Below are 56410 nucleotides of genomic sequence, written 5' to 3'. Positions count from 1 at the left end.
GAACCGCCCCGTGCGGCGGCCGGATCAGCCCTCGACGCCGAGCTTCTCCAGGATCAGCTCGCGCACCCGGGCCGCGTCCGCCTGGCCGCGGGTGGCCTTCATGACCGCGCCGACGAGCGCGCCCGCCGCCGCGACCTTGCCGCCGCGGATCTTGTCCGCGATGGCGCCGTTGGCGGCGATGGCCTCGTCCACGGCCGCGCCCAGCGCGCCCTCGTCCGAGACGACCTTCAGGCCGCGCTTCTCGACGACGGTGTCCGGGTCGCCCTCGCCCGCGAGGACGCCCTCGATGACCTGGCGGGCCAGCTTGTCGTTGAGGTCGCCCGAGGCGACGAGCTCGGTCACCCGGGCGACCTGCGCCGGGGTGATCGGCAGCTCGTCGAGGCCGCGGCCGGTCTCGTTGGCGTTACGGGCCAGCTCGCCCATCCACCACTTGCGGGCCTGGTCCGAGGGGGCGCCCGCCTCGGTCGTGGCGACGATCAGGTCGACCGCGCCCGCGTTGAGGATGGACTGCATGTCGTGCTCGGAGACGCCCCACTCCTCCTTGAGCCGGTTGCGGCGCACCCGAGGCAGCTCGGGGAGGCCGCCCCGGAGCTCCTCGACCCACTCCCGGGCCGGGGCGACCGGCACCAGGTCGGGCTCGGGGAAGTAGCGGTAGTCCTCGGCGTTGTCCTTGATACGGCCGGACGTGGTCGAGCCGTCCTCCTCGTGGAAGTGACGGGTCTCCTGCACGACCGTGCCGCCGGAGCCCAGCACCGCGGCGTGGCGCTGGATCTCGAAGCGGACGGCGCGCTCGACGGAACGCAGCGAGTTCACGTTCTTCGTCTCGGAGCGCGTACCGAACGTCTCGGTGCCCTGCGGGCGCAGCGACAGGTTGACGTCGCAGCGCATCTGGCCCATCTCCATCCGGGCCTCCGAGACGCCGAGCGCCTTGATGAGCTCGCGGAGCTCGGTGACATACGCCTTGGCGACCTCGGGGGCGCGGGCGCCCGCGCCCTCGATCGGCTTGGTGACGATCTCGATGAGCGGGATGCCGGCGCGGTTGTAGTCCAGCAGGGAGTGCGAGGCGCCCTGGATACGGCCGGTGGCGCCGCCGACGTGGGTCGACTTGCCGGTGTCCTCCTCCATGTGGGCGCGCTCGATGTGCACGCGGAAGACCTCGCCGTCCTCCAGCTGGACGTCCAGATAGCCGTTGAAGGCGATCGGCTCGTCGTACTGGGAGGTCTGGAAGTTCTTCGGCATGTCCGGATAGAAGTAGTTCTTCCGGGCGAAGCGGCACCACTCGGCGATCTCGCAGTTCAGCGCGAGGCCGATCTTGATGGCGGACTCGACGCCGATCTCGTTGACGACCGGCAGCGCGCCGGGCAGCCCGAGGCAGACCGGGCAGGTCTGGGAATTGGCGTCCTGCTTCAGCTCGGTCGAGCAGCCGCAGAACATCTTGGTCTTGGTGCCGAGCTCGACATGGACCTCCAGGCCCATGACGGGGTCGTAGGACGCGAGGGCGTCCTCGTACGACACCAGGTCGGTGACAGTCACGGTGAAACCTTCCCCCTCAGCCCAGCAGTACGTCGTCGTCGCCGATGCGCTTGAGTTCGCGCAGCAGCAGGGCGATACCGGTGGCGATGGCGGCGGCGGAGACGACGGCGTCGACCAGCCGGAGCGTGTCGTGCTCGGAGCGGGCCTGCTTGGCCTGCCTGATGACACCGAGCGCCCCGAAGGCGGTGGTGCCGATGGACAGGTATGTACCGGTCTTGGACTTCTTGAAGCCCTTGGCCTTGCTCAGCGCGTTCACAGTGACGGAGCCTCCTCCAGCAGCGGGTGTCCCCACTTTTCCACGAAGGCGGCCTCGACGGCGGCTCCGACCTTGTACAGCCGGTCGTCCTTCATGGCGGGGGCGATGATCTGCAGACCGACCGGCAGGCCGTCCTCCGGGGCCAGACCGCAGGGCAGCGACATGGCGGCGTTGCCGGCGAGGTTGGTCGGGATGGTGCAGAGGTCCGCGAGGTACATCGCCATCGGGTCGTCGGCGCGCTCGCCGATCGGGAAGGCGGTGGTGGGCGTCGTCGGCGAGACGATTACATCGACACCGCTGCCCGGCTCGAAGGCCCGCTCGAAGTCCCGGGTGATCAGGGTGCGGACCTTCTGCGCGGAGCCGTAGTACGCGTCGTAGTAGCCGGAGCTGAGCGCGTACGTGCCGAGGATGACGCGGCGCTTCACCTCGTCGCCGAAACCGGCCTCGCGGGTGAGCGCGGTGACGTCCTCGGCGGACTTCGTGCCGTCGTCGCCGACCCGCAGGCCGTAGCGCATGGCGTCGAAGCGGGCCAGGTTGGAGGAGCACTCGGACGGCGCGATCAGGTAGTACGCCGACAGCGCGAGGTCGAAGGACGGGCAGTCCAGCTCGACGATCGTGGCGCCGAGCGACTTCAGCAGCTCGACCGACTCGTTGAACCGCTGGACGACGCCGGCCTGGTAGCCCTCGCCGGAGAACTGCTTGACGACGCCGACCCGCATGCCCTCGACGCTGCCGTTGCGGGCGGCCTCGACGACCGGCGGGACCGGGGCGTCGATGGACGTCGAGTCCATCGGGTCGTGGCCGGCGATCACCTCGTGCAGCAGCGCCGCGTCCAGGACCGTACGGGCGCAGGGCCCGCCCTGGTCGAGGGAGCTGGAGAACGCCACCATGCCGTAGCGGGAGACGCCGCCGTACGTGGGCTTGACGCCGACGGTGCCGGTGACGGCGGCGGGCTGGCGGATGGAGCCGCCGGTGTCCGTACCGATGGCCAGCGGGGCCTCGTACGAGGCGAGCGCGGCCGAGGAGCCGCCGCCCGAGCCGCCCGGGATCCGCGTGAGGTCCCACGGGTTGCCGGTCGGGCCGTAGGCGCTGTTCTCGGTGGAGGACCCCATGGCGAACTCGTCCATGTTGGTCTTGCCGAGGATGACGACGTCGGCGTCCTTCAGCTTCCTGGTGAGGGTCGCGTCGTACGGCGGGATCCAGCCCTCGAGGATCTTGGAACCGACGGTGGTCGGGATGCCCTCGGTGGTGAAGATGTCCTTGAGCGCGAGCGGGACGCCGGCCAGCGGGCCCAGCTTCTCGCCCGCCGCCCGCTTCGCGTCGACGGCACGGGCCTGCGCGAGCGCGCCCTCGCGGTCGACGTGCAGGAAGGCGTGGACCTTCTCGTCGACCGCGTCGATCCGGGCCAGGTGCGCCTCGGCGACCTCGACGGCGGTCAGCTCGCCGGACGCGATCTTCTCGGCGATCTCGGCGGCGGTGAGCTTGATGATGGTGCTGTTGTCCGTCATGGTTTCAGTCCTCCCCCAGGATCTGCGGCACCTTGAAACGCTGCTGCTCCTGGGCCGGGGCGCCGGAGAGCGCCTGCTCGGGGGTGAGCGACGGACGGACCTCGTCCGCGCGCATGACGTTGGTCAGCGGCAGCGGGTGGGAGGTCGGCGGTACGTCTTGGTCGGCGACCTCGGAGACGCGGGCGACCGCGCCGATGATGTCGTCGAGCTGACCGGCGAAGTGATCGAGCTCTTCGCCCTTCAGCTCCAGACGCGCCAGCCGGGCGAGGTGGGCGACCTCCTCGCGCGTGATGCCAGGCATGCAGCGATCCTCAGGGGTTGGTGTGCGGTTTTGGCCCAATCCTATGGTGTCGGCCGCCACCGCTCCCGCCACCCGGGTGAACACCCTGGTCGGGCGGCCGATCGGGGTCGGCCGCCGTCGCGGACGCGGGCCGGACGGTCGCGCCGTCGCACACCCGTGTCGGGCGGTGGCGACGCACGTCGGCGGTCAGGTCGTCGCGGGCCGCGAGTCGACCGTCCGCCCCGGAGGGCGCTGCTCCAGCTCCGGCGTCGCCGCGGCGGCGGCTGCGGCGGCAGCCGCCGCAGCCGCCGCAGCCGCCAGCTCGGCCGGTCGGCGCCAGCCGTGCTCGCCGCGCGCCCGCAGCCAGGCCGTCGTCTCCTGCGGCGGCATCGCCGCGGCGACCAGCCATCCCTGCACGGCGTCGCAGCGCAGGTCCCGCAGCCGCTCCCAGGTCTGGTCGTCCTCGACGCCCTCCGCGACCACCAGCAGGCCCAGCGAATGCGCCAGGTCGATGGTGCAGCGGACGATCTCCGCGTCCTCGTTGTCGACGGCCAGCCGGGCCACGAACGACCGGTCGATCTTCAGCTCGCTGACCGGCAGCCGCCGCAGATGGACCAGCGAGGAGTACCCCGTGCCGAAGTCGTCGAGGGACATCTTCACGCCGTGCCCGGTGAGCCCGGCCAGGGTGTCGGCGGCGCGCTGCGGGTCCTCCAGCAGCACATGCTCCGTGATCTCCAGCTGGAGCGCCCCGGCCGGGACGCCGTGCCGGGCGAGCCGGGCCGCGACGCTGCCCGCGAATCCGGGGGTGTGGACGTCGCGCGGCGAGACGTTGACCGCGACCGGGACGAACAGCCCCTGCGCCCGCCACCGGGCGACCTGGGCCAGCGCCGTCTCCAGGACGTACTCCGTGAGGTGCGGCATGAGCCCGGACGACTCGGCGATGGCGATGAACTCGTCCGGAGGGACCCGCCCGCGCTCCGGATGCACCCAGCGCACCAGCGCTTCGAGGCCGGCCACCTGGCCGTCGAAACGGACCTTCGGCTGGTAGTGGAGCTCCACCTCACCGGCGTCCAGCGCCCGCCGCAGGTCGCCGAGGAGCCCGAGCCGGTCGGGCGTGTTGCTGTCCCGCTTCGACTCGTACACCTCGACGCCCGTGCGGTCCCGCTTGGCCTGGTACATCGCCACGTCCGCCCGCCTGAGCAGACCTTCCGCGTCCGGTGCGTGGTCCGGGTGGACGGCGACCCCCGCGCTGGCCTCCAGCACCAGGGTCAGACCGTCCAGGTCCAGCGGGGAGGACAGCGCCGCGACCAGATGACGGGCGACCCGCTGGGCGCTCGTCGTGGAGTCGGTGGTCGGCAGGAGCACGGCGAACTCGTCGCCGCCGAGCCGCGCGGCCTCCGCCCCGCGCGGAAGCGCGAGCCGGAGCCGCTCCGCTATCTGCAGCAGCAGCCGGTCCCCCGCCAGATGGCCGAGGGTGTCGTTGACCGCCCGGAAGCGGTCGAGATCGATCAGGACGAGAGCGGATCTGGCCCCCACGGCCTCGGCGTCCTCCAGGGCCGTCCAGATGCGTTCCAGCAGCCACTGCCGGTTGGGCAGCCCGGTCAGCGGGTCGCGCAGCTGCTCCTCCGCCCGGGCCCGCGCGATCCAGAGGGTGGAGTCCAGGGCGATGAGCGGCACCGCGAACAGGGGCAGGAGCACCGGCATGGTCATCGCGACGACGCAGATCAGCGGTGCGATGCCGATCAGCGCCGCCATGAGGAGGCCGTGCCGGAGCAGGGCGGTGCGGGCGACGGTCGGCAGGCCGCCGCCCTGGGGGGCTCCGGCGTACCAGAGCAGGAGGCGGCTGACGAGCAGATAGGTGCAGGCGGTCAGCAGGATCTCGGGGAGGTCGGCGATGCCCCAGTCGAGTGGCTGCCAGGGGGATTCGACGGTCTGGACGTCACCGAACGCGGCAAGGACCAGGGCCGCCGCGCCTATGCCCAGGATGTCCACGGCTCCGTGCAGCAGCCCCTGCCACCAGCGTTGCCGACGGGCGACTCCGACGAGCACGACGACGACCAGGCTCACCAGCCCGGCGGCCAGCCAGCCGTAGAGCAGCAGCACGGCGAGCGTGAGGGCGGCCCCGGAACCGGCGCCGCCCGACCACCGGTCGCGTCCGAGCGCCACCAGATGGCCGACGACGACACCGGTGAGGACGGCGAGGGACCAGCCGACCTCGCCATCGGGAAAGAGTGCGCGCCCCTCGCTCAGGGTCCGGTAGAAACCGGTCGCGATCAGAACGAAGGCGAACACGATGGCAACGGCACCCACCTTGGGCGTGAGGCCGACGAAACCTTGCAGCCGCGACACCGGTGCGGCGCTCTCGGTCGGTTTCATTCCGTCCCTCTCACAGCCGGCGGTGCCCATGTCACCCGATGGATCAGTTCCATGCCACCACGACCCGGAATTCCCATCCGCGGCCGGGCACGGCAGACGCACATCTCAACAGTAGGCCGCAACAGGCCGATAAGGGCAGCGCTCTACCGCTCTTGCCCGAATGCGAACCGCCCCTTCACCAGCATCTGATATGCGCCGTTCGGGTGAACCCGCCCAACTGGGGGCAACCCTTGCCCCCTTCCACCCGCATATGACGCCCCTGTTCCTTTTTGTTCGTCATGTGCCCCTGGATTCACCCCTTCGACCGGCTGGAGTCCCGTCCTCGCCCCGTTCGTCATTCCGCCGGTTCCGCGACGGGCGCGGCAGCCTCGCGCGCGGCCTCCGGCCCCTGTTCGAGCAGCACGGTGAAGCCGTCCTCGTCCAGCACGGGCACCTTCAGCTGCACCGCCTTGTCGTACTTCGAACCGGGGTTGTCGCCGACGACCACGAAGGAGGTCTTCTTCGACACCGAACCCGTCACCTTCGCCCCGCGGCTCTGCAGCGCCTCTTTCGCGCCGTCCCTGGTGTGGCCGGACAGCGTGCCGGTGACGACGACGGTGAGCCCTTCGAGCGGGCGCGGCCCCGCCGCCTCCCCCGCTTCCTCGTCCTCCATCCGGACCCCGGCCTCCCGCCACTTGCGCAGGATCTCGCGGTGCCAGTCCTCGGCGAGCCACTGCTTCACCGAGGCGGCGATGATCCCGCCCACCCCGTCGGCCTCGACCAGCTCCTGCTCGGTCGCCCCGTCGATCCGCTCGATGGAGCGGAACTGACGGGCCAGCTCGGCCGCCGCGACCGGGCCCACGTGCCGGATGGAGAGCCCGGTGAGGAACCGGGCGAGCGGAGCGTTCTTGGCCGCGGCGATGGCGTCGAGCATGGCGAGCGCGTTCTTCTTCGGCTCGCCCTGCTGGTTGGCGAAGACCCAGGCGGTCTTCTCCTCGCCGGTCTTCGGGTCGCGCTTGGGCAGCCCGCTGTCCGGGTCGCGGACGTAGGCGCGGATCGGCAGGAGCTGTTCGACGGTCAGCCCGAAGAGGTCGCCCTCGTCGCGCAGCGGCGGCTCGGCGGGTTCCAGGGGCTGTGTCAGGGCCGCCGCCGCGACATAGCCGAAGTGGTCGATGTCGAGGCTCTTGCGGCTCGCGAGGTAGTAGACCCGTTCGCGCAACTGAGCGGGGCACGAGCGCGCGTTGGGGCACCGGAGGTCGACATCGGCCTCCTTCATGGGCTTCAGCTCCGTAGCGCACTCCGGGCAGTGCGTCGGCATCACGAACTCCCGCTCGGTGCCGTCGCGCAGATCGACGACCGGGCCGAGGATCTCCGGGATCACGTCGCCCGCCTTGCGGAGCACGACCGTGTCCCCGATGAGGACGCCCTTCGCCTTCACCACGTTCTGGTTGTGCAGGGTGGCGAACTCGACCTCGGAGCCCGCCACCTCGACCGGCTCGACCTGCGCGTACGGCGTGACGCGGCCGGTGCGGCCGACACCGACGCGGATGTTCACCAGCTTGGTGTTGACCTCCTCCGGCGGGTACTTCCAGGCGATCGCCCAGCGCGGGGCGCGCGAGGTGGAGCCCAGCCGGCCCTGGAGCGGGATCTCGTCGAGCTTGACGACGACACCGTCGATCTCGTGCTCCACGGAGTGCCGGTTCTCGCCGTAGTACGCGATGAACTCCCGTACGCCGTCCAGCGAATCCACCACCTTGTTGTGCCGGGCGGTGGGCAGGCCCCATTCGTGCAGCAGCTCGTAGGCGTGCGAGAGACGGTCGATGTCGAGGCCCTCACGGGCGCCGATGCCGTGCACCACCATGTGCAGCGGGCGGGTGGCGGTGACCTTCGGGTCCTTCTGGCGCAGTGAACCGGCCGCCGCGTTGCGCGGGTTGGCGAACGGCTTGTCCTCCGCCGCGACCAGCCGGGCGTTCAACTCCTCGAAGGCGTGCATCGGGAAGAAGACCTCGCCGCGGATCTCGACCAGATCCGGGATCCGGTCGCCCTTCAGCCGGTGCGGGATCTCGTCGATCGTACGGATGTTGGGCGTGATGTCCTCGCCGGTGCGGCCGTCGCCCCGGGTCGCGGCGCGGGTCAGCCGCCCCCGCTCGTACGTGAGGTTGACCGCGAGACCGTCGACCTTCAGCTCGCACAGGAAGTGGTGGCCGGTGGTGCCGACGTCCTTGGCGATCCGCTCGCCCCAGGCCGTCAGCTCCTCCTCGTCGAAGGCGTTGTCCAGCGACAGCATCCGCTCGCGGTGCTCGACGGAGGTGAATTCCGTCCGGTACGGACCCGCCACCTTCTGCGTCGGCGAATCCGGCGTGCGCAGCTGCGCGTACTCCTCCTCCAGACCCTCCAGTTCGCGCATCAGCCGGTCGAACTCGGCGTCGCTCACGACCGGCTGGTCGTTCACGTAGTAGCGGAAGCGGTGCTCCTCGATCTGTTCGGCGAGGAGCGCGTGCCGCTCCCGTGCCTGTGCGGGCACCGCCGTCTGCTGTTCGCCGGCCATCGTTGCGTCCTCCCGTTACCCATGACCCCGTTACTCAGGGTTGTCTGCGAGCGATCTCGCGGCCCGGGCGCAGTGGGCGAGCGCGGCGCGCGCGTACGCGGGCGAGGCGCCCGCCAGTCCGCACGCCGGGGTGATCACCACGGACCGCGTCAGCGTCCCCGGATTCAGCCCCAGCCTGCGCCACAGCGTCCTGACCCCCATGACGCTACCGCCCGGGTCGGGCAATCCGCCCGAGGCCGGGTCGGTGCCGGGCACCACGCCGAAGAAGATCTGGGTGCCGCCCTCGACCGCTTCCCCGATCGCTTCCTCCTCACGCTCGGTGAGCAGTCCGAGATCGAACGAGATCCCGTCCGCCCCGGCCCTGCGCAGCAGCGCGAACGGTACGTCGGGGGCGCAGCTGTGCACGACCGTCGCCCCGTCCCCTGCCGCAGCCAGGACGTCGCGCAGGGCGCCCTCCACGATCTGCCGGTCCACGGCCCGGTAGGTGCGGTAGCCGCTGGCCGTCCTGATCCCCCCGCGCAGGACGCCGGTCAGCGACGGTTCGTCGAGCTGGAGCACCACGTCGGCGCCGGGCACCCGGCGCCGCACCTCCGCGAGATGGGCGCGCAGCCCCTCCGCCAGTGAGGCCGTCAGGTCGCGGCAGGCCCCCGGGTCGCCGAGCGCGGCCTCGCCGCCCCGCCGTTCCAGCGCGGCGGCCAGCGTCCACGGGCCGACGGCCTGGACCTTGAGCGGCCCCTCGTACCCCTGGGTGAACTCCTCCAGGGCGTCGAGGTCCTCGCCCAGCCAGGACCTGGCCCGCCGGGTGTCCCGGCCGGGCCGGTCGCCGACCCGCCAGCCGCTGGGCTCGACGTGCGCGTACAGGTCCACGAGCAGCCCGACGGTCCGCCCGATCATGTCCGCACCGGGCCCACGGGCCGGGAGCTCCGCCAGATACGGCAGCCCTTCGCCGTCCCCGAAGGACCCGGTGACGGTCTTCGCCGCCTCCCGCGCGTCTCCTCCGGGCATGGAACCGATTCCGGTGGCCCGGCAACCCTCGAACTTGTTCGTCTCACTCACATGGGAAGCCTAAAGGCCGTCCACGGCACGTGTTGCGGGACCGTCACCGCGCCGGACGACCGCCCGATCCGCCCGGACCGCCCGGCCTGGTCCGGTCCGGGCGGTCGGCGGCCGGGGCGCGTGAGGGTCAGCGGCCGGGGCGCACCCTGAGGTCGGTGACCTCGGCGTCGCGCGGCAGGTCGAGGGCCGTCACGATCGTGGTGGCCACCGACTCCGGGTCGATCCAGCGGGAGGGGTCGTACTCCTTTCCCTCCTGCTGGTGGACCTTGGCCTGCATGGGGCTGGCGGTGCGTCCCGGGTAGACGGAGGTGACCCGGACCCCGTTCGCGTGCTCCTCCTGGCGCAGCGAGTCGGCGAGCGCCTTCAGGCCGTGCTTGCTGGCGGCGTACGCACCCCACTCCGCGGACGCCGCGAGCCCGGCGCCGGAGTTCACGAAGAGCACATGCCCCTGGGCGACCCGCAGCTGCGGCAGGAGGAGCCGGGTCAGCTCGGCGGGCGCGACCAGGTTGGCGTTGAGCTGGAAGTGCCACGCCTTGGGCGTGAGATCGCCGACCGCGCCGAGCTCCACGACGCCCGCGACATGCAGCAGCGAGTCGACCCGCTCCGGCATCGTCTGGTGGGCGAACGCCCAGGACAGCCGGTCCGGGTTGGCGAGGTCGCCGACGAGCGTACGGGCGCCGGGGTGCAGCTCGGCGAGCTCCTTGGCGCGGGCCGCGTCGCGGGCCACCAGCACGGCCTCGTCACCGCGCTCCAGAAGACGACGGGTGACGGCTGCGCCGATGCCGGACCCGGCGCCGGTGATGACATGTGTGGGCATACCGCCATGATCTCATCACGCCGCCGGGCCGCCGGTCGTGCCCCGGAGCCGCGCACCGCGCCGCCGCACACGCCTGTCGGCGCGTGACCACGCGAACCGCGTGCCCGCGTCACCGCTGCTCGGCCGCCTCCTCCAGGTGGGCCAGGGCGCTCGCACCGTCCTTGGCGAAGAACACCAGGTCGGTGAGCGGGATGGGGAGGAAGCCCTCGTCCTCCATCCGCTGGAACTGCTGGTGCAGCCCGTCGTAGAAGCCCGCCGTGTTCAGCAGGACGATCGGCTTGTCGTGCTTGCCGTGCTTCTTCAGCTCCAGGATCTCGGTCGCCTCGTCGAGCGTCCCGGTGCCGCCCACCATGATCACGACGGCGTCGGCCTTCTCCAGGAGCAGCGCCTTGCGCTCGGCGAGATCGCGGGCGATCACCATCTCGTCGGCATTGGTACGCGCCTTGTCGGCGAGGAAGTCGACCGACACGCCGACCAGCCGTCCGCCCGCTTCCTGCACGCCATCGGCGACGACCTTCATCAGCCCGCTCTCCGACCCGCCCCAGACGAGGGTGTGCCCGCCCTTGCCGATCAGCTCGGCGAATTCACGGGCGGGACGGGTGTAGCGGTCGGCGAGGTCGGCGGCGGAGAGGAAGACGCAGATGTTCATAGCGGACACCGTAGAGGCCACCACCGACGGGCCACGCCACCGGGCCCGATTCCGGCCATGCCGAGAGGGCGGGGAAGGCCGGAGGAAAGGCCCGAACGACATGGACGACGAGGGAAGAAAACGGCCCGCGACCCGGCTGAACAAGGCATGACCTCCACACAGGGACACCAGGGACACACAGGGCAAACCGGGCACACAGGGCACCGCATCACCGTCGAGCCCGGCACCGAGCACGTACGGGTGGTCCACGACGGGCAGGTGCTCGCCGAGAGCCGCCGCCCGATCGTCCTGCGCGAGACGGGCTGCCCGGTCCGCTACTACCTGCCGCCCGAGGACGTCCGTACGGACCTCCTCACGGCCTCGGACACGCGGACGCACTGCCCATTCAAGGGCGATGCCTCCTACTGGTCGCTTCCGGACGCGGCCGATCTCGTCTGGGCCTATCCCGATCCGAAACCCGAAGTCGCCCCGATCAAGGACCGCTTCTGCTTCTACGAGACCGAGACCGTCACCGGATGAACGTCCGCCGCTGACCGCCGCACGACAGCGGCTGCGACTGCGACTGCGACTGCGACTGCGGTACTCAACCACCGCCCCGACCTGCGGACTTGAGGATTCCCAAAGAATCTTGGGCCGAAGCGATGAGTTTTCGGGAGGGCGGTGGTCTGCACTTGCATGGACAAGACTCTCTCCCGCGACGGCACCGTGATCGCCTATCGGCGCCGGGGTGAAGGACCGCCGGTGGTCCTGGTCGGCGGAGCACTGGGCACGGCGGCGACCGAGGCTCCCCTGGCACGCCTCCTCGCCCCACGCTTCGGCGTGGTCACGTACGACAGGCGCGGACGCGGCTCCAGTGGCGACAACGGCCCGTACGCGGTGGAACGCGAGATCGAGGACCTGGCCGCGCTCATCACGGTGGTGGGCGGCCGGGCCTCGGTGTTCGGAGTGGGCGCGGGCGGGGCGCTGGCCCTTGAGGCCGCCGCCGCGGGGGTGCCCGTCGACCTGCTGGCGGTGTACGAGCCCACGTACACGCCCGGCGCCGCCGGGGCGCAGTTCAAGGCGTCCTGCACGGCCCGCCTGCACCGTCTGCTGTCCGCCGAGGACCGCGCCGGGGCCGTGGAACTGTTCCTGTCCATGACGGGCGTCCCGGCCGACACCGTCGCCCGGATGCGGCGTGCACCGCTGTGGGACGACCTGATGTCGCTGGCCCACACCCTGGCGTACGACGACGCGCTGCTCGGCGACGGTTCGATCCCGGCCGAGCGCATCGCCTCCGTGACGGCCCGGACGCTGGTGGTGTGCGGCGGTTCCAGCACCGCACGGGCCCACCGGTCGACCCGTGCCCTCGCGGACGCCGTTCCGCGTGCCCGCCACCGCACCCTGACGGGCCAGACCCGCGAGCTGGCGCCCCAGGCGGTGGCCCCGGTGCTGACGGAATTCTTCGCCGAGGACACGCGCCCCCTGCTCCGGGCATCCTGACCCCCGCCCTCCGGCACGGCCGCACCCGCACGGGGGTCGGGCGAGGCCGTGCCGGAGGCGCGGGAACGCCCGTACGGGGCAGGGCACGGCCGGGGCGGGCCCGCGGTCGAGCACCGAGCCCCGACGCGAACCGGACGGTGCTGCCACCCGGCCCGACCCGCCCTCCTCCACGGCGTATCCACCGTGCAAGGGTGACGTGCATGCCGCAACAGGCCCATCGCCTCCGGTCCTTGAGGTCCGCGTCCGGGCTCGCCCCGACGCGTTTCGCCGCGTGCCGGAAGACCGACACACCCGCTCTGGAACACGCCTTGGCGGACGACGCCACGCTCTGTGGCATCCCTCGGAGCGAGGTGACGGTCCATCGCCACCTCTTCGCCACGGGCAATCCCGGGGCATGCCCGCTCTGCGGGGCGAAGGCGGCACGGGAGTGAGAAGCTGTGCGCGTGGCGCTCCCTGGTTCCCGCACGAAGACGACGGACATGTGGCTGCTGCCCCAGGACGAGATCCTCGTGGGCCGGCGGATTCGCGGCGCTCTCCCCGACGGCGCGTGGCTGTGCAGTCAGCCCGGCCCCGCGGGCCTGCATGAGGTGCATCTGCATCGGACGGTCGAGGAGGCTCTGAGCTGCGGCGGAGTGCAGGCGTTCCTGCTCCTTCCGGCAGGGGCGGCGGCACCGGCCGGTGTCGTCACGACCGGCGCGGTGACCACCCGGCCCGAGCTGCGGCATGCGGCCATCGTGCAGCTCCTGCGCTCACGCCGCGTCCCGGACCAGAACGGCGAGGTCTTCCGAGCCGGACGCCTGGCGGTCCGCTGGAACGAACCCGACGTCGGCCCCGGGACGCACCAGCTCCTCACCGGGCAGGCGCGGCTGGTCTGGCAGGCGCTGCGGTCCGCGACGCGGTCGGCCGCGTTCACGGACTCGACCGGCCGGAGGGCGAGCGGGCAGCGGATCGGCGCCGCCGCGCACGACCTGGTGGCCCGTACCGGCATGCCCCTGACGCGCGGAGGAGCCCAACGCCTGTACCTGGCGGCGAAGCCGCCTCGGCGCTGAGGACACCGCCGCGCATGCGAAGCGCGCGCTTCGATCAGCCGACGCCCCGCAGCACGCGCGGGCGCGGTCAGCCTGCCGCTGCCGCGGTCTTTCGCCGGACCGTCGTCGCGATGGTCGCGGAGCCGACGACGCGGGTGCTGTCGTAGAGGACGACCGCCTGGCCCGGGGCCACGCCGCGGACCGGCTCGGTGAAGGTGACGTGCAGGGTGTCGTCGACGAACTCCGCCGTCACCTCGGTCTCGCCGCCGTGGGCACGGAGCTGGGCGGTGTAGGTGCCGGGGCCGGTCGGGGCGGTGCCGCACCAGCGGGGCTTGACGGCGGTGAGGGCGGTGACGTCGAGGGCTTCGACCGGGCCGACCGTCACCGTGTTGTTCACCGGGGAGATGTCCAGGACGTAGCGCGGCTTGCCGTCGGGGGCGGGGTGGCCGATGCGCAGGCCCTTGCGCTGGCCGATGGTGAAGCCGTACGCGCCCTCGTGGGTGCCGACCTTCGTGCCCGACTCGTCGACGATGTCGCCCTCGGCCGTGCCGAGCCGGCTCGCCAGGAAGCCCTGCGTGTCGCCGTCGGCGATGAAGCAGATGTCATGGCTGTCGGGCTTCTTCGCGACGGCCAGACCCCGGCGCTCGGCCTCGGCACGGATCTCGTCCTTGGTGGTGAGGGTGTCGCCGAGCGGGAACATCGCGTGGGCGAGCTGCTTCTCGTCGAGGACGCCGAGGACGTACGACTGGTCCTTCGCCATGTCCGAGGCCCGGTGCAGTTCGCGGCTGCCGTCCTCGCGGACGACGACGGTGGCGTAGTGGCCCGTGCACACGGCGTCGAAGCCGAGCGCGAGGGCCTTGTCGAGCAGCGCGGCGAACTTGATCTTCTCGTTGCAGCGCAGGCAGGGGTTGGGCGTGCGCCCGGCCTCGTACTCCGCGACGAAGTCGTCCACGACGTCCTCGCGGAAGCGTTCCGCCAGGTCCCAGACGTAGAACGGGATGCCGATGACGTCCGCGGCGCGGCGGGCGTCCCGGGAGTCCTCGATCGTGCAGCAGCCGCGCGCCCCGGTACGGAAGGACTGCGGGTTCGCGGAGAGCGCGAGGTGCACACCGGTCACGTCGTGGCCCGCCTCGGCGGCGCGGGCGGCGGCGACGGCCGAGTCGACACCGCCCGACATGGCGGCGAGCACACGGAGGGGACGCTGGGAAGTCTGAGTCATAGCCCCACCAGGGTACGGGGCGCCGGGAACGGAACGCTCACGGATATGCGTTGGGGATCACATGGGTGCGAAGAAGGCCACGGGGTCCGGAGGGTCCGCGGCGGGGGCGGGGCGCGGCGTCAGCAGGCGTGGGCTGCTGATCGGCGCCGCCGCCACGGCCGCGGTGGCGGGCTCGGCCGTGCTGGCGCGGGACGAGTTGGAACGGGCCTGGTGGCGGCTGCCCGGAGTGGACAAGCCCCGGACACCGGGCGAGGTCGACTACGCGCGGGCCCAGTGGATAGCGGCCTCCGAGGCGAACTGGCGCCGGGCCGACCGCCCCGCGGACTACGCGATCGACCGGATCATCGTCCATGTCACCCAGGGCAGCTACCGCAGCGCGGTGAAGGTCTTCCAGGACCCGGGCCACGGCGCGGCGGCGCACTACGTGGTGCGCCGGGACGGCCATGTGGCCCAGATGATCCGTGAGCTGGACGTGGCGTTCCACGCGGGGAACCGGTCGTACAACGAACGCAGCGTCGGCATCGAGCACGAGGGGTTCGTGGACCGGCCGCAGGACTTCACGGCCGAGATGTACGGGGCGTCCGCCCGGCTGGCGGCGGCGATCTGCGAGCGGTACGGGATACCCGTCGACCGGGAGCACATCGTCGGGCATGTGGAGGTGCCGGGCGCGGACCACACCGATCCCGGGCCGCACTGGGACTGGAACCGGTATCTGAAGCTCGTCCGGGCGGCCCGGACGACCGGGACGGCGGTAACGGAAGCGGGTACCCCGGGCGCCTGAGCGCGCACGCGCCCCGCGCGTCCTGTGCGCCCCCGCACGCCCTGCGCGTCCGAGCGCCTCGTATGCGCTGGTCCGGCCGGACCCCGCCACGCTCCGCGTCGGCTCGGACGAGTCCCGCCGTGTCAGACGAGTCCCGCCGTGCGTGCCCGCTCGACCGCCGGGCCGATGGCGCGGGCCACCTCGTCGATGTCCTGCTTGGTGGACGTGCGGCCGAGCGAGAAGCGCAGGGTGCCCCGGGCCAGGTCCGGATCGGTGCCGGTGGCCAGCAGGACGTGGCTGGGCTGGGCGATGCCCGCGGTGCACGCGGAACCGGTGGAGCACTCGATGCCCTGGGCGTCCAGCAGCAGGAGCAGGGAGTCGCCCTCGCAGCCGGGGAAGGTGAAGTGGGCGTTGGCCGGGAGCCGACCGCCCGGGGCCGGGTCCCCGCCGAGTACGGCGTCGGGCACGGCCGCCCGCACCGCCGCGACGAGGGCGTCACGGAGCCGGCCGATCTCGGGGGCGAACTCCTCGCGGCGGTCGGCGGCCAGGTGTCCCGCGAGGGCGAAGGCGGCGATGGCGGGGGTGTCGAGGGTGCCCGAGCGGACGTGCCGTTCCTGGCCGCCGCCGTGCAGTACGGGCACGGGGGTGTACTCGCGGCCGAGCAGCAGTGCGCCGACGCCGAACGGGCCGCCGATCTTGTGCGCGCTGACCGTCATCGCGGCCAGCCCGGATCGGCCGAAGTCGACATCCAGCTGCCCGAACGCCTGCACCGCGTCGGCATGCATGGGTACGTCGAACTCGCGGGCCACCTCCGCCAGTTCGCGTACCGGCATGATCGTGCCGATCTCGTTGTTGGCCCACATGACGGTGACCAGGGCGACGTCGTCGGGGTCTCGGAGGACCGCCTCGCGCAGCGCGTCGGCGTGGACGCGGCCGTACCGGTCGACGGGGAGGTACTCGACGTTCGCGCCCTCGTGCTCGGCGAGCCAGTGGACGGCGTCCAGCACCGCGTGGTGCTCGACCGGGCTGGCCAGCACCCGGGTGCGGCGGGGGTCGGCGTCGCGGCGGGCCCAGTACAGGCCCTTCACCGCGAGGTTGTCGGCCTCGGTGCCACCGGAGGTGAAGACCACTTCGCTGGGGCGTGCGCCGAGCGCGTCGGCGAGGGTCTCCCTCGACTCCTCGACGGTACGACGGGCACGGCGCCCGGCGGCGTGCAGCGAGGACGCGTTACCGGTGGCGGCGAGCTGGGCGGTCATCGCGGCGATCACTTCGGGAAGCATCGGCGTGGTCGCGGCGTGGTCGAGGTAAGCCATGGTGGGCCCGATTCTACGAGTCCGCCCGCCCGTACGCGGCGGGGCGTACGCACGGCGCATCGCTGCCCGGTACCCGCGCACCGGTCGGCCCGTCCGGCCGCCCGCCCCGGCCCGGGACCGCTCCGGCGGAGCCGTACTGCCCGGATTCCGGATCCGGGCTCCCGATCCGGGCTCCTGATCCGGCGCCGTCGGCCGGGCCGTTCTGGTCGCACCCGCGAGGCACACCGGGCGCCGGGTCGCACCCGCGTGGCACGCCGCGTGGCCCGTCCCGGTGCCGCGCGCTCCACCGCCCACCGCCTCGCCGGTGCCCCGGGGTCGACGGCCGGTCGGCCCGGTCAGCCGCCCTCGGCGTGGCGCTCGTCGAGGAGGCGCTGGGCAGCCTGCACGGAACGCTCCGCGCGATCGTCGACGAGACCGGCGACGGTGACGAACGACTGGAACGCGGCTTGGAGTTGATCATCCGCCATGTCTCCGATCAGCCGGCCCACTTCCGTTTCATCGCGCGCGAGCAGCACGGCGGTGTGAAGGCCGTCCGCGATGCCATCGCGGCCCAACTGCGGCAATTCGGCCGGGAAGTCGCGGAGGCGCTCGCCGAAGAACCGGAGTCGCGGGGCTGGAGCGAGGAGGATCTGCTGATGCTGGGCGGCCTCCACGTCGACCACCTGGTGATCACGACCTCCGCGCTCCTGGAGGCGGTGCCCGACAGGAAGCGGGAGGTCGCCGAGGTGGCCCGCCGACGGCTGAGGCTGATCGCGCTCGGCAGACGGCACTGGCTGGACCGAGCGGGCGACGAGGGGCCCCACTCCGACAAGGGCGACGACGAGAACGACGGCAACGGCGCACCCCGGCCGGGCATCGTCCGGCCGGGAGGCGGCCCGCAGGGAGGCGACCTGCCGGCAGGCTCGTGAAGCCCACCAGCGAGGCCCGCGGGCCCACGAAGGACCCGTGAAGCCCGCCAGGGTGCCCGTGAAGCCGAGGGGCCACCGGCGCCGATACGGCGCTGATGGCCCTTGCCGCGTACTCCCCCGTCGTCCGCGGCTTTCCGAACCCGCGCGGGTCAGCCGAACTGGCCCGGCTGGTAGTCGCCCGCGGGCTGCTGGGTGATGACGTTCAGGCGGTTGAAGGCGTTGATGACGGCGATGATCGACACCAGGGCACCGAGCTGCTCCTCGTCGTAGTACTTGACGGCGTTGGCCCAGACCTCGTCGCTGACGCCACCGGCCGCGTCGGCGATGCGGGTGCCCTGCTCCGCTAGCTCCAGCGCGGCGCGCTCGGCGTCGGTGAACACCGTGGCCTCGCGCCAGGCCGCGACCAGGTTGAGACGCTCCCAGGTCTCCCCGGAGTGCACGGCGTCCTTGCTGTGCATGTCGACGCAGAAGCCGCAGCCGTTGATCTGGCTGGCGCGGAGCAGCACCAGTTCACGCGTCGTGGCCGGCAGCGGCGAGTCCGCGACCGGCTGCCCCGCCGAGACGAGGTGCTTCAGGGCCTTGGCCGCGACCGGGTTGGTGAAGAGGTTCAGGCGAGCTTCCATGGTGCACTCCTTGGCCGTTGTTGGCGGTTACACCCCTTCGACGGAGACGAGCCGCACGATGTGACACGTACCAGTGTGACCTGCGTCTCCTTCTCGGGCCCCCGCTCCTCGCGATCGGCGGATCCGCCACCGGCCCGTCACGCCCGCAGCACCTCGCCGGTCCGGGCCGGGTCCGCCAGGGAGAACATGCCCGGACTTCCCGGCGCGCCGAATCCGCCGACGGGGAGGATGCCGCGCAGTGCCGCGATGGCCTGGAGCCATTCGTTGCCCTCTGCCTGCACGGCACGGATGAACGCCATGCGTCCGCCGGGGCGCAGGGCGCGCCCGATGTCGGCGAACGCCGCGACGGGGTCGTCGAAGAGCATCACCGCGAAGCGGCTGACCACGACGTCGTACGCACCGTGCGACTGAACCGATCAGGGTCCGGGCGTCGGCCGAGCGGCCCCGGCCTCCCGAGTCCCGGGAGAGTCGGGGCCGGGCCTTCCCGCAGCCGCTACCCGCGCGGCGCCCGAGCCAGCTGACGGGACTGGGCGACCAGGCGGTCCGCGCTGTCCCAGACGTCCGCGTCCTCCTCCAGGAAGCCGCCCGCGAGGTTGCGGGTGGTGATGGAGACCCGCAGCGGGCCGGGGGCGGGGCGGCAGCGGACGTGGGTGGTGAGTTCGACGGTCGGCGTCCAGCCCTTGAGGCCCAGCTCGAACGCGGTGGGCGGCAGCGCGTCGACGGTGAGCAGGAGGGAGAGCGGATCGGGGTCGCGACCGTCCGCGAGGCCGAACCAGCCGCGCATCTCGCCCTTTCCGGAGGGGGCTCCGACCGCCCAGCCGACCGTCGCCGGGTCGAGCTTGATGTCGATCCGGTCGGCGATGGCGGAGCTGCCGGGGATCGGGGCCGGGCCGTCGCCGGGGCCGAGGCAGTGCTCCACGGGCGGGATGGCCGGCGGCTTCGCCGAGGTGCGCACCTCTTCGCTCAGCGTGTCCAGATCGCCGTAGGTGGCGATGACGCGGATGCGCTCGGTCTCGGTGCCGTCCTCGGCGTACTGGAAGAGGGACGCCTGCCCGGTCGAGAGGGTGCGGCCGGTGCGGACCGTCTGCGTACGGATCATCGCCGGGCCCGGGACGGACGCGGTGAGGTAGTGGGCGGAGACCGAGAAGGGGTCCGGATGGGGCAGGGCATCGCCGAGCGCGCGGCCGAGCATGGCCAGCAGATAGCCGCCGTTGACCGCGCGGATGATCGTCCATCCGGCGGAGAGCTCGGCGTCGTAGACGCCTTCCTCACGACGGACGACGGCCGTGTCGCGGTCGAACTCGCTGTCACCGATGGTCGCGGTCGCCTGAGTGATTCGCGCCGCTCGCTCTGCTGCCTGTGCCATGCGATGCACCGTACACCGAAAGTGTTACTAAGCGGTAGCTTTTTCTTATGAGAGGAATGGGGCCGTGATGACCGGATGCTCCCGGAAGCCGCGTCCCGGGGTGCACCGCCTCCCGTGGAACGAACCCGTCCGGAACGAACCGCCCGGAACGGGCCACCGCCGATGGACGGACCCTCGTCACTTGGACGGACCGCGTCACATGGCCGCGGAACTCTCCTCGGCCGTCGACGACCGCCGGTTGTACGCGCGCGGGGCGCGCCAGTGGAAGCGCATCGCGAGCAGCCGCAGTACGAACGCCGCGATCACCGCGGCGCCACTGGTGAGCGCGTTGAGCGCGTCGAAACGGATGCACAGCACGATGATCGCGGCGCCGACGATCGCGGGCACCGCGTACAGGTCCCGGTCCCAGCGCAGCAGGGACGGCACTTCGTTGGCCAGGACGTCACGCAGTACGCCGCCGCCCACCGCGGTGGCCACCCCGAGCGCCGCCGATGCGGTCAGGCCGAGGCCGTACCCGTACGCCTTGACCGTGCCGGTGACGCAGAACAGCCCGAGGCCCGCCGCGTCGAAGACGTTGACCGCCACCTGGATCCGCTCGACGTGCGGATGCAGGAAGAAAACCAGCACCGCGGCGAGGAGCGGGGTGGTGAAGTAGCCGAGGTCCGTGAACGCCGCGGGCGGGACCGCGCCGATGACGATGTCACGGAACAGCCCTCCGCCCAGCGCGGTCACCTCGGCGAGCACCGCGATGCCGAAGACATCGAAGTTCTTGCGTACGGCGAGCAGCGCGCCCGAGATCGCGAAGACGAAGATCCCGGCGATGTCGAGCGCGTGCTGGACGGAGGGCGTGAACAGTTCGTTGAGCACCGGGCAATTGTGCCGGTACTACTCCTTGGGGCCGACCTCCGGCGTATCGGACGACGTTCCCCCGGCGCCGGCACCGGACGACGGCCCCTCGGCGGGACCCTCCGCGCCGGAACCCCCGGCCGGCTCCTCCGCCGCGCCGTCGTCGGCCTCCGTCTTCTGGATCGAGACGATCTCGATCGCCTCGCGCGCCGCCTCCGTCACCGTCTCCCCCGGCACCTGGTCCGCCGCGTTCTCCGGGTGGTGGCAGGCGACCTGGTGCCCGGTCCTCAGCGCGACCAGCGGCGGTTCCTGCGTCCGGCAGGTCTCCGTCGCCTTCCAGCAGCGGGTGTGGAAGCGGCATCCGCTGGGCGGCGAGATCGGCGACGGCACGTCGCCCTTCAGCAGGATGCGCTCGCTCTTGGCCGACCGGCGCCTCGGATCCGGGATCGGGACCGCGGACAGCAGCGCCTTGGTGTACGGGTGCATCGGCGCCTTGTAGAGCGAGTCGCGATCGGCCAGCTCCACGATCTTGCCGAGGTACATCACCGCGATCCGGTCCGAGACGTGCCGGACGACCGAGAGGTCATGGGCGATGATCACGTACGTCAGGCCCAGCTCGGTCTGGAGGTCGTCGAGCAGGTTCACGACCTGCGCCTGGATGGAGACGTCCAGCGCCGACACCGGCTCGTCCGCCACGACGAGCTTGGGCTTGAGCGCGAGCGCGCGGGCGATCCCGATGCGCTGACGCTGGCCGCCGGAGAACTCGTGCGGGTAGCGGTTGTAGTGCTCGGGGTTGAGGCCCACGACCTCCAGCAGCCGCTGAACCTCCTTCTTCACACCGCCCTCGGGCGTCACGCCCTGGAGCTTGAAGGGTGCTCCCACGATCGTGCCGATGGTGTGCCGGGGGTTCAGCGACGAGTACGGGTCCTGGAAGATCATCTGCATGTCGCGGCGCATCGGGCGCATGGCGCCGACGCCGAGGTGCGTGATGTCCTGGCCCTCGAACTCGATCTTCCCCGCGGTGGGTTCGAGCAGCCGGGTGATCAGCCGGCCCATCGTCGACTTGCCGCAGCCCGACTCCCCGACGACGCCCAGGGTCTCGCCCGCGTGCACCTCGAAGTCGATCCCGTCGACCGCCTTCACGGCGCCGGCGGTGCGCTGCAGCATCCCCTTCTTGATGGGGAAGTGCTTCTGCAGGCCGGTCGTCCTCAGCAGCACCTCGCGGGAGGCGGAGCCCTTCTCGGCACTCGCCCCGTTCCCGGCGGCCCGCCGCCCGGGCACCTCCGTGTCCCTGCCCGCGTTCGCCACGTCCTCGCCCCCGCTCGCCATGCCCTTGTCCTCGCTCGTCACGGCCTTGTCCTCGCTCACAGCTTGGGCGCAATCTCTTCGGTCCAGATCCGCTCCCGCTGTTCCTGCGACATGTGGCAGGCCGCCCAGTGCCGACCGCCGACCTCGCGCAGCTCGGGCCGTACGGTGCGGGTCACGTCGCCCTCGGGCACGTCCGCGTACGGGCAGCGCGGGTTGAAGGCGCAGCCCGACGGGATGTTGATGAGCGACGGCGGGGAGCCCTTGACCGGGATGAGCCGGTCGGTCTGGTCGCGGTCCAGGCGCGGCATCGAGCCCAGGAGCCCCCAGGTGTAGGGGTGCCGGGGTTCGTAGAACACCTTCTCGGCCGGTCCGCGCTCGACGCAGCGCCCGCCGTACATCACGAGGATGTCGTCGGCGAGCTCGGCCACCACGCCCAGGTCGTGGGTGATGACGATGACCGCGGAGCCGAACTCCTTCTGCAGATCACGGATCAGGTCGAGGATCTGCGCCTGGACGGTCACGTCCAGCGCGGTCGTCGGCTCGTCGGCGATCAGCAGCTCGGGGTTGTTGACCAGCGACATCGCGATCATCGCGCGCTGACGCATCCCGCCGGAGAACTCGTGCGGGTAGCTGTCCACACGCTTGTCGGGCTGCGGGATGCCGACCCGGTCGAGCATCTCGATCGCGCGCCTGCGGGCGGTCTTCTTGTCCACGTCGTGATGGACCCGGTACGCCTCCACGATCTGCTTGCCGATCGTGTAGTACGGGTGCAGCGCCGACAGCGGGTCCTGGAAGATCATGGCCATGTCGCGACCGCGCAGCCTGCGGACCTCGTCGGGGTCGGCGGACAGCAGTTCCTTGCCGTCCAGCCAGATCTCCCCCGACAGCCGGGCCTTGCGCTTGCCGTACTGGCCGGCGGTGTGCAGGCCCATGATCCCGAGCGAGGTGACGGACTTGCCGGAGCCGGACTCGCCCACGATGCCGAGGGTCTTGCCCTTCTCCAGGGTGAAGCTGAGCCCGTCCACGGACTTGACGAGACCGTCGTCGGTCGGGAAGTGCACCTTCAGGTCGCGCACGTCCAGGAAGGCGGTGGGGGCGGGCGAGTCCGCGACGGGTTCGCCCAGCGCGGCACCGCTCTTGTGCAGTTCGGTCATCCCAGCCTCACTCGCGGGTCGATGACGGCGTACATGATGTCGACGACGAGGTTGGCGACGGCGATGGCGAGCGCCGCGAACAGGGTGACGCCGAGGATCACCGGGAGGTCCTTGTCGCTGATGGCCTGGACGGCCGCGAGACCCAGACCGGGCAGGTTGAACGTGGACTCGGTGAGGACCGCGCCACCGAGGAGCACGCCGATGTCGAGGCCGAAGACGGTGAGGATCGGCGTCATCGCCGAGCGCAGGGCGTGCCGGGTGATCACGGTGCCCTCGCCCAGGCCCTTTGCACGGGCGGTGCGGATGTAGTCCTCGCCCAGCACGTCGAGCATGGTGGCCCGGGTGAGCCGGGCGTACATCGCGGCGTTCAGGAACGCGAGCACGATCCACGGCAGGATCAGGGTCTGGAACCAGGCACCGATGCCGTCGTCCGTGGAGAGGTTGTCGGCGATGTGCACCCACCCGAGGGTGTGCACGAACAGGCCCATCGCGACCATGCCGGTGAAGAAGATCGGCAGGGAGACGCCGCCGAGGGCGGTGGTCATCGCGGCCCGGTCCCAGATGGTGCCGCGCTTGAGCGCGGACACGACACCGGTGGCGACGCCGCCGAGGAGCCACAGGACGCAGGCGCCCGCGGCGAGCGCGCCGGTGACGGGCAGGGCGTCCTTGAGGGTGTCCCAGACCGGTACCTCGGTGCGGAAGGAGTACCCGAAGCAGGGGGCGGCGCAGTGGGTGACGTCGTCACCGTTCGCGTAGTCGCGCCCCATCGGGATGCCCTTGACGAAGTCCCAGAACTGGACGAGGAGGGGCTCGTCGAGCCCCAGTTTGATCCGGATGCCCGCGAGCTGCTCGGCACCGGTGGCCTTGCCGGCGAAGAGGACTGCGACGTCCTGACCCGCCCACTTGGGCAGCATGAAGAAGATGGTGAAGGTCGCGAGCAGTACGACGAGCACCATGATGACTACGGCGAACAGGCGCCGGATGAGATAAGCAAGCACTGTGCGCGGCCCGGCGGTGGCCGGGATCCCTCGTGGGGTTCCCGGCCACCGCCCCGGCCATCACCTGCCCTTCGGACTGGCGGGTTTCGGCGGCGGTGGGGCGGCCGACGGGGTCGGCCGCTGTTGCTGTTGCCGGCAGCGGCTGCTGTTGCCGCTGCCGTCAGCGACTACTTGACGACGCCGAGCGAGACGTAGTCGTAACGGCCGTTGTAGGCGTCGGACATGTAGACGTTCGTCAGTCGGTTGCCGCGCCAGGTGATGTTCTTCTCGTAGATGAAGGGCATCCAGTCGGCCTGGTCGAGGATCCGCTTGTCGATCTGGCCGTAGATCTCACCGGCCTTGTCCGCGTCGGTCTCCGCGATCGCCTGGTCGAAGAGCTTGTCGACCTGCGGGTCCTTGAGCTGCGACTCGTTGTAGTTGCCGGTCTCCGAGAGGAAGCGGCTGTCCCACAGCGGCTGGCCGAAGCCCTGGCCGGACGGGAAGTCCGGGCCCCAGCCGCTCATGGTCATGCCGTAGCCGCGCTGCTTCACCACCGACGGCGAACCGCTGATGCTGGCCGCCTCGGCACCGTTGATCGGGTCGACCGCGACCTTGATGCCGACCTTGGCGAGCTGCGCCTGGAGCGCCTCGGCCGTGTCGACCTCGCCCGGGTTGTTGTTGCGGGCGGTGAGCTTGGTGGGGAAGCCGCTCGGCTGGCCGCACTGCTTCAGCTCGTCCTTGGCCTTGGCCAGGTCCGGCTTGCCCTTGCGGGCGAGGACGCCGTACGGGTCGTAGTCGCTGTGGCCCTTGATGGACGCCGGGAGGGCACTGTTGGCGATCGCGCCACCGGCGATCTCGCCGCCGCGGACCTGCTGGAGGGCGGCGAAGTCCGTGGCGTAGAAGACGGCCTTGCGGCAGTGGACGTCGTCGAGCGGCTTCGCGGTGTGGACCAGGGCGACGTAGCGGACGAACGACGTCTGCATGTTGTCGACGCTGTCCTTGTGCTTCTGGATGGCGGTGACGCGGCCGGACTGGGTCATGCCGGTGCCGTTGAGGTCGACGTCGTAGTCGCCGTCCATCAGCTTCTTGTCGTTCTCCTCCAGGTTGGCGGAGATCGTCACGGTGATCTTGTCGGGGAGCGCGGCGCGCACCGGGTCCGACGACTTCTGCCACTTGTCGTTGCGGACGAGCACGATGCTCTTGTTCGGCTTGTACGACTCGAACTTGTACGGGCCGGAGGAGAACGGGCGCTGGGTGTACTTGGCCTTGGTGTCCTGGGACGCCTTCACGGGCGTGCCGGACGGCATGGCCAGGAACTGCTCGAAGTCACCGTTGGGCTTGGGCAGTTTGAAGATGATGGTGTTGTCGTCGGGCGTCTCGATCGCCTTCAGGCCGAGCTTGTCCGGCGACGAGTCCTTGTACGGGCCCTTGTACTCGCCCTTCGGGTCCAGCGCCTGCTTCAGGTACTGCGGACCACCGGTGATGGTGTCCGTCGCCCAGATGCGCTCGATGCCGTACTTGACGTCCTTGGACGTCAGCTTGGAGCCGTCCTCCCAGGTCACGCCCTCACGCAGCTTGTACGTGTAGGTCTTGCCGCCGTCCGTGATCTCGGCGGGGCCGGTGGCGAGGTCACCGACCAGCTTGGTCGAGGCGACACCCGGCTTGGTGTCGTACGTGACCAGCTGGCGGGTGTAGAAGCGCATGAAGTCCCAGGCCATGCCGTAGTAGGCACGCTGCGGGTCGGCCGAGTCCAGGTCCTGCTTGCCGACCATCTTCAGCGTCCCGCCCTTTTTGGTGGACGGGTTGGCGACCTTGTTGAACGCCGCGTTGAAGCCCGCGCCCTTCGCGCTGCCACCGTCGCCGCCGCCGTCGCCGCCGCCGCACGCCGTGGTGGTCATCAGCGCCGCGACCACGAGCGCCGCACCAGCGGTGAGCCGTCGTTTCGTGGAAACCGTGGACATTTTCTCGCAACCTCCGAGATCGCGGTCCCAGGCCGTTGCATGCCGGAGAACCATGGGAGAAGCCACCTGACGGTGCGGCAGGGGCAAGTCGTGGGTCATCGGGTCCCCTTGGGGTCCAGGGCGTCGCGCAGCCCGTCCCCGAAGAGGTTGAAGGCCAGTACGGTGATGAAGATCGTCACGCCGGGAAAGACCATGAACATCGGGTCGTGCTCGTACGTCTCCAGGGCGTCGCGCAGCATGCCGCCCCAGGAGGCCGTGGGCGGGCGGACACCGGCACCGAGGAAGCTGAGGGCCGCTTCGGTGAGGATGTTGGTGGGGATCATGAGCGTCGCGTAGACGGTGATCGGCGCCACCAGGTTCGGCAGCAGCTCACGGAAGAGGATGTGCCCGCGCCCGCCGCCGAGGCTCCGCGCGGCCTCCACGTACTCGCGTTCGCGCAGCGAGAGCGTCTGTCCGCGGACGATGCGTCCCACGTACGGCCAGCCGAAGAAGCCGATGACGGCGACGAGTACGGCGATGCGCACCCCGCTGCCGGTGAGACCGAGCAGGTCGTCGGGGAGGACGGAGACCAGGGAGATGATGAAGAGCAGCTGCGGGAAGGAGAGCAGCACGTCCATCACCCGGCTGATCACGGCGTCGATCCAGCCGCCGAAGTAGCCGGCGACGATGCCGAAGAGCGTGCCGAGGGCCACGGCGACCAGGGCCGCCAGGAAGGCCACGAGCAGCGAGATGCGGGCGCCGTAGACGATCCGGCTGAAGACGTCCCGTCCCTTGTTGGGCTCGACCCCGAAGAGGAAGTCGCTGCTGATACCGCCGAGGGAGCCGGTGGGCAGGTTGGTCAGCGGGTCGAGCTTGTCCTGGTGGAAGTCGTTCGGCGGGTGCCCCAGCAGGGAGACGATCAGCGGCGCGAAGACCGCCACCGCGATCAGGAGGAGGACAACGATGCCACCCGTCAGAGCAACCTTGTCCTGCTTGAGGCGGTTCCAGGCGATCTGCTTGAGGGAACGTCCCTCGACCTTCTTCGCCCCGGAGCCGGCCGCGGGCCCACCGGTCGCGTTCGGATCCGTCTCCGTGGTCGGCTCGTGCAGTGGTGCCGTCATCGTGGCAAGGACCCCTCTCAACCGGCGGTGGCCGGGCCGAACTGGCCGCTGTGGCGGCACGGATCAGTCAAGTCGTACGCGGAGGCGGCAAGACGCCCTTGCTGCGGGAGTCTTCATCGCAGCCGCGCGCGGTAGCCATACCGACAGGCGAATGGATGCCTAACCGTGATGCGGGCCGACGCGATCCGTTATCCGGACGCACGTGAACGCCCGTCGAACACAGGTCAGTTGATGTTCAACGTGGCGATGACTCGCATACTCTTCGCTTTCGCCACCAGACGGTTCCTGAACGCAGATGTGCGACATGAAGGGCATGAGCGGCATGTTCCGGGACATCCTGGTCGAACGACCGTGTGCCGGATGCGAGGGAGGGGTGGACGCGTCGCGGGGCGCGGGACGGCTTCCGCGCACCTCACGCGCCACGGCGCACGCGCCCTCGGGAAGCGGTGTCAGTACGCGCCCGCGCCCGGCGGGTAGCCGTAGCCGGGCGCCGGGGCGTGGGCCTCGCGGTCGTAGAACGGGCGGGAGTTGGCGCGCAGCCACATCGCCACCGGGTCGTACTCGTCGGACATCGCGACGGTGGAGACGGGCAGCCCCTCCGGGACCGCGGCGACCGACTGCCGCATCATCGCGCGCACCGCGTCGACGGAGGGCCGGCTCGTGTCGTACAGGTCGAGGCCGATGGCGAGGTACGCCGTGCCGAGCGCGGGCTGCACCCAGGCGCGGCGCAGCGAGCGGATCGCGGGGGTGCGGTGGGCGTTCTGCGCGAGCAGGGCGTAGAACTGCGGGATCTCGATGGCCGGCTCGGTGAGCCGGAGCGGACCGGCGGGCATCCGGTCGAGGCCGGTGGCGATCCGGCGCAGATCCAGCCAGGGGATGCCGACGCCGCCGCCCGGGGCGTGCGGGTTGAGCCAGATGCCCCAGCGGTCGGGGAACAGGGCGCGGGCGATGTCGAGGCCGGTGACCACTTCATGGGCCCGGGTCCAGCCGCTGGCCGAGAGCTCCTGGGCGGAGGTCACGCAGGGGGCGTAGCCGAGACCGTCGATCTCCATGTTTCCGTACTGGGCGTCGGGAGAACCCGCCCGGCCGTTCCAGAGAAGCATCCAGATCCGGTCGTGCGCGAGGGCCTGGAGCAGCGCCTCGTACGCGTCGTAGCGCCCGGGCGTCACTTGGCGCAGCATGTGCTCGACCTGCCCGGCCGCCGCGGTGCCTGACGCACTCAACTGGTCCCGCCCCTCTTCGATCCACTGTGCCGGCCCGCCGCTCCCCGGGCACACGGGCGCGGCATGATGCCGCGACACCCGCCATGAAACCAGCTTAGGTGCCGGTCCTGACACCGACTTGACGCCTCGGCCCCGGAGGGTGGTCCGCGGTGTGCGCGGTGGGCGCTCCGCCCACCGCGCGCCTCGCACTGGCGTTCGCCGCCCCACGTGTGTGCGAGCCGGGCGACGCCTCGACGGCCGGGCCTACCGCTGCGCGCGCTGGTAGAACGGACGGATCCGCTCCCGCATCCAGTCCCCGACCGGGTCCTGCGCCACGTCGAGCAGAACCAGGTTGACGGGCCAGGGCACCGCCACGCGGCCGAGCGCGCGGCCCAGCGCGGCCATCGGGGCATCGCGCGCGGCCTCGTCCCAGGCAACGAACTCCACACCGATGAAGAGGACGGGGTCGTCGCCCTCGATGCTGGCCAGCGTGCGGCGGGCGGTGAGCACGACGCCGCTCTCCTCGAACTCCCCGGCGGCGGCGGAGAGGAAGTCGACGGGTTCCTCCTGCCAGTCCGGTTCGTACAGCCGGACCCGGCCCCCGGTGGCCGGTCCGTCCAGCGGGGTGCGTCCGGTGCGGCAGAGCTCGGCCACGGCGGGCGGCGGCAGCGGCATCCCGACCGCGCCGCCGGGGTTCACGGCCATGCCGAGCTGCGGGGGCAGGCCGCGGGCGAATTCGACGGCGGGGGCGACGGTGTAGGACATCCGGTCACCGACACAGCTGAGGAACTGCTGTTCGGAGCTGAAGACGGGGACGAACGCGGCTCCGTCGATCTCCAGCGTCGGCAGGTCGAGGTCCGGGGAGTCGGGGCCGCCGCCGTTGGGGAGCGGCACCCATACGTGGCTGCGCCCGAGCACCTCGACGAGACGCCCGCCGGCCTCCGCCGCTCCCACCGAGGCCATCAGCACCTCTTCGAGCTCGTTGGCCGGCCATCCGCTCTGCGGATGGGACTGGACCTGCGCCGGAATGTCCACTGCTTCCCCTTCTTTTCCCGAGCTCCTGCCCGAGCCTTCCGGCAGAAGGTTACGACCTGGGGGCGAGCGGGGTGGATCAGGGAGCGTCCTCGTGCTTCGACCGCGAGGCGGAGGGGCTGCGCGGCGTCGACGAGCGACGACCACGCGGCGGGCGAAGTCGCAGCCCGGCCACTCCCCGCCCCGGGTCGTCGACGCCCGTCCCCGCGGCCGTCCGGCCCCGAGCCGCGCCCCCGTGAACGTGATCGGCTACCCGGGCCCGAGCCGCGCCCCCGTGAACGTGATGCGGTCCAGCAGCCCCGCCGCCTCCCGGTCCAGGAGCACGGCCGAGGCGCAGCCAAACGGCAGCAGCCCCGTCTCGGTGTCCCGGAGCAGCCGGCCGACCGCCCTGCGGTGCCGGGCGAACGCGTAGCCGGAGACGCCCCGGCCGCGTTCCCGCTGCCCCTCCCGCGCGGTCCGCGGCGTGACGTCGAGCAGGAGCAGGTGGAGGCCGCGGCCCCGGCGCCGCGCGTCACGGGCCAGCCAGCGGCGTACCCAGGTCTGCGTTCCGCAGTCGTGCACGACGACGGACTCGCCGGAGCGCAGCGCCCGCCGCAGCCCCGCGTAGTGGGCGAGGCGGACGAGGGGGCGGTAGAGGGCGTACGGGAGCAGGCGCGGCATCATCCGCGCCCAGCGGTCCCGGGTGTCCTGCGAATCGATGGTGCGGACCGTGGCCGTCCGCCGGATGAGGGTGGATTTGCCGCTGCCGGGCAGCCCGGAGACCACCACCACGTCGCCCGCCGCGAACCGCAGGCCGCGCGGAGCGTGCCCGCCGCGCCGCCGCAGGTCGCGCACGAGCGGTGCGGAACGGCCGAGCACCTCCCCGGCCGGGGCTCCGGCCTGCGCGGGCATCGCGCCGTGCGCGGCCCCCGCGGTCGTCGCGTACCGCCGTAACGTCATCGCCCTCCCCCTGTCGGATGTCCGCCCATGGCCGAAGTGTAAAGAAATGGTAATGCGGCACAACCGTCCACGCCGTTGAACTGCCCCGGGGACCGGGGCCCCACTCCGGCGCGATGCGTGCGATGATGGCCCGGCCAACTGCATAACGGCCGTTTGAATCCGCGCGGGAGAGTTCCGGTCAACGCATGGGCCGGGCGCCGAAGGAGCAAGTTCCTCCCTTGAATCTCTCAGGCCCCGTACCGCGTGGATGAGGCAGATCTGAAAAGCGGGCCGCCCGGCGGCTCCACCCAAGGTGCAAGCCGAACCGGACCCTTCGGGGGCTTTCGGCGAACCTCTCAGGTTCCGATGACAGATGGGGAGGGATTGTCCTCGCCGTCATGCCCCGGGAGCCACACCATGACCACCGCACCCCGCCGTACAGCCCTCGATGCCCTGCACCGTTCGCTGGGCGCGACCATGACCGACTTCGCGGGCTGGGACATGCCGCTGCGGTACGCCAGCGAGCGCGACGAGCACAACGCGGTCCGTACCGCGGCCGGTCTCTTCGACCTGTCGCACATGGGCGAGATCACCGTCACCGGCCCCGAGGCCGCGGACTTCCTGAACTTCGCGCTGGTCGGCAACATCGGAACCGTCGCCGTCGGCCGCGCCCGCTACACGATGATCTGCGCCGAGGACGGCGGCATCCTCGACGACCTGATCGTCTACCGGCTGGGAGAGGCCGCGGCCCCCGAGTATCTGGTCGTCGCCAACGCGGGCAACGCCCAGATCGTGCTGGACGCGCTCACCGCCCGGGCCGGCGGCTTCGACACCGAGGTGCGCGACGACCGCGACGCGTACGCGCTGCTCGCCGTCCAGGGCCCCGCCTCCGTCGCCGTCCTTTCCTCGGTCACCGACGCCGACCTGGACGGTCTGAAGTACTACGCCGGGCTGCCGGGCACGGTCGCCGGTGTCCCCGCGCTGATCGCCCGTACCGGCTACACCGGCGAGGACGGCTTCGAACTGTTCGTCGCGCCCCAGCACGCCGAGGGGCTGTGGAAGGCCCTCACCGAGGCGGGCGCCCCGCACGGCCTGGTCCCCTGCGGGCTCTCCTGCCGCGACACGCTGCGCCTGGAGGCGGGCATGCCGCTCTACGGCCATGAGCTGACCACCGCGCTGACCCCGTTCGACGCCGGTCTCGGCCGGGTCGTGAAGTTCGAGAAGGAGGGCGACTTCGTCGGCCGCGAGGCCCTGGAGGCCGCCGCCGAGCGCGCCGAGACCACCCCGCCCCGCAAGCTCGTCGGGCTGGTCGCCGCGGGCCGCCGGGTACCGCGGGCCGGCTACTCCGTGGTCGTCGGCGGCGAGGTCGTCGGCGAGGTGACCTCGGGCGCCCCGTCGCCCACCCTCGGCAAGCCGATCGCCATCGCGTACGTGGACGACGCGTACGCCACGCCCGGCACCGAGGGCGTCGGGGTGGACATCCGGGGCAACCACGAACCGTACGAGGTCGTGGCGCTGCCGTTCTACAAGCGCCGGAAGTGACGCCCGGCCGGGGCGCCGGAAGAGGTGTCGGCGCCGCGTCCGGCACCCGAGCGCCCCGAAAGTGACGCAATCGCGTCTCATACCGTAAGACCACCGTTCATCAGCACTCCCCCGCGTACAGGAGAATTCAGGTCATGAGCAACCCCCAGCAGCTGCGTTACAGCAAGGAACACGAGTGGCTGTCGACCGCCGAGGACGGTGTCGCCACGGTCGGCATCACCGAGTTCGCCGCCAACGCGCTCGGTGACGTCGTCTACGCGCAGCTCCCCGCGGTCGGCGACACGGTGACCGCGGGCGAGACCTGCGGCGAGCTGGAGTCGACCAAGTCGGTGAGCGACCTGTACTCGCCGGTGACCGGCGAGATCACCGCCGCGAACCAGGACGTCGTGGACGACCCCTCGCTGGTGAACTCCGCTCCCTTCGAAGGCGGCTGGCTGTTCAAGGTACGTGTCGCGGAGGAGCCGAAGGACCTGCTCTCCGCCGACGAGTACACCGAGTTCTCCGGCAACTGAGACCCCAAGGGACCACTTGATGTCGCTTCTCAACTCCTCCCTCCACGAGCTGGACCCGGACGTCGCCGCCGCCGTCGACGCCGAGCTCCGCCGCCAGCAGTCCACCCTCGAGATGATCGCGTCGGAGAACTTCGCTCCGGTCGCGGTGATGGAGGCCCAGGGCTCCGTCCTCACCAACAAGTACGCCGAGGGCTACCCGGGCCGCCGCTACTACGGCGGCTGCGAGCACGTCGACGTCGTCGAGCAGATCGCCATCGACCGGATCAAGGCCCTGTTCGGCGCCGAGGCCGCGAACGTCCAGCCGCACTCGGGAGCGCAGGCCAACGCCGCCGCGATGTTCGCGCTGCTGAAGCCGGGCGACACGATCATGGGTCTGAACCTGGCCCACGGCGGTCACCTGACCCACGGCATGAAGATCAACTTCTCCGGCAAGCTCTACAACGTGGTCCCGTACCACGTGGGCGAAGACGGCCTCGTGGACATGGTCGAGGTCGAGCGCCTGGCCAAGGAGTCCAAGCCGAAGCTGATCGTCGCCGGCTGGTCCGCCTACCCCCGTCAGCTGGACTTCCCCGCCTTCCGCCGGATCGCGGACGAGGTCGGCGCGTACCTGATGGTCGACATGGCGCACTTCGCCGGGCTGGTGGCGGCGGGCCTGCACCCCAACCCGGTGCCGCACGCCCATGTCGTCACGACCACCACGCACAAGACCCTCGGCGGTCCGCGCGGTGGCGTCATCCTGTCGACGCAGGAGCTGGCCAAGAAGATCAACTCGGCCGTCTTCCCGGGTCAGCAGGGCGGTCCGCTGGAGCACGTGATCGCGGCCAAGGCGGTCTCGTTCAAGGTCGCGGCGACCGAGGAGTTCAAGGAGCGCCAGCAGCGCACGCTGGAGGGCGCCCGCATCCTCGCCGAGCGCCTGGTCCAGCCGGACGTCACCGAGGCCGGTGTCTCCGTGCTGTCCGGCGGCACGGACGTCCACCTGGTCCTCGTCGACCTGCGCGAATCCGAGCTGGACGGCCAGCAGGCCGAGGACCGGCTGCACGAGATCGGCATCACCGTCAACCGGAACGCCGTCCCGAACGACCCGCGGCCGCCGATGGTCACCTCGGGTCTGCGGATCGGCACGCCCGCCCTGGCCACCCGCGGTTTCGGCGCCGAGGACTTCACCGAGGTGGCGGAGATCATCGCCGCGGCGCTGAAGCCGTCGTACGACGCCGACGCCCTGAAGGCCCGTGTCGTCGCGCTGGCCGAGAAGTTCCCGCTGTACCCCGGCCTGTCGTAGGCCGGGCTCGGGCCGTACCGGAACAGTCCGGAACACGGTCCGCGGCTCTCGGGGGGGGCACCGCGCACACTGGGACAGTGAGCGCGGTGCCCCATCCCTTGTCCCCTGCTCTCCGGGCCGACCGGCCCGTACGCACCACCCGGCAGACAACGGTGTCTACCAACCCTGAGGAGTACCCGTGGCCATCTCGGTCTTCGACCTGTTCTCGATCGGCATCGGCCCGTCCAGCTCCCATACGGTCGGCCCGATGCGTGCCGCCCGTATGTTCGCGCGTCGGCTGAAGAACGAGGGGCTGATCGCCCACACCGCCTCGGTACGCGCTGAGCTGTACGGCTCCCTCGGCGCGACCGGCCACGGCCACGGCACCCCCAAGGCCGTCCTGCTCGGCCTGGAGGGCGAGTCGCCCCGCACCGTCGACGTGGAGAGTGCCGACGAGCGGGTCGAGCACATCCGCGCCACCGGCCGGATCAATCTGCTCGGCATGCACGAGATCGACTTCGACGCCGACGAGCAGCTGGTCCTGCACCGCCGCAAGGCCCTCCCCTACCACGCCAACGGCATGACGATCCTCGCCTTCGACCGCGACGGCGCGACGCTGCTGGAGAAGACGTACTACTCGGTCGGCGGCGGCTTCGTCGTGGACGAGGACGCGGTCGGCGCGGACCGGATCGTCCTCGACGACACCGTGCTGAAGCACCCCTTCCGCACCGGGGACGAACTGCTGCGGCTCTCCCGTGAGACCGGCCTGTCCATCTCCTCGCTGATGCTGGAGAACGAGAAGGCGTGGCGCACCGAGGACGAGATCCGCTCGGGTCTGCTCGACATCTGGCACGTCATGCGGGCGTGCGTCGCGCGCGGCATGTCCCGCGAGGGCATCCTGCCCGGCGGCCTCAAGGTCCGCCGCCGCGCCGCGACCACCGCCCGCCAGCTGCGCGCCGAGGGCGACCCGCAGGCCCACGCGATGGAGTGGATCACCCTCTACGCGATGGCGGTCAACGAGGAGAACGCCGCGGGCGGCCGGGTCGTCACCGCGCCCACCAACGGCGCCGCCGGGATCATCCCGGCCGTGCTGCACTACTACATGAACTTCGCGGCCGGCGGCGCCACCGAGGCGGAGAAGGAGGACGGCGTCGTCCGCTTCCTGCTGGCCGCCGGGGCCATCGGCATGCTGTTCAAGGAGAACGCCTCCATCTCCGGCGCCGAGGTCGGCTGCCAGGGCGAGGTCGGCTCCGCCTGCTCCATGGCCGCGGGCGCCCTCGCCGAGGTCCTCGGCGGCACCCCCGAGCAGGTCGAGAACGCCGCCGAGATCGGCATGGAGCACAATCTCGGCCTGACCTGCGACCCGGTCGGCGGCCTCGTCCAGATCCCGTGCATCGAACGCAACGGCATGGCCGCGGTCAAGGCCGTCACGGCGGCGAAGATGGCGCTGCGCGGCGACGGCAGCCACAAGGTCTCCCTGGACAAGGTCATCAAGACCATGAAGGAGACCGGCGCGGACATGAGCGTGAAGTACAAGGAGACGGCCCGGGGCGGGCTGGCGGTGAACATCATCGAGTGCTGAGGGGCGGGCCCTGATCAGCGCGTTCGCCTCTCTCAGCGCTGTCAGGGCCTTCCTCGTCACCGCCCGGCCGTCGGCGGGCGGTCACCCGGCTGGTCGCTTCTCCAGCCAGTCGGCCATCTCGGGCAGCGCCTCGATCTGCACATCGGTGTGATCGGCGCCCTGTTGCGGACTGGCGGCCGGCTCGTGCTCGCGGGCGCCACCAGCGGCTCCCTCGCGGCGACCGATCTCGCCCGGCTCTTCCACCGGCGGCTCACCGTGGTGGGCTGCACGCCGGGGACGCAGGCGCGGCCGGCGCGGCCACCTTGTGTGCGCGGGGCGGTCCCAAATCCTTCGTCGACCGAGTGCTGCTCCTGGCCGGGGCCCGGGAGGGATTCCGGGCCATGGTGCGGGGCGAACTGTACGGGAAGGCTGTGCTGGTCCCGTAACGGCCGGCGGCTCACCCGGTGGCGGTGACCGTCGTCAGCAGGACCCACACCTCGTCCGCCACCTCCTGGGCCGGGCGCGGCGTGTCCTCCTCCAGCCAGGCCGCGACGGCACCGAGGAGCGCGCCGGACAGGAACGCCGCGCGCGCGGCCGGCGCCACGACGAGGCGCCCCTTGCCCGAGGGAGAGGGGACGTCGAGATCGACGAGTTCCTTCGTGATCTGTTCGGTCACCGCGGTCCGGACGCGGTAGGCCAGCCGGGCGCTGCCGTCCGGGCCGAACAGCACGCGGTAGAGCCGGATGTTCTCGTGGAAGTACGCGAAGAAGCCGACCAGCGGCTCCGGAGTGCCCACCACATCGTCCGTGAAGTGTGTGGGACAGCACTGGGCGGCACGGTGCGCGGCCTCGGAGACGGACTCGTCCACCGCGGCGAGCAAGGCGTCGTCCCGGTCCTTGTAGTGCAGGTAGAAGGTGGCTCTGCCGATTCCGGCCCGCTGGGTGATGTCGGCGATCGTGATCGACTCCAGATCGCGCTCCCCCACCAGGTCGAGGACCGCGTTCTGCAGTGCCTGCTCACTGCGGCGCACCCGAGGATCAACTGCCCGGGTACCGGCCTGCTTCGCCCCCACGAACCCTCCCTCTCGCCTGTTCCACCGTCATGGTCTCCGCGTCGCCACCGTGACCATACATCCTAGACGAATGTCCATTATTAGACAGCTGCACATTATTGGACTAGTGTCTAGCATCTTGCGACGGTTCTCGCCTGTCGGGCAGGCACGATCTGCTCGATTCGAGCCTCGGGAGAGACTGAGAAGGAGGCAGCGGTGATTGTCGAAGTCTGGTCGGACGTGGTGTGCCCGTGGTGCTACCTGGGCAAGCGGCGCCTCGACCGCGCTGTACGCCGGTGGCAGGAGCAGGGCGGGGAGCCGCTCACCGTGGTACTGCGCCCCTTCCAGCTCGCCCCGGCCGCCCCCCTGGAGAGCCGGCCGCTCACTGCCGAACAGCCGGCCTCGATCGAGGCGTCCGTCCAGCACACTCCGGAGACGACCTCGGGCTGCCTCACCGAGATCGCCCGGGACCACGGGCCGGACTTCACCTGGCGGCCCGCCTGGTCCCCGAACACCTTCCAGGCGCACCGCCTGCTGTCCCTCGCTCTGGAACAGGGGGGCCCTGATCTCCAGTGGCAACTGTCGGAGCAGCTCTTTCGCGCGCACTTCGGGGCGGGCGAGGACCTGGGCGACCGCTCGGTGCTCGCCGCGGTCGCCGAGCGCGCCGGAGTGAGCGGTGCCGCCGACTTCCTGGCCGGCGGACGACTCACCGGCGCGGTGCGCAGCGCGCTCACCGAGGGCGTGGTCTCGGGCGTACGTACCGCCCCCACCTTCGTCGTCCGGGGCCGGGCGCTGGCCGGCGCCCAGTCGGTGCGGGCACTCCTGGACCACTTCGGCGCCGCAGCCGAGGCGGCGGACGCCGAGGGAGACGAGGGCGTACGGCGCTACCGCCTCGCCCGCGCCATGCTCGACGTCGGCGACCCGCTCAGCGCCGCCGACACCCTCCGCCCCCTGCTGAACGACCGACAGGTCCCGGCGGACGTCCGGCTGCTCGCCGCCCGCGCCTACTTCGCTTCCGCCCAACTCGAATCCGCGAAAAGAGAGTTGGAAGTCTTCCTGGACGCCCAGCCGACGGACGACTTCGCACACTTCCTGCTCGGCCGCACCTTCGAGCGGCTCGGCCAGGACGGTGCGGCGCTGCGCGCCTACCGTCTCGCCTGCGCGCTCGGCACCGCCCCCCAGTACCGCACCGCCGTCGACCGCCTCGCCGGCGCGGTCCCGTGACCGTCGCGCCCGCCGCGCCGTCGACCCTCTCCCGGCGCCTCCCCACCTCCGATCCCCAGAGGAAGACTTCATGTAACCCGACGTACCGAACTCCCCGGATTCCTCCCCTTCCGCCCTTTCCCCTGCCCCGTTCACACCTGCCCCTCTCACTGACAGTGAGATCGACCGCCAAGGCACGCTCCGCATGCCGGGAAACGACGGGCGCCCGCTCGGTGACCAGTTACGCCCGGCCCACTGCGCAGGCACCGGCCGAAGCAGCACCGGAGCCGGGCACCGTGGTGATCGTCGAGGTGGGCGCGCTGCGCGGCGAGGCCGGGCTCAACCCGCCGCTCGCGGTGTGGCTGCTCGGCCAGGCCGGTCCGTCCAGCGACGAGGTCATGGCCCTCAACACCAGTGCCACGTACATCGGTACGTCGGTCGGCGGCGTCCTCGGCGGTCTCCTGCTCTCCGGGGTGGGCCCCACCGCGCTGCCGGTGCTCGCAGTCGTCGAGACGACCGTGGTCGTCCTGCTCATCGCCACCGCCCGGACGCCGACGGCCGACGCGCCCCGGCAGCCGTCCGCGACGGAGCGGAGGGCTCCGCCCAGTCCTCGGTCCGACGGCAGCGGGACGGTACTGCCGCGTACGGCAGAACGCGTCGCATGGGCCCCTCTCGCCCGCCGGTCGCGACCGGGCCCGGCAGGCCGTTCGGACCGCGGGCGTTCCGGTCCCGGCAGGGCGGTCCTCAGCGGCGTCGGCCTCACGTCCCCTCTCCTTCCCCCTCCCCCTCCCCCTCTCCCGCTGCCCGGTCACCGGTCACGGGACCGGCGCCGTCCCCCAGGCCGCGAGGAGGGCCGCCGCCGAGCGGGCCAGGGGGTCGTCGCCGTGGCCGAGGCGTTCGGCGGCGCGCAGGACGTCCGTCAGGACGGCCGGGTCGTGGGCCCGGACGGCGAGGGCGAGCAGGGGGCCGAGGCACGCTGCCGGTTCCGCCCGTGCGGCGGGCGGCGCGTCCCGGGCCGCTTCGGTCTCCGTCCGCAGCCACCGCCGGATCTCCTCGGGGTGCGCGCGGGGCAGCGGGAGTCCGGTGGGTTCCGTGAGACCCGCAAGGTCTGAGGGGTCCGAGAGGCCCACGGGCTCTGTGAGGGCCACGGGGTCCGAGGGCCACGGCACCGTGCGCGGCTTTCGCGCGGCGGCGAGGGCCGCGGCGAGCGTGGTGTGGTAGCAGGTACCGAAGAGATACGCGGCGGCCTTGTCCCCCGCCAGCCCGGCCAGGACCTCGGGGCGGTGCACCGGACCGGGCACGGCGCCGTCCGGGCGCTGGGCGGCAGCCAGCGCGTTCCAACCGGCCCGGCGCCACAGGCCCGAGCCCGGTCCGGTACTCGCACCAGGAACAGGAACGAGGTCCGGCCCTGGTTTCGCGGCCGGGCCCATGCCCGGATCCGTGCCCCGACCGAGTCGGGGAACGTGCCCGTCCTCCCGGCACGCGTCCAGCGCCGCCTCGCACAGCAGCAGTTCCGCCAGGAGGTCCAGGCTCCCCCGGGCCAGGTGGACGCCGAGCAGCACCCGTACGATCTCGCGCACCCGCGCCACCGACTCGCCCCGGCAGGGCAGGCGGTTGTGGTGGCCGAAGTCCGTCGCGTAAAGGAGGACATGGGTGAGCGCGTAGGTCTCGTCGCCCGTCAGCTGAAGGACGTCCGCTCCCCTGGCGGCGATGCTCTGGCGGTAGAGCGGGCCGAGGCCGGGCAGCGGACCGGGGGCCGTGAAACCGCCGCGGTCGACGAAATAGCGCAGCTCGATCCTGGAGAGGACCGGCTTGTACGGTCGGCAGTGGCCGCCCGCGTCCGCCGTGAGCAGCGCCTGGCAGGACGCGCGCAGCGTGGGCTGCGGGCGGCCGAGGAGTTCCAGGAGCGCGGTCAGGTTGAGGTGGTACGGGAAGAACGCGTCGCCGCGTCGCAGACCGCGCCCGAACTCCGGCTCGTGGATGGTCTCCTCCGCCAGGTCGAGGGCCCGGGAGGGCAGGGGCGCGGTGACGGGAACGATGCCCGAGCGGCCCAGCACCCGTACCAGTCCGAGCAGTTCGAGGAGCGGACCGGGCCGGAAGGGGCGGCGGGGCAGGAACTCCTCCCAGCGCCCCGGAGCGAACCAGTCCAGCCGCGCCTCGATCCATTCCAGCGCTCCCGCCAGCACCTGACGGGCCGCCTCCTCCTCGGCCAGGAACACCTCGCCCACGCGCCCGGCGTGTGCGGGGAGCGCGGGCCAGTACGCCTCGTCGGCCGCGCCGTTCACCGCCCGCTCCGCAGCCGCAGCACCGTCATGGCGACGGCCAGGATCGCGGCGAGCGCGCCCAGGTCCGCCCAGCGCGGCAGCAGACCCCCGCCGCCGAGCAGGGTCTGCCGGGCCAGGTCGACGGCGTACGTCATGGGGTTGATGTGCATGATCCAGCCGAGCCAGGCCGGGACGTCCTGCGGGCTGAAGACCGAACCGGAGAGGAACAGCATGGGGAACATGGCGAGTTGGACGGTGGCCTGGAGCGTCTGCACGCGGGTGATGACGGTGGCCAGACAGAGGCCGATGACGCTGAACACGGTGGCGGCCAGCGCGTAGCAGCCGAGCGCGGCGGTGAACCGGCCCGCCGTCAGGTCCACGCCCATCAGCGGGGCGAAGGCGAGCATCACCGTGCTCTGCGCCGTCACCGTCCCCGCCCCGGCGACGACCTTCCCCAACGGCAGGCAGACCGGGGGCACGGGTGCGACGAGGAGTTCGCGCAGCACCCCGTACTCGCGGTCCCAGGCGTACGTCTGTCCGGAGGCGACGCCGATCGACACCACCTGGATGGCGATGATGCCGGGGAAGACGTAGGCGCTGAACGGTACGTCACCGACCGAACCGATCATTCCGTCGAAGCCGACGGCGTAGACCAGGACGAAGAAGAGGATCTGGGCGCCCTGACTGATCAGCACACCCGGCCGTTTGGCCTGCCGCAGCAGATCACGGTGGGCGATGACACCGACGGCGCGCAGCGCCACCCGCAGCCGGCCGTCGTCGTCCGCGGGGCCGGGCGGGGCGCACGCCGGGGCGGGAGCGGGGGCGTTCGTCGCGGTCATGGCGTGACCGCCTCCTCCGGACGCCGGGGCGCCTCGCCCGGCCCGGCCGCCGCGTCCTCCCCGGCCACCGCCAGGTAGACGTCGTTCATGGACGGGTGGTGCACGGAGACCGCCAGAACCGGGACGTCCAGCGCCCGCACCACCTCCGCGATCCGGGCCTCGGGATCGGGGCAGTGCACCGCGACCCCGCCGGGTTCGATCAGCGGCTCGAAACCGGCCGCGCGCAACTGCTGGGCGGCGGCCTCGTCGTCCGCGCAGCCGACCACGAGGCGGGACGACTCCAGGCCGCCCTTGAGCCGGTCGACGCTGCCCTGCCGCACGACCCGGCCGCGGCGCAGGATGACGATCTCGTCGGCGTACTCCGCCTCGTCCATGTAGTGCGTCGCGTACAGGACGGTGACCCCCAACTCGTCGCGCAGGCGCAGCAGATCGGACCAGACGGTGGCGCGGGCGGTGGGATCGAGGCCGTTGGTGGGCTCGTCCAGGACGATCAGCCCGGGCCGGTGCAGCAGCGCACGAGCGATCTCGACGCGTCTGGCCAGTCCGCCGGAGAGCTCCTCGACCGGCTGTCGGCGGCGGTGGGCGAGGCCGAACAGGTCCAGCAGCAGGCTGATCCGGGCCCGGGCGTCGGCCCGTTTCATGCCGTACAGCCGGGCATGGAACCACAGGTTCCGTTCGACGGAGAGCTCCTTGTCCAGGGTGCGTTCCTGGAAGACGAACCCGAGGCGGCGCCGCGCGGCCGTCGGTGAGTCGCGGACGTCGTGGCCGAAGACGCGGACCGTGCCCGCGTCGGGCCGGGCGGCCGTCGACACGACTCCCAACAGGCTCGACTTCCCCGCTCCGTTGGGGCCGAGCAGGGCGGTGACACGGCCCGGCGGCGAGCTGATCGACACCCCGTGCACGGCGGTCACCCTGCCGTGGCGTACGACGAGATCGCTGATCTCGAAGGCCGGTGTCGCGGCCTCGTACTGAGTCGTCGGCGGCCGGGCGGTCATGCCAGCCCCAACGTGCGGTCCCACGGCAGCGGCCCGTCGCCGACGGGCAGCAGCGCGAGGGCGACGCCCGCCGCACCCTCCAGCATGCCCGCGGTGTCGACGGCGCGGTGGGGTACGGGCGAACGGGCGGCGGCCGGGAAGCGCATGAGGTGGCGGAACGCGAACGGCGCGCTCTCGTCGACGAGTTCCAGCACCTTGCCGGCCAGACGCCGATGCCCGGCACACAGGTCGGGGTCGCCGGTCGCCTCGGCGATCCGGGCCACGACACGCAGCAGGCCCGCGTATCCGTGGCAGACGGTGGGCCCCTCGATCGCCCACCGCGACTGCTCGCGGCGCAGCGCGGCCCGCAGCGCGTCGACGGCGGCGGTGCGCCAGTCGGGCCGGTCCAGGGCGGTCCCGGCCCGGAACAGCGCGGCGGCGACGCCGGGGGTGCCGTAGCACCATGCCGTGCGGGTGAACAGCTGTCGCGGGCGGTGCCGCGCGATCTCCTCGTCCCAGCCCGCGCGGGCGGGCCAGTACGGACCGGAGTCGTCGCTCAGCGTCCAGCCCAGCAACCAGTCGGCGACGCGCCGGACGGCGTCGCACAGCTCCGGGGAACCGTGTCCGGCTTCGTACGCGGTGCTGAGCACGGCGAGCGGTCCGGCGATGCCGTGCGCCATGCCGAGGTTGAAGTCCCCGCGCGGGTACGTCTCGCGGTCCCGGGCGCTGATCTGGAGGCCGGCGGGCACCCACCAGCCGGGGACCCGGTGGCCGTCGGCACGGACCGGCGCGGTGAGGTCGACGAGGTGGCGCAGGGACGCGGCGAGCGCCGCTTCGACGGTGGAGCCGTTCTCGGCCGGGTCGGCGACCGCGTCCAGGAGCAGTCTGGTCGTCCCCGACACCCCGTTGATCAGGTCGTACGCGGCCCAGTCGACACCGGGTCCGCTCTCCCGCGCGCGGGCACGGAAGACCCGCAGCCGTTCGGTCTGGTCCTCGGCCACCCAGGCGGCGAGCCCCCGCCGCAGCGAGCGGTAGTGGCCCTCGGGCCCCGCGCAGGTCTGCGCGGCGGCGAGCAGCGCTGCCGGTCCCGAGAACAGGCCCCGGCTCGGCGCGGTCGCCATGGCGCGCCCGGCGGCCACGAGGTGACGGTGGGCGACCTGTCGCCGGGCTTCGTCGGTACGGGCCAGTTCGCCGTGGAGGAGGGCGGTGCCCGGCAGTCCGTTGGCGAGCGTCAGCGGCCCCCACATGACGGCGTCGTAGACGGGGTCGCGGTTGTCGTCCCGCGAGGCGACCGCCGCGACGTGTTCCGGGTCGGCGAGCCGCTCGGCGACGAGACCGACGACCGCGTCGACGTCGGGGGCCGGGGGGTCTCCTGGGACGGCGCGGGCCGGGCCCGAAGCGGCGCGGGAGGGTGGGTCGGGGCGGGTGCTGGTGGAGCTCACTGCTGGTGCCTCCGGCGGTTGGCGTGATCCTGGACGGCGCCGCGGGCGATGCCGAGCACGGTCGTTTCGCGGGCGCCGGAGCCGCCGAACAGGCGGTTGCACACCATGTGCAGCAGACTTCCGACGACCCGTCCCTCGGGCGTCTCCCCCGCCGCCCGCACGCACGCGGCGAGCCGTCCCACCGCCCGGTCGCGCGGGCGCAGCGCGTCGAGGACACGGGCGCCGGCCGGGTCGCGCGCGAGGGAGGGCCAGCCGTCGTAGGGGTCGACGAGTTCACGCCAGCGCGCGCTCCGGGCGCGGAAGGCCCCGGGAAGGTCGCGGCGCGAACCGGTCATGGAGAGCCAGGTCGCGGCGGCGTCGTCGCCGTACCCCTCGGCTGTCTTCGGGCCGCCGGGCACGGGCGTCCCGAACGCGTGGGCCAGCGCGGCGCAGGAGAGGACGGCGAGATCGTCGACGTCGTAGCCGTTCGTGGGGTCCTTGGCCACGCGCAGCAGCGCGACGGCGGCCTCGCTGTCGTACCGGAACACGTCCTCGGCCGGGCGCCTGGCGGCGGGGCCGCCGTAGCGCTCGGTCTCCGGGTCGTACTGGTCGAGGCTGTGGCCGCGCACCACCCCGTCCCGCTGCCAGGTCCGCAGCAGCGCGCCGAGCGCCGGGACGGCCTTGCCCCACAGGGCCTCGGGACATGAGCCGTGCAGCCGCAGCCGCAGGTGGTGGCCGTGGTCGTCGGTGTACCGGACGAAGAACCAGCGGTCGGCTCCGTGCCGCCCGGCCAGCTCGACCAGTGCGGGCACGTACTCGCGCAGCAGATCGTCGTGGGCGCGGGCCGATCCGCGCAGCTTGAGGTAGAGCCATTCGCCACCGAGTCCGTGGACCGTGCGCAGAGTACGGGGCGCGTACGAGGTGCGGAGGGCGTACGAGGGGTGGGACGGGCCCGGGGCGCGGGGCGGGGTGTGCGGAGTACAAGGAGAATCCGGGGTGCGCGGGGCGCTCGCGGCGGGCGAGGGCGGTGCGCCCGGCGCGCGGCTCTCGGCGCGACCGCTCCGCACGGGGTCGCGGCTTCCGGCGTACGGGCGGCACAGGGGGCGACCGGCGGCCCGGCGGGTCATCGGGACGACGAGTTCGACGACGTGCCCGGCGAGCGGACTGTCCAACCAGTCCTCGTGCTCCCCGGGGACCTCCTGGGCGATGAGGTCCGAATGGCGCACCAACTGGTCGAGCAGCAGTTCCCGATGCCAGACGTCGTCGAGGTCGAGCAGCAGCCGCTGGTCGGCGGTGACCGCGAGGATCCGGCTCGGCACGTCCCAGTCGGCCCGCCAGCCGGCCACGGCACGCGCCCAGTCGGCGGTGCGTTCTCCGTCGTCCCTCGTCCGCAGGTCACGGGCCCGCGCCCGGATCCCGTCCGGCCGCCAGACCGCAGAGGCCAGCACGAACCGCCCGTGCCGCACCCGGGGGACGAACGGCGCGTCGGCGAACGGGCCCCAGTTCCAGGGCTCCCAGAGCCGCTGCCCCTCCAGCCCGATCTCCCACAGCAGGCGGACGGCGTTCGGGGCCTGGGCGGGGGCACTGACCATGTTGCCGAGCACGGGCACGATCTCGCGGCCGGTGGGCATGTGCACGGCGGTCAGCCGGTCGAGGGTGGCGCCGACGCCGATGTCGGCCAGGCGCAGTTCCTCCGTGCCGGGCGCGTCGGGCAGGCCCACACCGATGCGACGCCCGGTGGCCGGGACGGTGTGGGCCAGGTTGGCGGCCCGGCCCGAGCGCGGCCGGAAGGCGAGGTCGACGGCGACGGCGCCCTGGACGTGCACCGGGTTGTCGCGGTGCAGCGCCGCGAACTCGGCCTCCCAGGAGGGGTGCTGGTCGGCGAACCGGGCGAAGGTGGAACCGGCCCGGTGCGATCCGGGCGAGGGCGAGAGGAAGACCAGGAAGTCCCCCGCGTCCAGCGCCGCCGCCGAGGAGGCGACGACCTGCACCGTCACCTCGCAGGAGTTGGGCACGTCCGCGGGGTCGGCCGCGTCGTGGCACAGCTCGTCGAGATCCGCGTCGTCGAGGACCACTTCGCGCCGTCCGGTCCGCTGCGCGACGGCCACGAGCCGGGCCACGGCGCGGTTCCTGCGGGCGGTACGCGGCCCCTCGTACGCCTCCGGCGGTACGGGCGCCGCCTCGCTGTTGGGCCAGCCGTAGCCCTCGGGGGCGCCGAGTCCGGTCGACGGGTCGAGGAGTTCCAGGACGGGCACCACGCGGTCGGCCCCGTAGACGTCGAGGAAGCGGCGGTGGTGGTCGCGCAGCGCGAGGAGGCCGAGCTTGGGGCGGGACAGCCGCCACATCACCCCGGCGGCGGTCTCGATCTCGTCGCGCACCGCGTACGGCAGCCGCACATCGACGTCGAGGCGGGTGTCGACGTGCAGGGGTGTGTCGTCGGGCTCCACCGACCGCGCGGTGCTCAGCAGCCTGCCCAGCTCCTCCCGTCCGGCGCCGACGGTCCGGGCGTCGTACGCCTTCCTCAGCTCCTCCACGGCCAGCAGCGCGTCACGCGTCCGAAGGGTCTCCCCGGACGGTTCGGCGACCCCGGCGAGCAGTCCGATGACGTGGTGCAGCGGGTCGCCGCCGTCCAGTGGCGGGCGCAGTCCGGTCAGGAGGATCTCCTGCCGCACCAGTTCGGCGAGCAGACCGCGCACTCGTTCCGGGGACGCCCCGGGGAACGCGTCGGTGGTGCGCCGGAGCAGTTCCCCGTACGGCAGGGGGGTCATGGCCTCGGTCACGACCCGTTCGACGACCGCGGTCCTGCGCACGGACACGGTGGAACGGCCCTCGCCACCCTCGCCCGGGGGCACGCCCTGCGTGGAGGGGGCGGTCAGAACGAGGCGGTCCCCGCGCGCGACGAGGGCCTGGTGCGCCTGGACGGTGAGCGTGGACAGCACGGCGGGATCGCGTTCCAGTCGGTGGCCGATCCTGGTGAGCCACTGCATGTCGGCATGGGTGCGGGTGCGGTGGGCCGTGCCGCTTCCGGACTCGGCGGTGGTGTCGAACCGGCCGCGGGCCACGCCCGCGAACAGGCCGAACGGAGTGGGCCGGGTCCGCATCCTGATGTCGTAGCGGAGCACGGCGAGCGCGGCCCGGCGCAGCTGCCCGGGCCTGATGCCGTCGGGGCCGTGCTCGCAGACGCGACGCACCAGGGCGCCGAGGCTGGGCGAGGCGAGATCGAGCGCCTCGCCGAGAACGGTGTCCACGGCGGCCGAGGCGAGGAGCCGGGCACAGGCATCGAGGGACCGGGGGTCTCCCCCGGTGGGTGCCCGCAGGCCGCTCCGAGCCTCGGTCCGCGCCCCGGACGGAGGCGTCGGCGGCGCCAGCGGCGCGCGGTACAGGAAGACGTCCTTCGCCTCGAACGGTGCCGCGGGCGACGCCCTGGCCGACGTCCTCGTCGATGCCCGCACCGACGTCCGGGGCTCGTTCTCGGACCGCGTCCCGGGCGTCGCACCGAACGGTGGCGGTGTCCCGTGCGGTGTCTCGGGCCGTTCCCTCACCGTGCTCCCCCTTCTCGTTACCGTCCGGGCGGGCCCGGGGACGGTCCGTGGGGCCGCGACGTCGTCCCGCACGGCCCCACGGTTGCGCGCCGTCAACAGCAGTGGCTGCAGCCGGAGCCGCCGCCTTCACTCGTACATCCGGGCGTGCAGTAGGAGACGCTCGTGATGGCGGGCCCGGCGACGGACCGCTCCACGCCGATCTCCAGGTCGAGGTCGAACAGGTCGGTCTCGACGTCCGGCAGCGGGACGGACTTGATCCCCATGCTGAACTCCTTGCCTCTCGGTGCTGCTTCGGATTCCCTGACGAAAACCGAACGGGCGGTCACGGAACGTGATCCTCGCATCACGATCCATGGCCACCCGCGACTGTTCAATAGGTTCCGGACCGGTTGGCAGTCCTGGCAGTCCAGGCAGGCCCCGCAGGCAGTCCCGCGATCGGGGGCGCCGACGAGCAACCCCGCGCGACTGCGGCCCTTCCCCGGCCGAATCCACGCCCATTACCACGGCGGCCCAGGACACGAAGACCTCCACCACTCCCCCGGCTGAAAAATCACGGATCGTCCCGACGGACAGTGAACCGTTCGGCGCTTTCTTGATACGTACGTGATGTGTGCTCGGACGAAGCTCTGCTATCCGCCGTCGCCCACGGCGACCAGACCGCCCTGCGAACGCTCTACGACAGGCATGCCGGCGCGATGCTCCGACTCATCCGCAGACTCACCTCGGACCAGGGCGTTTCCGAGGAGATCCTGCAGGAGACGTGGCTGGCCGTCTGGCGCTCGGCGGCCGGTTTCCGGGGCGATTCCTCCGTCAGGGGCTGGCTGATGGGTGTGGCCAGACGGCAGGCGCACAATCAACTCCGCAGGTCGCGCCCCCGGTTGACGGACCTGTCGGAGGCGCGGGACGTGGCCGACACCGCGCCGAGCGTCGAGGACCAGGTCGTGGTGGAGTCCGAGCACTCCGCGCTGCGGGCAGCGGTACGGGCGCTGCCCGAGCATCTGCGCGAGGTCCTCGCGCTGGTGCTGTTCGAAGAGATGGCCTACCCGGAGGTGGCCACCGCGCTCGCCATCCCGGTCGGCACCGTCAAGAGCCGGATGTCCCACGCACGCAGGCGGCTGGGCAACATGCTCGCCGCCACGCGGCTGGAAGGATCGGGACAGCTATGAGTGATCACCTCACGGACGACGTCCTGGCGTGTCTGGCACGCGCCGGGGCCGTCGACACGCACCACGACCGGCATCTGGGCGAATGCTCCGACTGCCGCGAGAATTTGGCAGTTTGGCAGAACATCACGTACGCGGTCCGCGCCGAGGCCGAAGAAGCCGTACCCGTACCGTCCTTCGACGACTTGTTGGGGGTCCTGCCCGCCGTCGCGCCGATCGGCACGGCTCCCCATTCCCCCGCCGTCCCCGACGTGCCCGCTGTCCCCTCCGTCCCCGCCGTCGCCCGCTCGGGACGAACACCGGCCACCGCACGGAAACGCTTCGCCGGGCGGAGAAGCGGGTCCGGGACCGGGCCGGAATCCGCCGCGCCCGGTGCCGTGCCGAGCGGCGCGCCCGCATCCGCCGACGCCTCCGTGCCCATGGGCACCGCCGGTCCCGCGCGGCCCTGGCGGACGGCCTGGCAACTGGCCGTCCGGCAACTGGTGCTGATGCCCCGGCTGTGGGCCCCGCTGAGCGCGATCGGGCTGGTTGCCGCCGCCCTGGTCTCCTCGGCACAGATGCAGGAGCGCGTCGGAATACGGCTGTTCGGTGCGGTGGTCGTGCTGTCCGTGCTGTTCGGGGCACTGATCGTGGCCTCCCCCCGCCGGGACCCCCGGCGCGAGCTGCTGTTCACGCTGCCGGTGTCGCCCGCGGCGGTGTTCCTGGCCCGGCTGGCGACGGTCCTGTGCGTGGATCTGGCGCTCGCCATGGTCTGCTCCGCGCTGGTGCGGGGGCCCGGCTGGTGGGCGGTGGTGGCGAGTTGGCTCGGCGAGTCGCTGCTGGCGGCGTCGCTCGCTCTCGCGCTCTCCGTCCGCTTCTCGCCACCGGCGGGCGCGGCGGCGGGGGGCACGCTGTGGTTCCTGGGCGTGGTGGGCGGGCCGCACGGACTGCTCAGCACACCGCTCGACGCGCTGCTGGACGGGCTGCTGTCGACGACGCCGTGGACGCTCGCGGCGGCGGCGGCCCTGCTGGTGTGGGCCGCCCGGGCGATGCGGTCGTTCGGCGAGCACGCGCCGTCGTAGCCCCCGCCGTACGCGGGGCGCGTGCACGCGCCCGTGCCCCGCACCGCCGGTTTTGGCTCCTGGCGTGAACCGTCCCGGGCCGGACCGCTACGTACGGGGGGCAACGGGAGGCCGGGGAACAACGGGAGGAACGGGACCATGACCGCTGTACCGTGGTGGGCCCACGAAGCACGTCGCTGCGGACGGCAGGCGTTCGTGCTGCCGGTTCTCGCGGCGATCACCGCATCCGCGGCCGTGGCCACGGGGTCCGGCACCGGAGTCGTTCTCGACCGGGCGCTGCTCAGTTGCGCGCTCCCCACCGCCACCGCGCTGGCGTGTGCGGCCGTGGTGGCACGGGAGCCGATGCTGGAGCTCCATCTCGCCCTGCCCACCCCCTATCCGCGCACCGTCGCCCGTCGGCTGGCCTGGCCCGCGTCCGTCACGGCTGCCGCCGTCCTCGTCCTGGTGGGGCTGGTGGCGGCCACCGGCCGCCAACCCGGCCCCCTCACCACCCTGCTGGAGCTGTCCGGTCTGTCCGTGCTCCTGAGCGGTGCCGCCGTCTGGGCGACGGCACGGGCGGGGTCGGCGACGCCCGCGACCGGACTGATCGTCGCCGTGGTCCTGGCCAAGCTGCTGCTGGTCGACCGTGTGGTGCCCGAAGGAGCGGCGCAGGCCGTGCCCGCCCTGCTGATCGGGGGCCATCTGTTCTCGCTGGCGCTGCGCGCGCTCCGCCCGGGTGCCCGTTCCGGGGCCCGGCTCGGTCATGGCGACGCCCACCTCGGCCCCCGGGAGGCATGATGACCGCTCTGCTGTGGACCCTTCGCTACGAGGCCCTGATGACAGCCCGCCGAAAGGTGGTCTGGGGCGCCGTGCTGCCCCTGGCCCTGCTGAGCCTGCTGCTGGTGATCACCTCGCCCGTCGTCGGTGGGCAGGGCGATCCCGCCGCCAGGGCCGGAGCGGCGGCGGTGGTCGTCAACACCTTCTGCACCCTCGGCGTGGGCATCGCGCTCGCCGACCGGTTGCGGCGCGGTCTCGAAGCCCGCGGCATGGCCGAGCTACTGACCGCCACTCCCGCGGGGCCGCTGCCCCGCACCGCCGGGGTGCTGGGGGGACCGCTGCTGGCCGCCCTGGCGCCGGTCGCCGGTCTCTATCTGCTGTACGCCACGGTGTTCTCGGTGGCCGGCGGTTCCCCTGGCCCGGTCGTGTCCGGGGTGATCGCGCTGGTCACGGCGGTCGTACCGGCGGCGCTGCTGGTCACCGCCTTCGCCGGTCTCCTGGGCGTGCTGCTGCCGGTGGCGGCGGCACGCGCCGTCACGGTCGTGGTGTGGCTGTGGGCCTGTCACTTCCCACCGGCCTTCTCGCCACTGCCCACGCCGACCGGCACGGTCCTCTCCCCGCTCGGCGGTTATCCACTGGCCGTCTGGGCGCACGCCCCCGAGGTATGGGCCACCCGGCAGGGCAACGGGGCCCTGCGCCCGGCGGTCGACGGCGCGGCGGCGCTGCTGAATGTCGCGCTCGTCCTCGCGATGGCCGCGGCCTGCTACGTGCTGGGGCATCTCGCCGCCCGCACCGGACGACACGGAGCATCATGAACATCACTACGGAACAACTGACAAAAGTCCATCCCGGCGGCCTGTGCGCCTTGGACGCCGTCGACCTCCACATCGAGAGCGGCACCGTCGGGCTGCTGGGTGCCAACGGGGCGGGGAAGACCACTCTGTTGCGCATCCTGACCGGCGTGCTGCGCCCCACCTCCGGGCGCGTCCACGTCGCCGGACACGATCTGTCGACCAGCTCCGGGCTCGCCGCCGTGAAGCGCACCCTGGGCTATCTGCCGCAGGAGCTGTCCTTGTACCCGGACCTGACGGCACGCGAGTTCCTCGACTACATCGGCGTGCTCAAGGGCATCCACGACAGACGTGAACGGCGCCGCCAGGTCGACGAGCGGATCACCGAGGTGGGTCTGTCCGACCGGGCCGGAGAGCGACTGGCCGGCTTCTCCGGGGGGATGAAGCGACGGGTCGGCATCGCACAGGCACTCATGGGCGCCCCGACGGTACTGATCGTCGACGAGCCCACCACCGGACTGGACCCGCATGAACGTATGCGTTTCCGCACGCTGCTCGCCGGCCTCGGCCGCGGTCGCACGGTGCTGCTGTCCACCCACATCCTCGACGACGTGGCCCAGACCTGCCCCGATGTGGCCGTGCTCGCCTCCGGCCGTCTGGTCTTCCACGACTCCACCACCGCTCTGGTCAGTCGGGCCGCGGGCTGCACCTATGTCCACCGACCCACTGGACACGCAGAAGGGCCACCGCCCGGCGCCGAGGTGGTCAGCGCGGTGACCACCTCGACAGGTACCGAGTACCGCATCGTCACGACCTCTCCGCCCGCCGGAGCCCGCCCCGTCGAGCCATCGCTCGATGACGGATACGCCGCTCTTCTCGGCGCCGACGTCCGGACCCACTCCACCAGCATTCCGACAGTGAGGTAGCAGACACATGACCACGCATCGCCGTTGCATCGCCGTCTCGGCCCTGTCCGGTGCGGCACTCCTGGCGCTCACCGCCTGCGGGGGCGGCGGCCTCAGCGAACCGGCCACCACGGACCCCGTACCGCTGCCCAGCCCGACCGCCACCAAGCAGGAGGTCACGGAGAAGAACCTCGGCTACACCTGGCCACTGACCGTCGATCACGCAACCGCCGAATGCCGCCAGGGCGATCAGGCCGTGGTCACCGTCCCCGACGGCACGACATATGCGCTCAACGACCGTGCCCGGGACGCCGGTTACGCAGACATCGCACCGGTGCGACTGTCCGGGGACGGCGGCGGCAAGGTGAGCCTCGGCACTCTGATCAGCAGGACACTGAAACTGTGCAAGGTCGGCCGATGACCGGAGACAGGTGTTCGCAGGCGAGTCACGAGCGTGATCCGACACTGTGTGTCACCCAGTGACCGCGGGACGACCATCACCGGGATCGACGCTACGGGGAACAGCGCCTTGCACCACAGCGAGCAGCAGCACGCATCGACCACCACCGAGCTCCATGTCCTGGCCCATTCGGGACTCAAGCCATACTTCGACCCGCCGAACGCGCTGCTGAGCATACTTCGTTCCGGCCTGGGCCGGGTCGAATTCATCAGCGCCGCCCAGCTGAACGCACCCTGTGGTGCGCTTGACCTGCCGGTGCTGATGCCGGTCACCAGCGAGTTCCAGGCCGAGGAACTGCGTGCGGTGAGAGTGCGGCATCCGTTGTCCCTGCTCGTCGCCGTCACCAACGACATCTCGGGGTATCGGACCTACTACGCGATCCGTTCCGGCGCGAACTTCGTGCTCAACCTCGCCATACCCGGCGAGAGCCAACGCGATCTGCTGTACGCGCAGCTCAGAGCGCATCTCCTGGTCGGCCCCGGCGGCCTCTTCGCCTCTGGCGGTCCTTCCTCCCCCGCTGGGGCGGCCGACACCACCGACGCCGCGGCCGCCGATACGCAGGGGAGCCCGGTGGATCGGGAGGGCCCTTATCGTTGTCGGTTCCATGGCGGAGAGCCGTCAGGGGCGGAGGCCAACCGTGAGGGGGACATACCCGAGCAGCGTCGGCGTTCTGACGCGCCCTCGTACGATGCGGAGCTTTTGCGGCTGCTCTGTACGCCCATCACGGTGGCCGAGATCGCGCGCCGTCACTACTACTGTTCCGAGCGGTCCATGTATCGCCGTATCCGCAGGCTCTACGACGATCTGGGGGTCGGGGGCCGTGCCGAACTGATGTCGTTGGCCACTGTGCTCGGCCCTCGACGCCCGGCGACGGCGCGGGCCTGCTGAGCTGAGGGTTTTCCTGACGGCGTGAGCCTGTTGACGGCATGGGCCGGCTCCATGCGGACGGCTTCGTGTGCGCGCAGTTGCCATGCACCCCGGGGGCGGCCCCCGGGGTGCACAGGGGCCGCTTCCCAGGTCAACGGATGGCTGCGTCGGCCGACTCCAGAAGCTGGAAGAATCCGGCCTCCACGTCCCCGTCGACGGCGAGCCCTGCCAGGGGGCCTTCGTACTGGGTGCGGCCGGATGCCAGTACCTGCACTCTGTCGCAGACCTGGGCGACTTCCGCCAGTTGGTGGCTGGCGATGAGGACCGCCACTCCCTCGCCGGCCAGTGAGCGGATGATTCCGCGCATCTCGCGGATGCCGACGGGGTCGAGGCCGTTGGTGGGTTCGTCGAGAACGATCAACCTCGGCCTGGCGAGCAGGGCGACGGCGATGCCCAGCCGCCAGCGCATGCCGAGGGAGTACGCACCGACTTTGCGGCGGCGCGCGTCGGTCATCTTGACGAGGTGCAGCGCGGGGTCGATCCATTCGGTTGGTACACCGCGCAGTTTGGCATGCAGTTTCAGCGTTTCGTCGGCCGTGAGGTTCGGCCACAGGCCGGGGACCTCGATCAGGGCGCCGACCTCGGCCAATGTCTCGCGTCCGACCGGCCTGCCGAAGATCTCGATGGTGCCCGATGTGGGGCGTTGCAGGCCGAGCAGGGCTTTCATGAGGGTGGTCTTACCGGCGCCGTTCGGTCCCAGGAGGCCGTAGACCTCTCCGGCCTCGACCGTGAGGTCCACGCCGTCCAGGGCGCGGTGGGGGCCGTAGTGCTTGTGCAGGCCTCGGATGGTGAGTGCCGGTGCCGTCTGCGTTTCCGGCCGGGCCGGTGTCGCGGTCATGGTCAGATCTCCTTACGGCGCATGTGCATGCTGCCGACGAGCAGCAGGACCGCGGTCAGCGCGGCGGCGAGGCCCACGGCGAGCGGGATGGCCGACATCTGGGTCACCGGACTGTCCTTGGGCAGCGGCACCCCGTTGGGCCCGATCCCGGCGAGCGGAAGGACCACTCTCATCGGCCAGGCGAACGGGACCGCGTACCAGAAGACCTTGTCCGAGACCAGGGCCCCGCACAGCAGGCCCGCGACGCCCACTCCGATGCTGGGACCCATGCCCCACACCACCGCGACCAGCACCGCAAGCGCTGTCATCGACAGCCCCACCAGCCAGGGCAGGTACACCGCCGCGACCACCGTCCCCATCCCTCCGGGAAAGCGGCCGCCGACCATCGCGCCGAGGGAGAGCATCACGAGCAGCACGGTGGAAGAGATGAACCCCAGAACGCCGAGGGCGGCGACCTTGCCGATGAAGTAGCGCCCGCGCGGCACGCCGTAGGACAGCAGCAGCCGCCAGGCGTCCTGGTCGGCACGGACCGTGAGCGCCGCGGCCAGCCCGGCGGTCATGGGTACCAGCACGCCCCAGAACTCCAGGGTGACGTTCCGGAACACCTCGAAGGTCTGGCCCGCCTTCGCCTCGGAGGAGCCGAGGGCACCGAGAAAGAGCGGGATCGTGATGACGACGGGGGCGAGGAGGTGGTACCAGGGAACGAACCCTCTTTTGTTGCGGGCGAGTTCCGTACTCACCACCGTCGCCAGTGAGGGGTTGTCGCGGCGCCCCGCGAGGGGTGGGGCCGCCATCTCGTACGCCATGTGCACTCCTGCCTGGCCACTGTCCGGTTGCATCAGGTACGTAGCCACGGCCCGCGTCGAGGTTCACGCCCGGGGACGGCGTTGACCCGTTCGGCAGCTGCCGGACAGGTGGCGGACGACTGCCGAACGCCTGCCAATCGTGTGGCCGACGCAGGTGTCCCGCCCCGCCCGAATGGGAGTGTCGTGAGCGCCGCCGGGCTGTGCGCGCACCGGAAGAGGGGCCCGTCCGCCCGGCACGGTCACATCACCGTCAGGGAGGAACACCGATGAAGACACTCCGCCGCACACTCGCCGTCGGGGCCATGGCCCTCACGTTCGCGGGGTTCGCGATCCCCGCTGCCTGCGCCGTCCCGGGCACCGCCCGGTCGGCCGTGACGCGCGAGATCTCCGTCATGAGGACCTGGCATGCCACGGTGCAGTGCCAGATCGTCCGTATCAGTGACAACCACGTCGTCGGGTACGACAGGGCCGACGGCACCGGCAACACCGAGCAGGCGGCCATCAACGACGCGGCGCGCAACATCCCCGTCCCGGCGGGTCATTACAAGCGCCACTGCGACGCCAAGCGCACCTGGTAGCCTCGGGCAAGGGGGCGGAGAGTTTCGCCCCCTTTTGCCATTTTCCCCCCTTCCCTTCTCTCCTTTTGTCCTTCCTTTTCTCATTTCTTCTGACCCTTTCTCTCCGTTGATCCGGGACGTGAGCGATGCCTGAGAACCCGAGTGTCTGGGAAGTGCGGCTGGGTATCTACGCCACTCCGCAGCAAGCCGAAGAGATCAAAGAGCGCATCGCCAGACTGCTCTGTCCCGATCCCGACCACGCCCCGCCGTGCCCGATTCCATGGTCGGTCTCCCTTCGCCACGAGGAGCAGCTGGAGGAGGACGGCTCGTACGCGGAACTGATCGAGCAGGCCGAGGCGGAGAAACACCTCCGCCCGTAGCCCGAGCGCGCCGCCCCGGCCCGGGCGCGGTCCCGCCGCACCATCCGCATGCGACGCGGCCTCAGCCGGGCGCGTGCCGAAGCCACTTGGCCGGACCTGCGCCTCGCCGAGGGGGCCGGTTCCCCATGAGGGCGCGGTTCACAACGGCGCGAATTCGTCGAATGTCGCGCGGGCCTGTGCGGCCGATGGAACCGCGGTGCGCCTGTGTCACAGGGGATCACGAACCACTCACAGACGTTCAAGCGCCCCCAACCATCATGCATTTTCGGTCACACATGACTTCCCTCTCCCTCCCGCACGAGGTTGACTGGGGGATCACGCATGGTGACGCCGCCGCCCTGTTCCCGGGGTGTTTGCCGTCGTGGACCTGCGGGCCCGGTCCCGATGCCCCGAAACCGGCGGAGGAGAGTGAGCAGGGATGACCGTCTTATCGCGCACGGTGACCCTCTGGCCGAAACTGGGCGCCGAAGGGCGGCCCGCCGCTCCCCGCGTACCGGCGCCGACGCACGAATCCGATCAGCTCTCCCCATGCGTATCGTTCATCCGCATTGTCTCGACGAGGGGCACCAATGAGCCAGATCGCGCTGCCAGCGTTTCACATGCCGTTCGAGAGCACCGGATGCAATCCCGGTATCGAGGAGACCAGGAAAGTCGCCTGGGAGTGGGCCGAGTCCCAGGGGCTCGTGCTTTCCCCGACGGCCCGGAAGAAGATGATCCGGACCAGGCCGGAGCTCTGGATCTCCCTCATATTCCCCACTGCTTCGCAACAGCATCTCGATCTCTTCTGCCAATGGCTGTTCTGGGCCTTCCTCGTCGACGACGAGTTCGACGACGGTCCCGCCGGTCGTGATCCCCGGATGTGCGAGGCTGCGATCGACCGGCTGGTGACGGTGCTCGACGGCGGACCGCCGCGCGGTGCCATGGAGCACGCGCTCGTGGACCTGCGGGAGCGGACGTACCGGGGCCGCCCTGCGCACTGGCTCCGGCAGTTCCGCCGGGACACGGTCGCCTGGTTGTGGACCTACTGCGCCGAGGCCGTGGAGCGGGCCGCGGGACAGGTGCCGACCAGGGAGGATTTCGTGAGGCACCGCCGGGACTCCGTGGCCATGCAGCCGTTCCTGGACCTGCATGAGATCACCGCCGGGATCGACCTTCCGGAGTCGGCCCGTGCGCTTCCCGCGTACATCGCCCTGCGCAACGCCGTGACCGATCATTCCGGGCTCTGCAACGACATCTGTTCCTTCGAGAAGGAGGCGCGGCTCGGCTACGAGCACAATGCCGTGCGGCTCATCCAGCGCGAGCGCGGATGCACCCTCCAGGAGGCCGTCGACGAGGCCGGGGCGCAGCTCGGTGGTGTGGCGGAGCGCGTCCGGCGCGCCGAGCGGGAGCTGGTCGAGCAGATC

52 protein-coding genes, 2 pseudogenes and 1 riboswitch (1 of these 55 running past the window's edge) are annotated in these 56410 nt (G+C 71.7%); of the genes and pseudogenes, 20 read left to right on the top strand and 34 right to left on the bottom strand.

Annotated features, from left to right (window positions below):
* Positions 1 to 24: 24 nt before the first annotated feature.
* The 9 genes from gatB to AMK22_RS13320 form a co-directional block, all read right to left on the bottom strand.
* Positions 25 to 1533 (bottom strand): Asp-tRNA(Asn)/Glu-tRNA(Gln) amidotransferase subunit GatB, encoded by a 1509-nt coding sequence (gatB, locus tag AMK22_RS13360; protein ID WP_073784686.1) that lies wholly within the window; start codon positions 1531 to 1533, stop codon positions 25 to 27.
* 16 nt (positions 1534 to 1549) lie between these two features.
* A complete protein-coding gene (locus AMK22_RS13355) occupies positions 1550 to 1789 on the bottom strand; it encodes a hypothetical protein (protein ID WP_073784684.1) in 240 nt (79 codons plus the stop codon).
* Positions 1786 to 3297, bottom strand: a complete 1512-nt coding sequence (gene gatA, locus AMK22_RS13350; RefSeq protein WP_073784682.1) for an Asp-tRNA(Asn)/Glu-tRNA(Gln) amidotransferase subunit GatA — start codon at positions 3295 to 3297, stop codon at positions 1786 to 1788. Before gatA ends, AMK22_RS13355 begins: the two co-directional genes overlap by 4 nt.
* A 4-nt stretch (positions 3298 to 3301) precedes the next feature.
* Positions 3302 to 3598, bottom strand: a complete 297-nt coding sequence (gene gatC, locus AMK22_RS13345) for an Asp-tRNA(Asn)/Glu-tRNA(Gln) amidotransferase subunit GatC (RefSeq protein ID WP_015036350.1) — start codon at positions 3596 to 3598, stop codon at positions 3302 to 3304.
* Positions 3599 to 3784: 186 nt separating this feature from the next.
* Positions 3785 to 5953: a putative bifunctional diguanylate cyclase/phosphodiesterase gene (locus tag AMK22_RS13340; RefSeq protein WP_073784943.1), complete on the bottom strand. Its 2169-nt coding sequence runs from the start codon at positions 5951 to 5953 to the stop codon at positions 3785 to 3787.
* Between the two features lie 334 nt (positions 5954 to 6287).
* On the bottom strand, positions 6288 to 8480 hold the full coding sequence (ligA, locus tag AMK22_RS13335) for an NAD-dependent DNA ligase LigA (RefSeq protein ID WP_073784680.1): 2193 nt from the start codon (positions 8478 to 8480) through the stop codon (positions 6288 to 6290).
* A 30-nt stretch (positions 8481 to 8510) separates the two neighbouring features.
* Positions 8511 to 9536 carry a methionine synthase gene (locus tag AMK22_RS13330; RefSeq protein ID WP_073784678.1) on the bottom strand — a complete coding sequence of 342 codons (1026 nt, stop codon included), beginning with the start codon at positions 9534 to 9536 and terminating at the stop codon, positions 8511 to 8513.
* 127 nt (positions 9537 to 9663) lie between these two features.
* Entirely contained in the window at positions 9664 to 10353 is a 690-nt protein-coding gene (locus tag AMK22_RS13325; RefSeq protein ID WP_073784676.1) for an SDR family oxidoreductase, read from the bottom strand.
* A gap of 109 nt (positions 10354 to 10462) precedes the next feature.
* On the bottom strand, positions 10463 to 11002 hold the full coding sequence (locus AMK22_RS13320; protein WP_073784674.1) for a TIGR00730 family Rossman fold protein: 540 nt from the start codon (positions 11000 to 11002) through the stop codon (positions 10463 to 10465).
* A gap of 147 nt (positions 11003 to 11149) precedes the next feature.
* On the opposite strand from AMK22_RS13320, the gene AMK22_RS13315 reads away from it, so the two are divergent.
* From AMK22_RS13315 to AMK22_RS13305, 3 genes are all read left to right on the top strand, one after another.
* Entirely contained in the window at positions 11150 to 11521 is a 372-nt protein-coding gene (locus AMK22_RS13315; RefSeq protein WP_073784672.1) for a DUF427 domain-containing protein, read from the top strand.
* A gap of 156 nt (positions 11522 to 11677) precedes the next feature.
* Complete coding sequence (locus tag AMK22_RS13310) at positions 11678 to 12481, top strand: alpha/beta fold hydrolase (RefSeq protein WP_073784670.1); 804 nt, start codon at positions 11678 to 11680, stop codon at positions 12479 to 12481.
* A 443-nt stretch (positions 12482 to 12924) separates the two neighbouring features.
* The gene (locus tag AMK22_RS13305; RefSeq protein WP_073784941.1) at positions 12925 to 13530 is read left to right on the top strand and encodes a hypothetical protein; all 606 of its coding nucleotides are present in this window, start codon (positions 12925 to 12927) and stop codon (positions 13528 to 13530) included.
* 67 nt (positions 13531 to 13597) lie between these two features.
* Here AMK22_RS13305 and mnmA read toward each other — a convergent pair whose 3' ends face one another.
* Positions 13598 to 14728 carry a tRNA 2-thiouridine(34) synthase MnmA gene (gene mnmA / locus AMK22_RS13300; RefSeq protein WP_073784668.1) on the bottom strand — a complete coding sequence of 377 codons (1131 nt, stop codon included), beginning with the start codon at positions 14726 to 14728 and terminating at the stop codon, positions 13598 to 13600.
* A 61-nt stretch (positions 14729 to 14789) separates the two neighbouring features.
* On the opposite strand from mnmA, the gene AMK22_RS13295 reads away from it, so the two are divergent.
* Positions 14790 to 15509, top strand: a complete 720-nt coding sequence (locus AMK22_RS13295; RefSeq protein ID WP_073784666.1) for an N-acetylmuramoyl-L-alanine amidase — start codon at positions 14790 to 14792, stop codon at positions 15507 to 15509.
* Between the two features lie 122 nt (positions 15510 to 15631).
* Here the strand turns inward: AMK22_RS13295 and AMK22_RS13290 are convergent, their stop codons facing one another.
* Positions 15632 to 16801, bottom strand: a complete 1170-nt coding sequence (locus AMK22_RS13290) for a cysteine desulfurase family protein (RefSeq protein ID WP_073784665.1) — start codon at positions 16799 to 16801, stop codon at positions 15632 to 15634.
* Positions 16802 to 17136: 335 nt separating this feature from the next.
* Between AMK22_RS13290 and AMK22_RS13285 the strand changes: the two are divergent.
* Positions 17137 to 17580, top strand: a pseudogene (locus AMK22_RS13285) (TetR family transcriptional regulator); the annotation flags it as partial.
* Between the two features lie 278 nt (positions 17581 to 17858).
* Here the strand turns inward: AMK22_RS13285 and AMK22_RS13280 are convergent.
* From AMK22_RS13280 to AMK22_RS13225, 12 genes and pseudogenes are all read right to left on the bottom strand, one after another.
* Complete coding sequence (locus AMK22_RS13280) at positions 17859 to 18332, bottom strand: carboxymuconolactone decarboxylase family protein (protein ID WP_073784663.1); 474 nt, start codon at positions 18330 to 18332, stop codon at positions 17859 to 17861.
* Between the two features lie 137 nt (positions 18333 to 18469).
* A pseudogene (locus tag AMK22_RS13275) lies at positions 18470 to 18721 on the bottom strand (class I SAM-dependent methyltransferase); the annotation flags it as partial.
* 104 nt (positions 18722 to 18825) lie between these two features.
* On the bottom strand, positions 18826 to 19698 hold the full coding sequence (locus AMK22_RS13270) for a thioesterase family protein (protein WP_073784659.1): 873 nt from the start codon (positions 19696 to 19698) through the stop codon (positions 18826 to 18828).
* Between the two features lie 195 nt (positions 19699 to 19893).
* Positions 19894 to 20565, bottom strand: a complete 672-nt coding sequence (locus tag AMK22_RS13265; RefSeq protein ID WP_073784657.1) for a trimeric intracellular cation channel family protein — start codon at positions 20563 to 20565, stop codon at positions 19894 to 19896.
* Positions 20566 to 20583: 18 nt separating this feature from the next.
* Positions 20584 to 21912, bottom strand: a complete 1329-nt coding sequence (locus tag AMK22_RS13260; RefSeq protein WP_338014160.1) for an ABC transporter ATP-binding protein — start codon at positions 21910 to 21912, stop codon at positions 20584 to 20586.
* A complete protein-coding gene (locus AMK22_RS13255; protein ID WP_073784655.1) occupies positions 21909 to 23006 on the bottom strand; it encodes an ABC transporter ATP-binding protein in 1098 nt (365 codons plus the stop codon). Before AMK22_RS13255 ends, AMK22_RS13260 begins: the two co-directional genes overlap by 4 nt.
* Entirely contained in the window at positions 23003 to 24004 is a 1002-nt protein-coding gene (locus AMK22_RS13250) for an ABC transporter permease (protein ID WP_073784653.1), read from the bottom strand. Before AMK22_RS13250 ends, AMK22_RS13255 begins: the two co-directional genes overlap by 4 nt.
* A 167-nt stretch (positions 24005 to 24171) precedes the next feature.
* The gene (locus tag AMK22_RS13245; protein ID WP_073784651.1) at positions 24172 to 25944 is read right to left on the bottom strand and encodes an ABC transporter substrate-binding protein; all 1773 of its coding nucleotides are present in this window, start codon (positions 25942 to 25944) and stop codon (positions 24172 to 24174) included.
* Positions 25945 to 26039: 95 nt separating this feature from the next.
* On the bottom strand, positions 26040 to 27044 hold the full coding sequence (locus tag AMK22_RS13240) for an ABC transporter permease (RefSeq protein WP_073784649.1): 1005 nt from the start codon (positions 27042 to 27044) through the stop codon (positions 26040 to 26042).
* A 449-nt stretch (positions 27045 to 27493) separates the two neighbouring features.
* Entirely contained in the window at positions 27494 to 28267 is a 774-nt protein-coding gene (locus tag AMK22_RS13235) for an enhanced serine sensitivity protein SseB C-terminal domain-containing protein (protein WP_073784647.1), read from the bottom strand.
* 243 nt (positions 28268 to 28510) lie between these two features.
* Positions 28511 to 29281 carry an enhanced serine sensitivity protein SseB gene (locus AMK22_RS13230; RefSeq protein ID WP_073784645.1) on the bottom strand — a complete coding sequence of 257 codons (771 nt, stop codon included), beginning with the start codon at positions 29279 to 29281 and terminating at the stop codon, positions 28511 to 28513.
* 246 nt (positions 29282 to 29527) lie between these two features.
* Positions 29528 to 30217 (bottom strand): AAA family ATPase, encoded by a 690-nt coding sequence (locus tag AMK22_RS13225; RefSeq protein ID WP_073784643.1) that lies wholly within the window; start codon positions 30215 to 30217, stop codon positions 29528 to 29530.
* Between the two features lie 154 nt (positions 30218 to 30371).
* Positions 30372 to 30469: riboswitch (glycine riboswitch) on the top strand.
* A gap of 144 nt (positions 30470 to 30613) precedes the next feature.
* On the opposite strand from AMK22_RS13225, the gene gcvT reads away from it, so the two are divergent.
* The 4 genes from gcvT to AMK22_RS13205 all read left to right on the top strand — a co-directional run bounded on the left by gcvT (position 30614) and on the right by AMK22_RS13205 (position 35090).
* A complete protein-coding gene (gene gcvT / locus AMK22_RS13220) occupies positions 30614 to 31738 on the top strand; it encodes a glycine cleavage system aminomethyltransferase GcvT (protein ID WP_073784641.1) in 1125 nt (374 codons plus the stop codon).
* A 134-nt stretch (positions 31739 to 31872) separates the two neighbouring features.
* Positions 31873 to 32250, top strand: coding sequence for a glycine cleavage system protein GcvH (gene gcvH, locus AMK22_RS13215; RefSeq protein WP_073784639.1), 378 nt, complete (start codon positions 31873 to 31875; stop codon positions 32248 to 32250).
* A 19-nt stretch (positions 32251 to 32269) separates the two neighbouring features.
* Positions 32270 to 33529, top strand: a complete 1260-nt coding sequence (glyA, locus tag AMK22_RS13210) for a serine hydroxymethyltransferase (RefSeq protein WP_073784637.1) — start codon at positions 32270 to 32272, stop codon at positions 33527 to 33529.
* 178 nt (positions 33530 to 33707) lie between these two features.
* Positions 33708 to 35090, top strand: coding sequence for an L-serine ammonia-lyase (locus AMK22_RS13205; RefSeq protein WP_073784635.1), 1383 nt, complete (start codon positions 33708 to 33710; stop codon positions 35088 to 35090).
* A gap of 81 nt (positions 35091 to 35171) precedes the next feature.
* On the opposite strand, the gene AMK22_RS39500 is transcribed toward AMK22_RS13205, so the two are convergent.
* Positions 35172 to 35333 carry a hypothetical protein gene (locus AMK22_RS39500; protein ID WP_158072047.1) on the bottom strand — a complete coding sequence of 54 codons (162 nt, stop codon included), beginning with the start codon at positions 35331 to 35333 and terminating at the stop codon, positions 35172 to 35174.
* A 193-nt stretch (positions 35334 to 35526) separates the two neighbouring features.
* Complete coding sequence (locus AMK22_RS13200) at positions 35527 to 36141, bottom strand: TetR/AcrR family transcriptional regulator (protein ID WP_073784633.1); 615 nt, start codon at positions 36139 to 36141, stop codon at positions 35527 to 35529.
* Between the two features lie 195 nt (positions 36142 to 36336).
* Between AMK22_RS13200 and AMK22_RS13195 the strand changes: the two genes are divergently transcribed.
* Positions 36337 to 37344, top strand: a complete 1008-nt coding sequence (locus AMK22_RS13195; protein WP_073784631.1) for a DsbA family protein — start codon at positions 36337 to 36339, stop codon at positions 37342 to 37344.
* 220 nt (positions 37345 to 37564) lie between these two features.
* Here AMK22_RS13195 and AMK22_RS39150 read toward each other — a convergent pair whose 3' ends face one another.
* The 7 genes from AMK22_RS39150 to AMK22_RS13160 all read right to left on the bottom strand — a co-directional run bounded on the left by AMK22_RS39150 (position 37565) and on the right by AMK22_RS13160 (position 46626).
* Positions 37565 to 37858 (bottom strand): hypothetical protein, encoded by a 294-nt coding sequence (locus tag AMK22_RS39150; protein ID WP_143203557.1) that lies wholly within the window; start codon positions 37856 to 37858, stop codon positions 37565 to 37567.
* Between the two features lie 280 nt (positions 37859 to 38138).
* Complete coding sequence (locus tag AMK22_RS13185; RefSeq protein ID WP_073784627.1) at positions 38139 to 39608, bottom strand: DUF6895 family protein; 1470 nt, start codon at positions 39606 to 39608, stop codon at positions 38139 to 38141.
* Complete coding sequence (locus tag AMK22_RS13180; RefSeq protein ID WP_073784625.1) at positions 39605 to 40426, bottom strand: ABC transporter permease; 822 nt, start codon at positions 40424 to 40426, stop codon at positions 39605 to 39607. The genes AMK22_RS13185 and AMK22_RS13180 overlap by 4 nt, the downstream gene beginning before the upstream one ends.
* Entirely contained in the window at positions 40423 to 41421 is a 999-nt protein-coding gene (locus AMK22_RS13175) for an ABC transporter ATP-binding protein (protein WP_073784623.1), read from the bottom strand. The genes AMK22_RS13180 and AMK22_RS13175 overlap by 4 nt, the downstream gene beginning before the upstream one ends.
* Positions 41418 to 42842, bottom strand: a complete 1425-nt coding sequence (locus tag AMK22_RS13170) for a lanthionine synthetase C family protein (protein ID WP_079186126.1) — start codon at positions 42840 to 42842, stop codon at positions 41418 to 41420. The genes AMK22_RS13175 and AMK22_RS13170 overlap by 4 nt, the downstream gene beginning before the upstream one ends.
* Positions 42839 to 46273 (bottom strand): lantibiotic dehydratase, encoded by a 3435-nt coding sequence (locus AMK22_RS13165; RefSeq protein WP_073784621.1) that lies wholly within the window; start codon positions 46271 to 46273, stop codon positions 42839 to 42841. The genes AMK22_RS13170 and AMK22_RS13165 overlap by 4 nt, the downstream gene beginning before the upstream one ends.
* A gap of 182 nt (positions 46274 to 46455) precedes the next feature.
* A complete protein-coding gene (locus AMK22_RS13160) occupies positions 46456 to 46626 on the bottom strand; it encodes a gallidermin/nisin family lantibiotic (RefSeq protein WP_073784619.1) in 171 nt (56 codons plus the stop codon).
* A 345-nt stretch (positions 46627 to 46971) separates the two neighbouring features.
* Between AMK22_RS13160 and AMK22_RS13155 the strand changes: the two genes are divergently transcribed.
* From AMK22_RS13155 to AMK22_RS40810, 7 genes are all read left to right on the top strand, one after another.
* Positions 46972 to 47529, top strand: coding sequence for an RNA polymerase sigma factor (locus tag AMK22_RS13155; RefSeq protein ID WP_073784617.1), 558 nt, complete (start codon positions 46972 to 46974; stop codon positions 47527 to 47529).
* Positions 47526 to 48587 (top strand): hypothetical protein, encoded by a 1062-nt coding sequence (locus AMK22_RS13150; protein WP_073784615.1) that lies wholly within the window; start codon positions 47526 to 47528, stop codon positions 48585 to 48587. Before AMK22_RS13155 ends, AMK22_RS13150 begins: the two co-directional genes overlap by 4 nt.
* Before the next feature lie 138 nt (positions 48588 to 48725).
* Positions 48726 to 49364, top strand: a complete 639-nt coding sequence (locus AMK22_RS13145) for a hypothetical protein (RefSeq protein ID WP_073784613.1) — start codon at positions 48726 to 48728, stop codon at positions 49362 to 49364.
* Positions 49364 to 50158 carry a hypothetical protein gene (locus AMK22_RS13140; RefSeq protein ID WP_073784611.1) on the top strand — a complete coding sequence of 265 codons (795 nt, stop codon included), beginning with the start codon at positions 49364 to 49366 and terminating at the stop codon, positions 50156 to 50158. Before AMK22_RS13145 ends, AMK22_RS13140 begins: the two co-directional genes overlap by 1 nt.
* Positions 50155 to 51060 carry an ABC transporter ATP-binding protein gene (locus AMK22_RS13135; protein ID WP_073784609.1) on the top strand — a complete coding sequence of 302 codons (906 nt, stop codon included), beginning with the start codon at positions 50155 to 50157 and terminating at the stop codon, positions 51058 to 51060. Before AMK22_RS13140 ends, AMK22_RS13135 begins: the two co-directional genes overlap by 4 nt.
* A gap of 7 nt (positions 51061 to 51067) precedes the next feature.
* Complete coding sequence (locus tag AMK22_RS13130) at positions 51068 to 51460, top strand: DUF2511 domain-containing protein (protein ID WP_073784607.1); 393 nt, start codon at positions 51068 to 51070, stop codon at positions 51458 to 51460.
* A 108-nt stretch (positions 51461 to 51568) separates the two neighbouring features.
* Positions 51569 to 52387, top strand: a complete 819-nt coding sequence (locus AMK22_RS40810; RefSeq protein WP_242433962.1) for a hypothetical protein — start codon at positions 51569 to 51571, stop codon at positions 52385 to 52387.
* 130 nt (positions 52388 to 52517) lie between these two features.
* Here AMK22_RS40810 and AMK22_RS13120 read toward each other — a convergent pair whose 3' ends face one another.
* Both AMK22_RS13120 and AMK22_RS13115 read right to left on the bottom strand, forming a co-directional pair.
* Entirely contained in the window at positions 52518 to 53264 is a 747-nt protein-coding gene (locus tag AMK22_RS13120; RefSeq protein WP_073784603.1) for an ABC transporter ATP-binding protein, read from the bottom strand.
* 2 nt (positions 53265 to 53266) lie between these two features.
* Positions 53267 to 54070: an ABC transporter permease gene (locus AMK22_RS13115; protein ID WP_073784601.1), complete on the bottom strand. Its 804-nt coding sequence runs from the start codon at positions 54068 to 54070 to the stop codon at positions 53267 to 53269.
* A 266-nt stretch (positions 54071 to 54336) separates the two neighbouring features.
* On the opposite strand from AMK22_RS13115, the gene AMK22_RS13110 reads away from it, so the two are divergent.
* From AMK22_RS13110 to AMK22_RS13100, 3 genes are all read left to right on the top strand, one after another.
* The gene (locus AMK22_RS13110; RefSeq protein ID WP_073784599.1) at positions 54337 to 54648 is read left to right on the top strand and encodes a DUF4148 domain-containing protein; all 312 of its coding nucleotides are present in this window, start codon (positions 54337 to 54339) and stop codon (positions 54646 to 54648) included.
* Positions 54649 to 54773: 125 nt separating this feature from the next.
* Positions 54774 to 55007: a hypothetical protein gene (locus AMK22_RS13105; protein ID WP_073784597.1), complete on the top strand. Its 234-nt coding sequence runs from the start codon at positions 54774 to 54776 to the stop codon at positions 55005 to 55007.
* A gap of 569 nt (positions 55008 to 55576) precedes the next feature.
* A protein-coding gene (locus AMK22_RS13100; protein ID WP_424862040.1) for a terpene synthase family protein crosses the window boundary here: on the top strand, positions 55577 to 56410 show its 5' portion. 174 nt of this gene lie beyond the right edge of the window; 834 of the gene's 1008 nt are visible here — the first part of the coding sequence; its start codon is at positions 55577 to 55579; its stop codon lies off the right edge, out of view.

Origin of the sequence: Streptomyces sp. CB01580 (assembly GCF_001905795.1) — a bacterium.
Classification (GTDB): domain Bacteria; phylum Actinomycetota; class Actinomycetes; order Streptomycetales; family Streptomycetaceae; genus Streptomyces.
Note: the sequence above shows the minus strand (reverse complement) of the source record. Positions and strands in the feature narration are given on the sequence as shown.

Bases quoted from the DNA above. Each gene is read 5' to 3' on its own strand.
- gatA (WP_073784682.1), bottom strand. From the start codon at position 3,297: ATGACGGACAACAGCACCATCATCAAGCTCACCGCCGCCGAGATCGCC.
- gatC (WP_015036350.1), bottom strand. From the start codon at position 3,598: ATGCCTGGCATCACGCGCGAGGAGGTCGCCCACCTCGCCCGGCTGGCG.
- AMK22_RS13340 (WP_073784943.1), bottom strand. From the start codon at position 5,953: ATGAAACCGACCGAGAGCGCCGCACCGGTGTCGCGGCTGCAAGGTTTC.
- ligA (WP_073784680.1), bottom strand. From the start codon at position 8,480: ATGGCCGGCGAACAGCAGACGGCGGTGCCCGCACAGGCACGGGAGCGG.
- AMK22_RS13325 (WP_073784676.1), bottom strand. From the start codon at position 10,353: ATGCCCACACATGTCATCACCGGCGCCGGGTCCGGCATCGGCGCAGCC.
- AMK22_RS13320 (WP_073784674.1), bottom strand. From the start codon at position 11,002: ATGAACATCTGCGTCTTCCTCTCCGCCGCCGACCTCGCCGACCGCTAC.
- AMK22_RS13315 (WP_073784672.1), top strand. From the start codon at position 11,150: ATGACCTCCACACAGGGACACCAGGGACACACAGGGCAAACCGGGCAC.
- AMK22_RS13310 (WP_073784670.1), top strand. From the start codon at position 11,678: ATGGACAAGACTCTCTCCCGCGACGGCACCGTGATCGCCTATCGGCGC.
- mnmA (WP_073784668.1), bottom strand. From the start codon at position 14,728: ATGACTCAGACTTCCCAGCGTCCCCTCCGTGTGCTCGCCGCCATGTCG.
- AMK22_RS13295 (WP_073784666.1), top strand. From the start codon at position 14,790: ATGGGTGCGAAGAAGGCCACGGGGTCCGGAGGGTCCGCGGCGGGGGCG.
- AMK22_RS13290 (WP_073784665.1), bottom strand. From the start codon at position 16,801: ATGGCTTACCTCGACCACGCCGCGACCACGCCGATGCTTCCCGAAGTG.
- AMK22_RS13280 (WP_073784663.1), bottom strand. From the start codon at position 18,332: ATGGAAGCTCGCCTGAACCTCTTCACCAACCCGGTCGCGGCCAAGGCC.
- AMK22_RS13270 (WP_073784659.1), bottom strand. From the start codon at position 19,698: ATGGCACAGGCAGCAGAGCGAGCGGCGCGAATCACTCAGGCGACCGCG.
- AMK22_RS13255 (WP_073784655.1), bottom strand. From the start codon at position 23,006: ATGACCGAACTGCACAAGAGCGGTGCCGCGCTGGGCGAACCCGTCGCG.
- AMK22_RS13245 (WP_073784651.1), bottom strand. From the start codon at position 25,944: ATGTCCACGGTTTCCACGAAACGACGGCTCACCGCTGGTGCGGCGCTC.
- AMK22_RS13240 (WP_073784649.1), bottom strand. From the start codon at position 27,044: ATGACGGCACCACTGCACGAGCCGACCACGGAGACGGATCCGAACGCG.
- AMK22_RS13225 (WP_073784643.1), bottom strand. From the start codon at position 30,217: ATGACGTTACGGCGGTACGCGACGACCGCGGGGGCCGCGCACGGCGCG.
- gcvT (WP_073784641.1), top strand. From the start codon at position 30,614: ATGACCACCGCACCCCGCCGTACAGCCCTCGATGCCCTGCACCGTTCG.
- gcvH (WP_073784639.1), top strand. From the start codon at position 31,873: ATGAGCAACCCCCAGCAGCTGCGTTACAGCAAGGAACACGAGTGGCTG.
- glyA (WP_073784637.1), top strand. From the start codon at position 32,270: ATGTCGCTTCTCAACTCCTCCCTCCACGAGCTGGACCCGGACGTCGCC.
- AMK22_RS39150 (WP_143203557.1), bottom strand. From the start codon at position 37,858: ATGAGCAGGACGACCACGGTCGTCTCGACGACTGCGAGCACCGGCAGC.
- AMK22_RS13180 (WP_073784625.1), bottom strand. From the start codon at position 40,426: ATGACCGCGACGAACGCCCCCGCTCCCGCCCCGGCGTGCGCCCCGCCC.
- AMK22_RS13175 (WP_073784623.1), bottom strand. From the start codon at position 41,421: ATGACCGCCCGGCCGCCGACGACTCAGTACGAGGCCGCGACACCGGCC.
- AMK22_RS13160 (WP_073784619.1), bottom strand. From the start codon at position 46,626: ATGGGGATCAAGTCCGTCCCGCTGCCGGACGTCGAGACCGACCTGTTC.
- AMK22_RS13150 (WP_073784615.1), top strand. From the start codon at position 47,526: ATGAGTGATCACCTCACGGACGACGTCCTGGCGTGTCTGGCACGCGCC.
- AMK22_RS13145 (WP_073784613.1), top strand. From the start codon at position 48,726: ATGACCGCTGTACCGTGGTGGGCCCACGAAGCACGTCGCTGCGGACGG.
- AMK22_RS13140 (WP_073784611.1), top strand. From the start codon at position 49,364: ATGACCGCTCTGCTGTGGACCCTTCGCTACGAGGCCCTGATGACAGCC.
- AMK22_RS13135 (WP_073784609.1), top strand. From the start codon at position 50,155: ATGAACATCACTACGGAACAACTGACAAAAGTCCATCCCGGCGGCCTG.
- AMK22_RS13130 (WP_073784607.1), top strand. From the start codon at position 51,068: ATGACCACGCATCGCCGTTGCATCGCCGTCTCGGCCCTGTCCGGTGCG.
- AMK22_RS13120 (WP_073784603.1), bottom strand. From the start codon at position 53,264: ATGACCGCGACACCGGCCCGGCCGGAAACGCAGACGGCACCGGCACTC.
- AMK22_RS13115 (WP_073784601.1), bottom strand. From the start codon at position 54,070: ATGGCGTACGAGATGGCGGCCCCACCCCTCGCGGGGCGCCGCGACAAC.
- AMK22_RS13110 (WP_073784599.1), top strand. From the start codon at position 54,337: ATGAAGACACTCCGCCGCACACTCGCCGTCGGGGCCATGGCCCTCACG.
- AMK22_RS13105 (WP_073784597.1), top strand. From the start codon at position 54,774: ATGCCTGAGAACCCGAGTGTCTGGGAAGTGCGGCTGGGTATCTACGCC.